This window comes from Enterobacter sp. K510 (assembly GCF_055804875.1).
This window is the reverse complement of record NZ_JBNRLQ010000007.1, coordinates 1-56,880: the sequence shown is the minus strand read 5'-3', so window position 1 is coordinate 56,880 and position 56,880 is coordinate 1. Positions and strand designations below refer to the sequence as shown.

The 56,880-nt window shown below is 54.6% G+C and carries 55 protein-coding genes, 1 tRNA gene, 1 other RNA gene, 1 pseudogene and 1 other annotated feature (1 of these 59 only partly in view); of the genes and pseudogenes, 30 read left to right on the top strand and 28 right to left on the bottom strand.

Features of this window, described 5'->3' with window-relative positions; translation table 11 throughout:
• The 4 genes from fabI to pdeR all read left to right on the top strand — a co-directional run.
• On the top strand, positions 1-68 hold the end of the coding sequence (gene fabI, locus ACQUTD_RS13495; protein WP_072568604.1) for an enoyl-ACP reductase FabI. The gene continues 721 nt to the left of window position 1, outside the view; the window shows 68 of its 789 coding nt (coding positions 722-789); the start codon falls outside the window, past its left edge; its stop codon occupies positions 66-68.
• Between the two features lie 181 nt (positions 69-249).
• Positions 250-1,398: a carboxymuconolactone decarboxylase family protein gene (locus ACQUTD_RS13490; protein WP_321987547.1), complete on the top strand. Its 1,149-nt coding sequence runs from the start codon at positions 250-252 to the stop codon at positions 1,396-1,398.
• A gap of 78 nt (positions 1,399-1,476) precedes the next feature.
• On the top strand, positions 1,477-3,411 hold the full coding sequence (locus ACQUTD_RS13485) for an exoribonuclease II (protein WP_072568606.1): 1,935 nt from the start codon (positions 1,477-1,479) through the stop codon (positions 3,409-3,411).
• Between the two features lie 316 nt (positions 3,412-3,727).
• Positions 3,728-5,719 (top strand): cyclic di-GMP phosphodiesterase, encoded by a 1,992-nt coding sequence (gene pdeR / locus ACQUTD_RS13480; protein ID WP_072568607.1) that lies wholly within the window; start codon positions 3,728-3,730, stop codon positions 5,717-5,719.
• On the opposite strand, the gene ACQUTD_RS13475 is transcribed toward pdeR, so the two are convergent.
• The gene (locus tag ACQUTD_RS13475; protein ID WP_473275972.1) at positions 5,716-6,582 is read right to left on the bottom strand and encodes a crotonase/enoyl-CoA hydratase family protein; all 867 of its coding nucleotides are present in this window, start codon (positions 6,580-6,582) and stop codon (positions 5,716-5,718) included. The genes pdeR and ACQUTD_RS13475 overlap by 4 nt on opposite strands.
• Positions 6,583-6,773: 191 nt before the next feature.
• Between ACQUTD_RS13475 and ACQUTD_RS13470 the strand changes: the two genes are divergently transcribed.
• From ACQUTD_RS13470 to osmB, 3 genes are all read left to right on the top strand, one after another.
• Positions 6,774-6,956, top strand: coding sequence for a YciZ family protein (locus ACQUTD_RS13470; RefSeq protein WP_072569456.1), 183 nt, complete (start codon positions 6,774-6,776; stop codon positions 6,954-6,956).
• Between the two features lie 10 nt (positions 6,957-6,966).
• On the top strand, positions 6,967-7,725 hold the full coding sequence (gene yciT, locus ACQUTD_RS13465; protein ID WP_473275975.1) for a DNA-binding transcriptional regulator YciT: 759 nt from the start codon (positions 6,967-6,969) through the stop codon (positions 7,723-7,725).
• Positions 7,726-7,987: 262 nt separating this feature from the next.
• Positions 7,988-8,206 (top strand): osmotically-inducible lipoprotein OsmB, encoded by a 219-nt coding sequence (gene osmB, locus ACQUTD_RS13460; RefSeq protein ID WP_072569457.1) that lies wholly within the window; start codon positions 7,988-7,990, stop codon positions 8,204-8,206.
• A gap of 106 nt (positions 8,207-8,312) precedes the next feature.
• Here the strand turns inward: osmB and yciH are convergent, their stop codons facing one another.
• The 5 genes from yciH to pgpB all read right to left on the bottom strand — a co-directional run bounded on the left by yciH (position 8,313) and on the right by pgpB (position 11,994).
• Entirely contained in the window at positions 8,313-8,639 is a 327-nt protein-coding gene (gene yciH, locus ACQUTD_RS13455; RefSeq protein WP_072568610.1) for a stress response translation initiation inhibitor YciH, read from the bottom strand.
• Positions 8,640-9,377, bottom strand: coding sequence for an orotidine-5'-phosphate decarboxylase (gene pyrF / locus ACQUTD_RS13450; RefSeq protein WP_318363655.1), 738 nt, complete (start codon positions 9,375-9,377; stop codon positions 8,640-8,642).
• A gap of 188 nt (positions 9,378-9,565) precedes the next feature.
• Entirely contained in the window at positions 9,566-10,735 is a 1,170-nt protein-coding gene (lapB, locus tag ACQUTD_RS13445) for a lipopolysaccharide assembly protein LapB (protein ID WP_473275979.1), read from the bottom strand.
• Between the two features lie 6 nt (positions 10,736-10,741).
• The gene (locus tag ACQUTD_RS13440; RefSeq protein WP_072568613.1) at positions 10,742-11,050 is read right to left on the bottom strand and encodes a LapA family protein; all 309 of its coding nucleotides are present in this window, start codon (positions 11,048-11,050) and stop codon (positions 10,742-10,744) included.
• A gap of 182 nt (positions 11,051-11,232) precedes the next feature.
• The gene (gene pgpB / locus ACQUTD_RS13435) at positions 11,233-11,994 is read right to left on the bottom strand and encodes a phosphatidylglycerophosphatase B (protein ID WP_473275982.1); all 762 of its coding nucleotides are present in this window, start codon (positions 11,992-11,994) and stop codon (positions 11,233-11,235) included.
• Positions 11,995-12,194: 200 nt separating this feature from the next.
• Here pgpB and ribA point away from each other — a divergent pair, with 200 nt between their 5' ends.
• The gene (ribA, locus tag ACQUTD_RS13430; protein WP_072568615.1) at positions 12,195-12,782 is read left to right on the top strand and encodes a GTP cyclohydrolase II; all 588 of its coding nucleotides are present in this window, start codon (positions 12,195-12,197) and stop codon (positions 12,780-12,782) included.
• Positions 12,783-12,829: 47 nt separating this feature from the next.
• Here ribA and acnA read toward each other — a convergent pair whose 3' ends face one another.
• From acnA to topA, 6 genes are all read right to left on the bottom strand, one after another.
• On the bottom strand, positions 12,830-15,505 hold the full coding sequence (acnA, locus tag ACQUTD_RS13425) for an aconitate hydratase AcnA (RefSeq protein WP_072568616.1): 2,676 nt from the start codon (positions 15,503-15,505) through the stop codon (positions 12,830-12,832).
• A gap of 170 nt (positions 15,506-15,675) precedes the next feature.
• Complete coding sequence (ymiC, locus tag ACQUTD_RS13420; protein ID WP_234007187.1) at positions 15,676-15,768, bottom strand: small membrane protein YmiC; 93 nt, start codon at positions 15,766-15,768, stop codon at positions 15,676-15,678.
• A 133-nt stretch (positions 15,769-15,901) separates the two neighbouring features.
• Positions 15,902-16,078, bottom strand: a complete 177-nt coding sequence (locus ACQUTD_RS13415; RefSeq protein WP_473385679.1) for a hypothetical protein — start codon at positions 16,076-16,078, stop codon at positions 15,902-15,904.
• Positions 16,075-16,215 (bottom strand): YmiA family putative membrane protein, encoded by a 141-nt coding sequence (locus tag ACQUTD_RS13410; protein WP_234007231.1) that lies wholly within the window; start codon positions 16,213-16,215, stop codon positions 16,075-16,077. Before ACQUTD_RS13410 ends, ACQUTD_RS13415 begins: the two co-directional genes overlap by 4 nt.
• 338 nt (positions 16,216-16,553) lie before the next feature.
• A complete protein-coding gene (gene cysB, locus ACQUTD_RS13405) occupies positions 16,554-17,528 on the bottom strand; it encodes an HTH-type transcriptional regulator CysB (protein ID WP_072568618.1) in 975 nt (324 codons plus the stop codon).
• Positions 17,529-17,705: 177 nt separating this feature from the next.
• Entirely contained in the window at positions 17,706-20,303 is a 2,598-nt protein-coding gene (topA, locus tag ACQUTD_RS13400; RefSeq protein ID WP_473275989.1) for a type I DNA topoisomerase, read from the bottom strand.
• Positions 20,304-20,700: 397 nt separating this feature from the next.
• Here topA and ACQUTD_RS13395 point away from each other — a divergent pair, with 397 nt between their 5' ends.
• Entirely contained in the window at positions 20,701-20,952 is a 252-nt protein-coding gene (locus ACQUTD_RS13395; RefSeq protein WP_072568620.1) for a YciN family protein, read from the top strand.
• A 40-nt stretch (positions 20,953-20,992) separates the two neighbouring features.
• On the opposite strand, the gene sohB is transcribed toward ACQUTD_RS13395, so the two are convergent.
• On the bottom strand, positions 20,993-22,039 hold the full coding sequence (sohB, locus tag ACQUTD_RS13390) for a protease SohB (RefSeq protein ID WP_318363661.1): 1,047 nt from the start codon (positions 22,037-22,039) through the stop codon (positions 20,993-20,995).
• 256 nt (positions 22,040-22,295) lie between these two features.
• Between sohB and ACQUTD_RS13385 the strand changes: the two genes are divergently transcribed.
• Together ACQUTD_RS13385 and cobO are read left to right on the top strand one after the other, a co-directional pair.
• Complete coding sequence (locus ACQUTD_RS13385; RefSeq protein ID WP_473275993.1) at positions 22,296-23,057, top strand: YciK family oxidoreductase; 762 nt, start codon at positions 22,296-22,298, stop codon at positions 23,055-23,057.
• Positions 23,054-23,644 carry a cob(I)yrinic acid a,c-diamide adenosyltransferase gene (gene cobO / locus ACQUTD_RS13380; protein WP_318363663.1) on the top strand — a complete coding sequence of 197 codons (591 nt, stop codon included), beginning with the start codon at positions 23,054-23,056 and terminating at the stop codon, positions 23,642-23,644. Before ACQUTD_RS13385 ends, cobO begins: the two co-directional genes overlap by 4 nt.
• A gap of 92 nt (positions 23,645-23,736) precedes the next feature.
• Here the strand turns inward: cobO and rluB are convergent, their stop codons facing one another.
• Complete coding sequence (gene rluB, locus ACQUTD_RS13375) at positions 23,737-24,633, bottom strand: 23S rRNA pseudouridine(2605) synthase RluB (RefSeq protein ID WP_072568624.1); 897 nt, start codon at positions 24,631-24,633, stop codon at positions 23,737-23,739.
• Between the two features lie 207 nt (positions 24,634-24,840).
• Between rluB and ACQUTD_RS13370 the strand changes: the two genes are divergently transcribed.
• The gene (locus ACQUTD_RS13370) at positions 24,841-25,596 is read left to right on the top strand and encodes an alpha/beta fold hydrolase (RefSeq protein ID WP_473275996.1); all 756 of its coding nucleotides are present in this window, start codon (positions 24,841-24,843) and stop codon (positions 25,594-25,596) included.
• A gap of 32 nt (positions 25,597-25,628) precedes the next feature.
• On the opposite strand, the gene ACQUTD_RS13365 is transcribed toward ACQUTD_RS13370, so the two are convergent.
• Complete coding sequence (locus ACQUTD_RS13365) at positions 25,629-26,249, bottom strand: L-threonylcarbamoyladenylate synthase (protein WP_072568626.1); 621 nt, start codon at positions 26,247-26,249, stop codon at positions 25,629-25,631.
• A complete protein-coding gene (gene rnm / locus ACQUTD_RS13360; protein WP_473276000.1) occupies positions 26,246-27,127 on the bottom strand; it encodes an RNase RNM in 882 nt (293 codons plus the stop codon). Before rnm ends, ACQUTD_RS13365 begins: the two co-directional genes overlap by 4 nt.
• A gap of 159 nt (positions 27,128-27,286) precedes the next feature.
• Positions 27,287-27,382 (top strand) — a sequence feature (Trp leader region).
• Positions 27,383-27,404: 22 nt separating this feature from the next.
• Between rnm and ACQUTD_RS13355 the strand changes: the two genes are divergently transcribed.
• Genes ACQUTD_RS13355 through trpA form a run of 5 tightly spaced genes read left to right on the top strand, consistent with a single transcriptional unit; the run spans position 27,405 to position 33,940 of the window.
• Positions 27,405-28,967, top strand: a complete 1,563-nt coding sequence (locus tag ACQUTD_RS13355) for an anthranilate synthase component 1 (RefSeq protein WP_473276002.1) — start codon at positions 27,405-27,407, stop codon at positions 28,965-28,967.
• Entirely contained in the window at positions 28,967-30,562 is a 1,596-nt protein-coding gene (trpD, locus tag ACQUTD_RS13350) for a bifunctional anthranilate synthase glutamate amidotransferase component TrpG/anthranilate phosphoribosyltransferase TrpD (protein WP_473276004.1), read from the top strand. Before ACQUTD_RS13355 ends, trpD begins: the two co-directional genes overlap by 1 nt.
• A complete protein-coding gene (gene trpCF / locus ACQUTD_RS13345) occupies positions 30,563-31,927 on the top strand; it encodes a bifunctional indole-3-glycerol-phosphate synthase TrpC/phosphoribosylanthranilate isomerase TrpF (RefSeq protein ID WP_473276008.1) in 1,365 nt (454 codons plus the stop codon).
• Between the two features lie 10 nt (positions 31,928-31,937).
• Positions 31,938-33,131, top strand: a complete 1,194-nt coding sequence (gene trpB, locus ACQUTD_RS13340) for a tryptophan synthase subunit beta (RefSeq protein ID WP_072568630.1) — start codon at positions 31,938-31,940, stop codon at positions 33,129-33,131.
• Positions 33,131-33,940, top strand: coding sequence for a tryptophan synthase subunit alpha (gene trpA, locus ACQUTD_RS13335; RefSeq protein ID WP_318375016.1), 810 nt, complete (start codon positions 33,131-33,133; stop codon positions 33,938-33,940). The genes trpB and trpA overlap by 1 nt, the downstream gene beginning before the upstream one ends.
• A gap of 42 nt (positions 33,941-33,982) precedes the next feature.
• Here the strand turns inward: trpA and ompW are convergent, their stop codons facing one another.
• Complete coding sequence (gene ompW, locus ACQUTD_RS13330; protein WP_473276012.1) at positions 33,983-34,618, bottom strand: outer membrane protein OmpW; 636 nt, start codon at positions 34,616-34,618, stop codon at positions 33,983-33,985.
• Between the two features lie 193 nt (positions 34,619-34,811).
• Between ompW and ACQUTD_RS13325 the strand changes: the two are divergent.
• The 4 genes and pseudogenes from ACQUTD_RS13325 to yciA all read left to right on the top strand — a co-directional run.
• Positions 34,812-34,901, top strand: a pseudogene (locus tag ACQUTD_RS13325) (YkgJ family cysteine cluster protein); the annotation flags it as partial.
• A 26-nt stretch (positions 34,902-34,927) separates the two neighbouring features.
• Positions 34,928-35,671, top strand: a complete 744-nt coding sequence (locus tag ACQUTD_RS13320) for a YciC family protein (protein WP_473276015.1) — start codon at positions 34,928-34,930, stop codon at positions 35,669-35,671.
• Between the two features lie 51 nt (positions 35,672-35,722).
• Positions 35,723-36,262: a septation protein A gene (locus ACQUTD_RS13315; protein ID WP_129362684.1), complete on the top strand. Its 540-nt coding sequence runs from the start codon at positions 35,723-35,725 to the stop codon at positions 36,260-36,262.
• Positions 36,263-36,283: 21 nt separating this feature from the next.
• A complete protein-coding gene (yciA, locus tag ACQUTD_RS13310) occupies positions 36,284-36,685 on the top strand; it encodes an acyl-CoA thioester hydrolase YciA (RefSeq protein ID WP_473276017.1) in 402 nt (133 codons plus the stop codon).
• A 56-nt stretch (positions 36,686-36,741) separates the two neighbouring features.
• Here yciA and tonB read toward each other — a convergent pair whose 3' ends face one another.
• Positions 36,742-37,467, bottom strand: a complete 726-nt coding sequence (gene tonB, locus ACQUTD_RS13305) for a TonB system transport protein TonB (protein ID WP_473276138.1) — start codon at positions 37,465-37,467, stop codon at positions 36,742-36,744.
• A 222-nt stretch (positions 37,468-37,689) separates the two neighbouring features.
• On the opposite strand from tonB, the gene ACQUTD_RS13300 reads away from it, so the two are divergent.
• Positions 37,690-37,986 carry a YciI family protein gene (locus ACQUTD_RS13300; protein WP_321987562.1) on the top strand — a complete coding sequence of 99 codons (297 nt, stop codon included), beginning with the start codon at positions 37,690-37,692 and terminating at the stop codon, positions 37,984-37,986.
• A gap of 40 nt (positions 37,987-38,026) precedes the next feature.
• Here the strand turns inward: ACQUTD_RS13300 and ACQUTD_RS13295 are convergent, their stop codons facing one another.
• The gene (locus ACQUTD_RS13295) at positions 38,027-38,200 is read right to left on the bottom strand and encodes a YciY family protein (protein WP_088218644.1); all 174 of its coding nucleotides are present in this window, start codon (positions 38,198-38,200) and stop codon (positions 38,027-38,029) included.
• Positions 38,201-38,338: 138 nt separating this feature from the next.
• Here ACQUTD_RS13295 and cls point away from each other — a divergent pair, with 138 nt between their 5' ends.
• Both cls and ACQUTD_RS13285 read left to right on the top strand, forming a co-directional pair.
• On the top strand, positions 38,339-39,799 hold the full coding sequence (gene cls / locus ACQUTD_RS13290; RefSeq protein ID WP_072568638.1) for a cardiolipin synthase: 1,461 nt from the start codon (positions 38,339-38,341) through the stop codon (positions 39,797-39,799).
• Between the two features lie 34 nt (positions 39,800-39,833).
• Positions 39,834-40,163, top strand: a complete 330-nt coding sequence (locus ACQUTD_RS13285; RefSeq protein WP_473276022.1) for an HI1450 family dsDNA-mimic protein — start codon at positions 39,834-39,836, stop codon at positions 40,161-40,163.
• A gap of 134 nt (positions 40,164-40,297) precedes the next feature.
• Here the strand turns inward: ACQUTD_RS13285 and oppF are convergent, their stop codons facing one another.
• The 6 genes from oppF to ACQUTD_RS13255 form a co-directional block, all read right to left on the bottom strand.
• Positions 40,298-41,302, bottom strand: coding sequence for a murein tripeptide/oligopeptide ABC transporter ATP-binding protein OppF (oppF, locus tag ACQUTD_RS13280; RefSeq protein ID WP_072568640.1), 1,005 nt, complete (start codon positions 41,300-41,302; stop codon positions 40,298-40,300).
• A complete protein-coding gene (gene oppD, locus ACQUTD_RS13275) occupies positions 41,299-42,312 on the bottom strand; it encodes an ABC transporter ATP-binding protein (protein WP_072568641.1) in 1,014 nt (337 codons plus the stop codon). Before oppD ends, oppF begins: the two co-directional genes overlap by 4 nt.
• An 11-nt stretch (positions 42,313-42,323) precedes the next feature.
• Positions 42,324-43,232 (bottom strand): oligopeptide ABC transporter permease OppC, encoded by a 909-nt coding sequence (gene oppC, locus ACQUTD_RS13270; protein WP_072568642.1) that lies wholly within the window; start codon positions 43,230-43,232, stop codon positions 42,324-42,326.
• A gap of 14 nt (positions 43,233-43,246) precedes the next feature.
• The gene (gene oppB, locus ACQUTD_RS13265; RefSeq protein WP_072568643.1) at positions 43,247-44,167 is read right to left on the bottom strand and encodes an oligopeptide ABC transporter permease OppB; all 921 of its coding nucleotides are present in this window, start codon (positions 44,165-44,167) and stop codon (positions 43,247-43,249) included.
• A gap of 106 nt (positions 44,168-44,273) precedes the next feature.
• The gene (gene oppA / locus ACQUTD_RS13260; protein WP_072569459.1) at positions 44,274-45,908 is read right to left on the bottom strand and encodes an oligopeptide ABC transporter substrate-binding protein OppA; all 1,635 of its coding nucleotides are present in this window, start codon (positions 45,906-45,908) and stop codon (positions 44,274-44,276) included.
• 732 nt (positions 45,909-46,640) lie between these two features.
• A complete protein-coding gene (locus ACQUTD_RS13255) occupies positions 46,641-47,288 on the bottom strand; it encodes a YchE family NAAT transporter (RefSeq protein ID WP_072568644.1) in 648 nt (215 codons plus the stop codon).
• 469 nt (positions 47,289-47,757) lie between these two features.
• Here ACQUTD_RS13255 and adhE point away from each other — a divergent pair, with 469 nt between their 5' ends.
• Positions 47,758-50,436, top strand: a complete 2,679-nt coding sequence (gene adhE, locus ACQUTD_RS13250) for a bifunctional acetaldehyde-CoA/alcohol dehydrogenase (RefSeq protein ID WP_318363671.1) — start codon at positions 47,758-47,760, stop codon at positions 50,434-50,436.
• Positions 50,437-50,524: 88 nt separating this feature from the next.
• Here adhE and tdk read toward each other — a convergent pair whose 3' ends face one another.
• Positions 50,525-51,139 (bottom strand): thymidine kinase, encoded by a 615-nt coding sequence (gene tdk / locus ACQUTD_RS13245; RefSeq protein WP_072568646.1) that lies wholly within the window; start codon positions 51,137-51,139, stop codon positions 50,525-50,527.
• A 550-nt stretch (positions 51,140-51,689) separates the two neighbouring features.
• Here tdk and hns point away from each other — a divergent pair.
• Complete coding sequence (gene hns, locus ACQUTD_RS13240) at positions 51,690-52,103, top strand: histone-like nucleoid-structuring protein H-NS (RefSeq protein ID WP_072568647.1); 414 nt, start codon at positions 51,690-51,692, stop codon at positions 52,101-52,103.
• 277 nt (positions 52,104-52,380) lie between these two features.
• Here hns and galU read toward each other — a convergent pair whose 3' ends face one another.
• Positions 52,381-53,289: a UTP--glucose-1-phosphate uridylyltransferase GalU gene (galU, locus tag ACQUTD_RS13235; RefSeq protein WP_072568648.1), complete on the bottom strand. Its 909-nt coding sequence runs from the start codon at positions 53,287-53,289 to the stop codon at positions 52,381-52,383.
• 199 nt (positions 53,290-53,488) lie between these two features.
• Positions 53,489-54,502 (bottom strand): two-component system response regulator RssB, encoded by a 1,014-nt coding sequence (rssB, locus tag ACQUTD_RS13230; protein WP_473276032.1) that lies wholly within the window; start codon positions 54,500-54,502, stop codon positions 53,489-53,491.
• A gap of 523 nt (positions 54,503-55,025) precedes the next feature.
• On the opposite strand from rssB, the gene ACQUTD_RS13225 reads away from it, so the two are divergent.
• The 4 genes from ACQUTD_RS13225 (at position 55,026) to ACQUTD_RS13210 (ending at position 56,793) form a co-directional block, all read left to right on the top strand.
• Positions 55,026-55,484, top strand: a complete 459-nt coding sequence (locus ACQUTD_RS13225) for a YchJ family protein (RefSeq protein WP_072568650.1) — start codon at positions 55,026-55,028, stop codon at positions 55,482-55,484.
• Positions 55,485-55,528: 44 nt separating this feature from the next.
• Positions 55,529-56,371 carry a formyltetrahydrofolate deformylase gene (purU, locus tag ACQUTD_RS13220; RefSeq protein ID WP_072568651.1) on the top strand — a complete coding sequence of 281 codons (843 nt, stop codon included), beginning with the start codon at positions 55,529-55,531 and terminating at the stop codon, positions 56,369-56,371.
• Between the two features lie 157 nt (positions 56,372-56,528).
• Positions 56,529-56,613, top strand: a tRNA-Tyr gene (locus ACQUTD_RS13215).
• A gap of 39 nt (positions 56,614-56,652) precedes the next feature.
• A non-coding RNA gene (locus ACQUTD_RS13210) (RtT sRNA) lies at positions 56,653-56,793 on the top strand.
• Positions 56,794-56,880 lie beyond the last annotated feature (87 nt).

The window sequence follows — 56,880 nt, the reverse complement described above, 5'->3', positions numbered from 1 at the left end:
CCGGTGAAGTGGTTCACGTTGACGGCGGCTTCAGCATCGCCGCGATGAACGAGCTGGAACTGAAATAATCCCCCTGACGCCCCTTCCGCCCGGAGGGGGTGTTTTCCCCGTTATGCCTTTCTGATCTTTGTTATCACCCAACAATATTTCATCCTCCTTCCCGCTTACGCCAGGATAATGCTGCGAAAAAGATCCGGCGCATCCTGATGTCACGTCTCCGGATCGTCACTTTCAGATCAAGGAACGCTCATGGAACAACGCCGTTTTTCCGGCAAAGGTCACTGGTATCATGAAACCCAGTCGAGTACCGGCCAGACTCCCGCGCTACCATTAGTTCCCGAAGCCGCCACCGTTAACGACCGCTTTTTGCTGGATTTACCGCTGACGAACGACATGCTGGCCGCCTGTGACTCCTGGCTACGCCCGGCACGCAATCTGTGCGCCCGTCTGTTTCCGCAGCAGGTAGCCGTGAGCCGCCTGCGCACCTTTACCGCTTACGACCGCCTCAGCACGGCGCTGACCGCAGCCCAGGTGTATGGCGTCCAGCGGCTGTGCAATCACTATGCCGCACGCCTCGCGCCGCTCAATGGCCCGGATCCCTCACGGGAAAGTAACCGCCGTCTGGCGCAAATCACCCAGTACGCCCGGCAGCTCGCCAGCTCGCCGGAGGTGATTGATAACCGCGCCCGGCAGCAGCTTGATGAGGTTGGCCTGACCTGCGACGACATTATTCTGATGGATCAGATCATCGGCTTTATCGGTTTTCAGGCGCGCGTGGTCGCCGCGTTTCAGGCGATGCAGGGCATGCCGGTGCGCTGGCTGCCAGGCATGGAAATGCAGGCCTGGGCTGATGCAGAACGCTTTAGCGCCGGGGCTGACGGCTGGTCCGCGGCCTTCAGCGGCGTAGAACTGCGCCGCGCCAGCGCAAGCCAGCTGGAAGCCCATGCGCAATGGCAGACGCAGCCGGAGCTGCGCGTGCTGGCGGCGTCGCTGGCCCATGAGCATGTTGTGCTTAATGAACTTGGCGCGATCCTGGAAAGCGGTTTACGGGCTGAACTCCCCCCGGCGGTAGTGCAGCTGGTGGCGCAACTCACCGCGCGCATTAACGGCAGCGTGGACTGTTTTGCGGCCAGCGCGCAACGCGATGAGACGCTGCGCACCGCGTTGCAGGACGGTGAGCAGGCGCTGCTGGCATGGAGTCAGGACGACGCACAAACGCGGGCGGTTATTGTCGCCGTACAACTGCTGACCCGGGCGGCGGATCGCTTTAGCGCCGCGCAGTTTATTCCGCTTACCGAGCAGGGTTTTACCACCCATCAGGCGCTCTCGCTGCTGGCGTGGAGCGGGTTATGCGGCTGGTTGAACCGTCTGAAAATCGCGCTGGGTGAGCGCCAGTAACGCGAAAGAGCGCTTGCTGCGCCCCCCGTATTCGCGTAAAACTGTCAGCCGCTCTTTTGGCCACGAAAATACAAAATTATGTTCCAGGACAACCCGCTGCTTGCTCAGCTAAAACAGCAATTACATTCTAAGACGCCTCGCGCGGAAGGCGTCGTCAAAGCCACGGAAAAAGGCTTTGGTTTCCTCGAAGTAGATGCGCAGAAAAGCTATTTCATTCCGCCGCCGCAGATGAAAAAAGTGATGCATGGCGACCGTATTATCGCGGTGATCCATAGCGAAAAAGAACGTGAATCCGCCGAGCCGGAGGAACTGGTTGAACCTTTCCTGTCCCGCTTCGTCGGTAAAGTACAGAAAAAAGACGATCGTCTGTCCATCGTCCCTGATCATCCCCTGCTGAAAGACGCCATCCAGTGCCGACCGGCGCGCGGTGTCGAGCACAATTTTGCCGATGGCGACTGGGCGGTTGCAGAAATGCGCCGTCACCCGCTGAAAGGCGATCGCGGCTTTTACGCGGAGCTGACCCAGTTTATTACCTTCGGCGACGATCATTTCGTGCCGTGGTGGGTGACCCTTGCCCGCCACAATCTGGAAAAAGAAGCGCCGAACGGCGTCGCTACCGAAATGCTGGACGAGGGCCTTGAGCGTGTCGATCTGACCGCCCTGGATTTCGTCACCATTGACAGCGCCAGCACCGAAGATATGGATGATGCTCTGTACGCCGAAGAGCTGGCGGATGGCCGCCTGCAACTGACGGTGGCCATTGCCGATCCGACCGCGTGGATAGCCCAGGACAGCAAGCTGGATAACATTGCTAAAGTTCGTGCTTTCACTAACTATCTGCCGGGCTTTAACATCCCGATGCTGCCGCGCGAGCTTTCTGACGATCTCTGTTCACTGCGCCCGCAGACCCTGCGCCCGGCGCTGGCCTGCCGCATGACCATCAGCGCTGACGGCACTATCGAAGACAATATTGAATTCTTCGCCGCTACCATCGAGTCGAAAGCCAAGCTGGTGTACGACGAGATCTCTGACTGGCTGGAAGGCAAAGATGGCTGGACGCCGCCGACGGATGCCATCGCCGCGCAGATCCGTCTGCTGCATCGTATCTGCCTTGCCCGCGCTGAATGGCGCACCACCCATGCGCTGGTGTTTAAAGACCGTCCGGATTACCGCTTTGTGCTGGGCGAAAAAGGCGAAGTGCTGGACATCGTTGCCGAGCCGCGCCGCATCGCTAACCGCATTGTTGAAGAGTCGATGATTGCCGCCAACATCTGTGCCGCCCGCGTGCTGCGCGATAAGCTCGGTTTCGGCATCTACAACGTGCATTTAGGGTTCGATCCGGCTAATGGCGAAGCGCTGGCGGCCCTGCTCAGCACCCACGGTCTGCATGTGGACGCCGAAGAAGTGCTGACGCTGAACGGCTTCTGCAAGCTGCGTCGTGAACTGGACGCACAGCCGTCTGGTTTCCTCGACAGCCGCATTCGCCGCTTCCAGTCTTACGCGGAAATCAGCACCGAGCCAGGCCCGCACTTTGGTCTCGGTCTTGAGGCCTATGCCACCTGGACGTCACCGATCCGTAAGTACGGCGATATGATCAACCATCGTCTGCTGAAAGCGATCATCAAAAATGAAACCATCGCCCGTCCGCAGGACGATACCACGGTGCAGATGACCGAACGCCGTCGCCTTAACCGTATGGCGGAACGCGATGTCGGCGACTGGCTGTATGCCCGCTTCCTGAAGGACAAAGCCGGAACCGATACGCGCTTTGCCGCAGAGATCATCGACATCAGCCGTGGCGGGATGCGCGTCCGTCTGGTGGATAATGGTGCGGTGGCCTTTATTCCCGCCCCGTTCATCCATGCGGTGCGCGACGAAATGGTATGCAGCCAGGAAAGCGGTACCGTGCAGATAAAAGGCGAGACGGTGTATAAAGTCACTGATGTGATTGATGTGACCATCGCCGAGGTGCGTATGGAAACCCGTAGCGTGATCGCCCGACCTGTGGCATAAAAGCCGAACGGTATATCAACCGGTCTCGCTGTTCTGGCGAGACCGTTACTCTCTCCTGACGTCTGCCGCGCTACGTCAAAATTCCGGATTTTTTCCCCCACATTTGGCTAAAAACAGCCACACTTAGTTATGCACTTTTACGCATGAAAAGTCGTTCAGAACAAGAGTTTAGCAATAGATATGCAATTTGTTAGCCACGCTTTATTATAAGAATGCGAATGGAAAACAGTAAGTTCAACCTGCTCCTGTGAAGAGACAGTGTGAAAACTTCACCGTTATAAGGTTCTGTTGCGCTTTGGGTGGAATGGGAGACTGCATGAAAGACGATGTGGAGCAAAATTTGCTGTTTCGTTACCTTGGGACAACCAGCCCTTTCTGGCGTCTCACCGCTGACAGCAACGCACTTCATCTTGCCGCGAGTGAAACCGCAGACATCAGCCAGGTGTTTGCGCTGAGCGATCATCAGGCGGATACGATCCGTGAAATGACGGTGATTACCACCAGTTTGACCATGACCATTTCCATGTTTGGCGATGACGTGCCGCTGCATCTGGTGGGCCGCAAGATATCGAAAAAAGAGTGGGCGGGTACGGCGTCTTCCTGGAATGATACTTCCTCCGTAGCCCGTGATTTGGTGCAGGGGTTGTCCTTTGCGGAACAGGTGGTGTCCGAAGCCAATTCGGTCATTGTGATCCTCGATCGACACGGCAACATCCAGCGCTTTAACCGGCTGTCTGAAGAATATACGGGGATGCGCGAGCAGGAAGTTATCGGGCAGAACGTTTTTAAATTATTTATGAGCCGCAGCGAGGCGCTCGCCTCAAAGCGTAATATCAGCGAGTTTTTCCGTAACGGCAGTTCCTATGAAGTGGAGCGCTGGATCAAGACGCGCAAAGGCCAGCGACTGTTTTTGTTCCGCAATAAATTTGTGCACAGCGGCAGCGGCAAAAACGAAATTTTCCTGATTTGTTCCGGCACCGACATTACCGAAGAGCGCCGGGCTCAGGAGCGGCTGCGCGTACTGGCCAACACCGACACCATTACCGGACTGCCGAACCGCAATGCCATCCATGAACTGATCAGCGATGCCATTGCCTGCCGCGACGATACGCAGGTGGGCATTGTTTATCTCGATCTGGATAATTTTAAAAAGGTGAACGATGCCTACGGGCATATGTTTGGCGATCAGCTGTTACAGGCGGTGTCGCTGGCGATTTTAAGCTGCCTGGAAGAAGGCCAGGTGCTGGCGCGTCTGGGCGGCGATGAGTTTATCGTGCTGGCGACGAATTCGTCGCAGAGTACGCTGGAAGCCATGGCCTCGCGTATTCTGACGCGACTGCGCCAGCCGTTCCGCATCGGGCTTATCGAAGTCTATACCGGTTGTTCGCTGGGGATTTCCCTTGCGCCGCAGCACGGCAACGATCGCGAGAGCGTGATCCGCAACGCGGATACCGCGATGTATACTGCCAAAGAGAGCGGCCGCGGTAAGTTCTGCGTCTTCTCACCAGAAATGAATCAGCGGGTATTTGAATACCTGTGGCTGGATACCAATCTGCGTAAGGCGCTGGAGAACGATCAGCTGCTGATCCACTATCAGCCGAAAATGACCTGGCGCGGCGAGATCCGCAGCCTGGAGGCGCTGGTGCGCTGGCAGTCGCCGGAGCGCGGCTTAATTGGCCCCATGGAGTTTATCTCTTATGCCGAGGAGTCCGGGCTGATTGTGCCGCTGGGACGTTGGGTTATGCTCAACGTGGTGCAGCAGGTGGCAAAGTGGCGCGACAAGGGCATTCATTTGCGCGTGGCGGTGAACGTTTCGGCCCGTCAGCTGGCGGATCAGACCATTTTCAGCGATCTGAAACAGGCGCTGAGCGATCTCAATTTTGAATATTGTCCGATCGACGTGGAGTTAACGGAAAGCTGCCTGATTGAAAACGAGGAGCTGGCGCTGTCAGTGATCCAGCAGTTCAGCGCGCTGGGGGCGCAGGTGCATCTGGATGATTTCGGTACCGGCTATTCGTCGCTGTCGCAGTTGGCGCGCTTCCCGCTGGATGCCATTAAGCTCGATCAGTCTTTTGTGCGCGATGTGCATAAGCAGCCGATTTCCCAGTCGCTGGTGCGGGCCATTGTCGCTGTGGCTCAGGCGCTTAATTTGCAGGTGATTGCGGAAGGGGTGGAAAGCGCCAAAGAAGACGCCTTTCTCACGAAGAATGGCGTCAATGAACGGCAGGGTTTTCTCTTTGCTAAGCCCATGCCCGCAGCCGTATTCGAGCGATGGTATAAACGTTATCTGACGCGCAAAGCGCGTTAGCTGGCTTTACTCAGACCGGCGACATGCCGGTTTTGTAACTGCACCAGGCGTTCCATGTAGGCGATGTCTTTGGGTTGCAGGCAGAACGCCGCGTCCACCCAGTCTTCGGTGATGTCCATCAGTTCACTGCGAGGCAACTGTATGACCCGCTGACGCGCGCGCAGCATGGCACGGACGCCATTGAGACGCGGTTGCAGCGTATCGATGAAGGTGCGCACGGCAACCGCCCCCTGCCCCGGTTCGAACAGTTCATCCACCAGGCCTTTAGGTTCGTACCATTCCGCCGTATGGGATTCGCCTTTATAGATCAGCTCCTCGGCCAGCTTCATGCCCGAACGCCGGGCGACCAGCGAATATCCCCCCATGCCGGGAAAAAGGTTAAAGGCGATTTCCGGGAAGCCCAGGCGCGCGTCCCGCTGCGCGAGCACAAAATGGTGCGCCAGCGCGGCTTCAAAGCCGCCGCCCAGCGCACTGCCTTCCACCATCGCCAGACTGATCGCCCCGGTATCGAAACCGCGTGAAGCGGCGTGCACACAGTCGACACAGGCCCGCGCGTAGGCCCTTAGCGCTTCACGACGGCCAGTTTGCAGGCAGTCAACAAAGAAACCCAGATCGCCTCCGGCGTTATAAATACCGGGGACCAGTGAGCCTGTTACCCAAAAATCCACCGCGAACCCCGCCTGCCTGACCAGCCAGGAAATATTCATGATCTCCTCAATCAGTCCGTGATTGAAGCATGGGCGGGGTTGCGCCCGTAACATCATCCAGACCGTGCGACGTTCCTCTTCGTAGTAGCCTGCCAGTTGGGTAAAGCGCTCTGTATCAGTGAACAATTTGCATGATGCATGGTTGGTAACTGTCATGGTCTTTTCCTCATTAATTAAAGCGCATTGCGCGCAGATTTAGACTAATGCAGGAGCAAACCAGGCAGTATGTGCGTAAGCTAATTTATAATTGGTACTTATGCTTTTTTAAGATTTCCTTTTTTCCCTTCTCTTTTTACACTAATTTCTGCATCATTGAATTTATTAACTTTTCGATACAGGGTGACGACATGGCCGACATCGACGCAAAGCAACTGGCAGGACGTATTGATACGGTGCTGGACATTCTGGTGGCGGGTGATTACCACTCCGCCATCCATAATCTGGAAATCCTGAAAGACGAATTACTCGCCCTTGACGCCGCCGGGCAAATATCCCCGCAGGGTGCGCCAAAAACACCCTGGGAAATCTGAATAAGACGCTATGAATTCCCGACAACAAATTATTCTGCAAATGGTCATTGACCAGGGCCGCGTCAGCGTGGCTGAGCTGGCGAAAATAACCGGCGTTTCTGAAGTCACCATCCGTCAGGATCTCAACACCCTGGAGAAGCAAAGTTATCTGCGTCGTACCCATGGCTACGCCGTGCCGCTGGAAAGCGACGACGTGGAAACCCGCATGATGAGTAACTTCACCCTCAAGCGGGAACTGGCCGCCTTTGCCGCGTCGCTGGTGTCTCCCGGCGAAACGGTATTTATCGAAAACGGCAGCAGCAATGCCCTGCTGGCCCGCGCGCTGGCCGATGAGAAAGACATCACTATTATTACCGTCAGCGCCTACATCGCCCATCTGTTAAAAGAGACAGCCTGCGAAGTGATCCTGCTGGGGGGCATTTATCAGAAGAAAAGTGAAAGCATGGTCGGCCCGCTGACGCGCCAGTATGTGCAGCAGGTGCATTTCAGCAAGGCGTTTATTGGCATTGACGGCTGGCAGCCGGAAACAGGCTTTACCGGACGGGATATGATGCGGGCCGATGTAGTCAATGCGGTGCTGGAAAAAAGCTGCGAAGCCCTTGTGCTGACGGACAGCTCAAAATTCGGCGCGGTACATCCCTATACTTTAGGGCCAATGGGACGATTTAACCGGGTAATTACCGATGAAAAACTGGATGCAGCGCAGCAGGCGCAATTAACGCAATCCGGACTGATTGTCGATATTGTAAAAAAAGCTTCCGCACAATAACTCGCCAGCGCCCGCCATGCGCGGGCTAACCTTTCATCTCTGAGACTTTTCTGACCTGCCAATTAAGACTATTTACCTGTCTCGTTTAGCGGCAGGAAGTAAAATTATGTTGAACGATATAACAGGACGTAACTATCACTCACGTGATCTAAAGTAACACCTGCGCAACATAATTTACGGAAATGAACTTAAGTTTGCTGAACAGGCACTATACTCATAGAGAAATTCTTTCCGTGGATACCTATTTCAGGAGATTAGTATGATGATGTTATCTGGTAAAAAAATGGCTACAGCGGTACTGGCGGTAACGCTGGCAATGTCTCTGAGTGCTTGTTCTAACTGGTCTAAACGCGACCGTAATACCGCGATTGGCGCAGGCGCAGGCGCACTGGGTGGCGCAGTATTAACTGACGGTAGCACGCTCGGCACATTAGGTGGCGCGGCAGTCGGTGGTATTGTGGGTCACCAGGTCGGTAAATAATCGTACAGGTGTCGCCTGGTACAGAATATATACTGGCGTTATTGCGAAAATACGCAGTGAATTAAAAGGCCACGGTATTTGCCGTGGCCTTATCTTATTTATCCGCTTAACCGCCAGCCAGTTTTACCTTCATACCTTTGGCTTCCAGTAATGATTTAATCAGGTCGCGTTTATCGCCCTGAATTTCAATTACGCCATCCTTCACTGAACCACCACAACCGCATTTCTTTTTCAGCTCCGCGGCCAGGCGGGCAATTTCCTCGTCACTGGCATCAATACCAGTAATCAGACAGACGCCCTTCCCTTTACGGCCGCTGGTCTGACGCTGGATACGGACAATACCGTCACCTTTCGGGCGCTCGACCACCGGTTTGGGTTCATCGATACGTCCGCTGTCGGTGGAATAGACCAGCCGACTGTTTGCATCCTTCATTTAAGCCTCCACACGTAATGAAGCATTAATCGCCTTCAGCGTCTGCGCCGGATCGGCAGATTGTGTCACCGGACGGCCAATGACCATGTAATCCACACCAGCAGCCTGCGCCTGTTCCGGCGTCATAATGCGGCGCTGGTCGCCAGCTTCACTGCCCTGTGGACGAATACCCGGCGTGACCAGTTTGAAGGCCTGCCCCAGTTCGCTTTTAAAGCGTACGGCTTCCTGTGCAGAACAGACGACGCCGTCAAGACCACAGTTTTGCGTCAGACGCGCCAGGCGTTCGGCATGTTCCGCCGGAGTGCTGGTGATCCCCAAATCATGCAGATCGCTCGCTTCCATGCTGGTCAGGACCGTCACAGCAATCAGCAGCGGCGCATCTTTACCGAAAGGCATCAACGCTTCACGGGCCGCGCTCATCATTCGCGCCCCGCCGGAGGCATGAACGTTCACCATCCACACGCCCAGCTCTGCGGCGGCGGCTACCGCATGTGCCGTGGTATTGGGAATATCATGGAATTTGAGATCCAGGAAGACGTCAAAACCGCGCTGTTGCAGGTCGCGTACAAATTGCGGGCCAAACAGCGTGAACATTTCTTTCCCGACTTTCAGGCGGCAATCTGACGGAGAAATACGGTCGACAAAAGCCAGCGCCTGATGGCGATCGGCGTAATCAAGGGCAACAACCACAGGGGAATGCGTTACAGCAGCAAAAGAGGATGTAGCAGTAGACGTCATGATCAGACCTTCCTGATGATGGGCACCCGCGCAGGCGCAATGAGAATAAACGGCGTGCATTCTACCTGCGCGCCGTTGAAAAGGACAGAATGCATTTTTTTGCTACCAGGCGATAAGGGCACGATGCCGCCGTAACTGTGTGTGCAAATAATAAGTATGTTGTAACTAAAGTGCGGGCTTTTTTTATATTACTGACCATCAAGGCCACGAATGGGCTTGACGGTGGACCATGCGCGGCAGGACGGACAATGCCAGTACATGGTGAAAGCGGTAAAGCCGCATTTGTGGCAGCGATAGCGTGGCTTACTGCGGATCTGCTCGCCCACCATGTCACGCAACGCCATCAGGCTCTCTTTCGCGCGCCCTTCTTCGGCTTCCTGCAAATGGTAATCCATCAGTTTGTGGAAGACGCGCATGGTGGGCTGACGCTGGAGTTGACGCGTCACCAGCATTTGCGCCGTATCCTGCCCTTCGCGTTGCTCGACAATATCCGCCAGCATCAGATCGGCTACCGCGCCGGTGTTCTCTTCCACACAGCGCTGAAGAAATTCCGCCCACTCCTCGGTTTTACCGGTATGCAGATAGCAGGTTTGCAGCATCTCCAGCGTTTCGCTGACCAGTTCTTTATCCTGATCCACCACACGCAGCAGACTTTCGATAGCTTTTTCGTACTCCCCTTTCGCCATCAGCACGCGGCCCATCATGATGGAAACGCGCGGGCTGTTGCGATCGGCAGCGGCTCCCTTTTTAAGCAGCGCCATGGCACGATCCAGATCGTCGTTGCCCATCTGTTGTAACGCCAGCTCACAGTAGAAGTGGGCGATTTCGACACGCTGTTTATCTTTACCCAGCTTGACCAGACGTTCGGCCACATCAATGGCTTTCTGCCAGTCGCTGGTCGCCTGGTAAATTTGCAGCAGTTGTTGCAGCGCGCCGATACGGAAGTCGGTTTCGTCAACCAGCTGATTGAACATGTCTTCAGCGCGATCGTATAGACCCGCCGCCATGTAATCGCGGCCCAGCTGTTGTACGGCCAGCAGACGCTGATCGTAAGACAGCGAGGCGCTTTCCATCAGCGTCTGGTGAATGCGGATTGCGCGGTCAACCTCGCCACGCGAGCGGAAGAGGTTTCCGAGGGTGAGATGGGCCTCAACGGTGCCGGTATCCTCTTTTAACATATCGAGGAACAGGTCAACCGCTTTGTCCTGTTGATTACTAAGCAGAAAGTTAACACCCGCCACGTAATCACGCGAGAGTCGGTTTGCCTCATCCTGCTTTGTTTGTTGCGCGCTTCTGCGCCCCATATACCAGCCATACGCGGCCGCTACGGGCAACAGCAGAAACAACAACTCAAGCATATAATGTTATTCCTTGACGGACGGCGTGCCGGTCGTTACGGGAACGTCGTTTGCGGGGGCAAGCTGATGTTCAAGTCGTTTAATTTTACGTTCCGCGCGTACCAGCGAAACACGCACACGCAGCCAGAACAGTCCGCATACCAGCCAGCCAATCACAAAGCCTGCGGCAAACAGACACGCCAGCAGCGTTGAAATACGGAATTCACCCTGCGCCAGCAAATAATTGAATGTGACGAGCTGATCGTTCTGTGCACCCAGCGTGACCGAAATGACAAAAATCGCTAACACCAGTAAGAAAATGAGTAAATATTTCACATTACGTCCCGTTATGTGGATTGGAGCGAATAAATTCTGTTCAACTGACTGCATCCAGCCTTATAACCTACCATTTTCGCGACCTGGACGAAATGGAAAAGCGAGTGACCTGATGGATTTGCGGGCGAAATTCGCTATTTCAACCCCGGATGCGCGTTAACCCATCAGGCCCGTCGATAATATTATTCGTCGTCGCGGTCGGCGATCTCTTTCTTCTCTTCGACCGGCGGCGTTAATGGCCCGCAGATACGCTGCGCCAGCATGGTGGCGAAGGTGACAAGCAGTCCGGAAATCAGCGTGGCGACCACCAGATCGCGTGGCCAGTGCATTCCCAACAGCATGCGGCTGCCCATCACCGCCGTCGCCCACACCAGCAGCACGGCAATAGTGATAGTGCGTCGCCGTGGCCACAGCAAACCTACGCCCAGCAACGCCCAGCTGGCGGCAAACATGGTATGCCCTGACGGGAAAGCGAAACCGGTCTCTTTTTGCCAGTGTTTGCGCAAGAACGCCGGAATGTTCTCTTCACCGCTCAGCTGCTCTTTTACCAGATGCCCGCGATCCTTACGTTTTAAAGTGTAGAACTCATCAACCGGAATATGGTGTGTTTTTTCAAGCCAGATGACAAAAGGCCGCGGCTCCTGCACCCGATCCTTCACCCAGGACTTCACGCCCTGCCCGATTAGGATAGCGGCGGCGAGGATCACAAAAAGCATCAGCGCGGCTTTCAGACGAAATCGCAGACACCATAAAAACCAGCCGCAGAGCAGCACATGGGTAATGATCCCCCAGGGCTGCGTCACCGTTTCGGTTACCCAGTACAGCGCCTTCAGCCACGCGCTGTTGTTACCTGGCGTCCACTGCCAGCCGGATCTCCATACTATCAGCGGCATAATCAGTAATATCCCCACCCCCGCCATGGTGCGCTTTACAATAGACAGCATGTTCTCTCCTTTATGTGCCAGGCCGCTTAATAGTAACTGAAAAACAACATCACCGGCAGGAGTGACGGATTTGTGCGCTTAATCTTTACAGCCCGTTGACGCAATTAGAGAAGTTGGCCGCCTTGTGGCAAAATAACCCCAGAATGAAAGCCTGAGGGCGACAAGGCACGTCAGGTGCCAGAATAAATCCGGAGAATCACATGCAGCTTAAACGTGTGGCAGAAGCCAAACTGCCAACCCCATGGGGCGATTTCCTGATGGTGGGTTTTGAAGAACTGGCCACCGGGCAGGACCATGTTGCGCTGGTCTATGGCGACATTTCAGGCCAGACGCCGGTGCTTGCCCGCGTCCATTCAGAGTGTCTGACCGGCGATGCCCTGTTCAGTCTGCGCTGCGACTGCGGTTTCCAGCTGGAAGCGGCGCTGTCCCACATTGCCGAAGAAGGCCGCGGCATCCTGCTCTATCATCGTCAGGAAGGCCGTAATATTGGGCTGCTGAATAAAATCCGCGCGTATGCGTTACAGGATCAGGGTTACGACACTGTAGAAGCAAACCACCAGCTCGGCTTTGCCGCCGATGAGCGTGATTTCACTTTATGCGCGGACATGTTCAAACTACTGGGCGTGGACGAAGTGCGTTTGCTGACTAACAACCCGCGCAAGGTGGAGATCCTCACCGAAGCAGGCATTAATATTGTTGAACGCGTACCGCTGATCGTCGGACGCAACCCGAAAAACGCGCATTACCTTGATACCAAGGCCGCGAAAATGGGGCATTTGCTGGATTAATAAAAAAAGCCCGGCGGTATGTCCCGCCGGGCTAGCGTGAAGGGTTATCAGTGCAGCATGTTGCGGATCACGTAATGCAGGATCCCGCCGTGCTGGTAGTAAGTCAGCTCGGTTGCCGTATCAATACGGCAGCGACAGGAAATCACTTCCTGCGAGCCGTCGGCGCGGGTCAGGCGTACCGGTACCGTCGCACCAGGTTTAAGTCCGGTCAGATCTTCCACATCCAGCCGCTCTTCCCCGCTCAGCCCCAGCGTTTTACGGGTCACGCCCTGCGGGAACTCCAGCGGCAAAATGCCCATGCCGATCAGGTTAGAACGGTGGATACGCTCGAAAGATTCAGCGATCACCACGCGGATCCCTAACAGACGCGGGCCTTTCGCCGCCCAGTCACGGCTGGAGCCGGAACCGTATTCTTTACCGGCAATCACCGCCAGCGGCGTGCCCTCCTGCTGATAACGCATCGCGGCATCATAAATGGAGATCACTTCACTGCCCGGCAGATGGCGCGTCATGCCCCCTTCCACACCGGGCACCATTTCGTTGCGGATGCGGATGTTGGCGAAGGTGCCGCGCATCATCACCTCGTGGTTACCGCGTCGTGAACCGTAGGAGTTAAAATCGCGGCGCTCCACGCCATGGTTTTGCAGATAGCGTCCCGCCGGGCTGTCGGCTTTAATGCTGCCCGCCGGTGAGATATGGTCAGTGGTCACAGAATCGCCGAGCATCGCCAGAATGCGCGCGCCCTGAATATCCTCTACCGGCTTCGGCTGGGCTTCCATCTCCTCAAAGAATGGCGAGGAGCGGATGTAGGTGGAGTCAAACTGCCAGCCGTAGGTATCGGAGGCTTCCACTTTGATGGACTTCCACTCGTCAGTCCCTTCAAACACTTCCGCATACTCCTTGCGGAACATGTCAGTGGACACCTGCTCTACCGCACGGGCGATCTCCTGTCCGCTCGGCCAGATATCTTTCAGATACACCGGATCGCCTTTGCGATCGTGGCCCAGCGGATCGGTTGCCAGGTTGATGTTCATATTGCCGGCCAGCGCATAGGCCACCACCAGCGGCGGCGAGGCCAGCCAGTTGGTTTTCACCAGCGGATGAATACGACCTTCAAAGTTACGGTTGCCGGAAAGCACGGCCCCGACGGTCAGATCGCCTTTTTTAATCGCCTGCTCGATGGGATCCGGCAACGGGCCGGAGTTACCGATACAGGTGGTGCAACCATAGCCCACCAGGTTAAAGCCCAGCTCATCGAGATACGGCGTCAGACGCGCCTGCGCCAGATAATCCGATACCACTTTCGAACCAGGCGCCAGCGAGGCTTTTACCCACGGCTGACGCTTCAGCCCGAGGGTGACGGCTTTTTTCGCCAGCAGACCGGCCGCCATCAGCACGCTCGGGTTCGAGGTGTTGGTACATGAGGTAATGGCTGCGATGACCACCGCGCCATCTGGCAGCTGATACTGATGACCGTTCAGAACATAATCCACCGGCTGACGATCTTTCTGGGCGGTATTGAGCTCCAGCTCGGTGCTGGCCGCAAAGGCTTTTGGCACATCGCCCAGCGCCACGCGATCCTGCGGACGTTTTGGTCCGGCAAGGCTGGCTTCGACGCTACTCATGTCCAGTTCCAGGGTACTGGTAAAGACAGGTTCATCACCCGGCTGACGCCACATGCCCTGCGCTTTGGCATAGGCTTCCACCAGCGCTACCTGATCGTCGCTACGGCCGCTAAGACGCATGTACTCCAGCGTCACGTCATCAATCGGGAAGAAGCCGCATGTCGCGCCATATTCCGGCGCCATATTGGCGATAGTGGCCCGGTCCGCCAGCGGCAGGGAGTCGAGACCGTCGCCATAAAATTCCACAAACTTACCCACTACGCCGTGTTTACGTAGCATTTGCGTCACGGTAAGCACGAGGTCAGTGGCGGTGATGCCTTCGCTCAGTTTACCGGTGAGCTTAAAGCCCACCACATCCGGGATCAGCATGGATACCGGCTGTCCAAGCATGGCGGCTTCCGCTTCGATACCGCCCACGCCCCAGCCAAGCACGCCCAGCCCGTTGATCATGGTGGTGTGGGAGTCGGTGCCGACCAGGGTATCCGGATAAGCGACCCACTCTTTATCCTGCAGCTCGCTCCAGACGGCTTTACCCAGGTATTCCAGGTTGACCTGATGGCAGATGCCGGTGCCAGGCGGCACAACGCTGAACCGGCTGAAGGCCTGCTGGCCCCAGCGCAGAAACACATAGCGTTCGTGGTTACGCTCCATTTCCAGACGGACGTTTTCTTCAAAGGCGTCGTCATCGCCGAAATGGTCAACGGTGACAGAGTGGTCGATAACCAGATCAACAGGGGAAAGCGGGTTAACTTTAGTGGTATCGCCACCAAGGCGCTTCACGGCTTCACGCATGGCGGCGAGATCAACAACAGCGGGAACGCCGGTAAAATCCTGCATCAGCACGCGGGCGGGACGATAAGCGATTTCACGATCGGCGTGGGCGGATTTCAGCCAGCCTGCGAGGGCATGAATATCCTCCTCAGTGACGGACTCACCATCCTGCCAGCGCAGCAGGTTTTCCAGTAACACTTTTAACGACTTGGGCAAACGGGAAATATCCCCAAGTTCCTTTGCGGCCAGGGGCAGGCTGTAGTAGTGGTAGGTTTTGTTTTCAGCCTGCAATGTGTCCTTACTGGCTTCGCGTAGGGTCGACGACATAAGCTCCTCCTTAATACAGGGATTGCAATTCCCTGATTATCATCAGGGTCTGTATTAAAGATAACACAAACATGCTGTAACGTTTTGATAACAACTCAAATTGATAAAAGAGGTAAAACCATTGAAGGGATAAAAACAAAAAACCCCGCTTAAGCGAGGTTTTTATGCGGTTAGTGAGCCATCATCCAGACCAGTTGTCCCCAAAACATAACCGAGACGGTGAATGCGCCCATCCATGACCAGTATTTGAGATTATTTATCATTTATACACCCTACGAATTAATCAAGCGCCACACCGGGTTGTTACCCGTTTCTATATTGCTGAGGTGTATTTATTAAGAAGTACAAAAGACCACTGGGCGTCAGGCTAATTTCGCGCCCACGCTGTTGGTTAAATTATTGTTTTTTTGGTTCGTCTTCTGCGAACGTTTCAATAAAGGCGCGCTGCTGCGGGGTGAGTTCCCATTCGTCAGGAATACGCACCTCGGCGTCCTTTTTGGCGCTCAGAGGCTTGTCATGTAACTGACATACTGGCTTCACTGTGCCGAACTGCCCCGTAAACACCATTCTCAACCCCAAAATTTCCACACCAGCAAGGCTACAACCACCCAGAACAGGGCTGAGCCAAGAAACACCGCCAGCCAGGCTTTGCGTTTCAGCGCGTGATCCCTTTGCGATTCGTCGCTTCCTGATGGCATTGCTAACCTCACACAATCGACATCACTTATCATTTTGACACCTAACAATAGGTATAAGTAATCACTAGATGAGACAAATCCTAAAATAAGTTTAGGAAAAAAGCCAGCGAATTTACCAATGATTTCCAGTTAAATATTCAATCTTTTGACCGGAAATAAATAATTGAAGAATAAAATTTGCGGACCCGTAAATTACTTTCTACTTTTGTCGCGAAAACACGACACAATTGCGGTTAAGTTGTGACAGGAATCACTCGGGGAAATGTGCGTTAAGGCAGATGATGATAATTCTGATTTAGGTTTAGGGCGATAAAAAGGTATCTTCCCGGGCGGGAAGATACCGCAGGAAATTATTTTTCTGGCAGCTTAATGTCCTGGAACATGGCTTCAATATCATCATTTGAACGTAATGCCACGGCGGTATCCACCACGTCACGGGTTAAATGTGGCGCGAAGCGCTGAATAAAATCATACATATAACTGCGCAGGAAGGTGCTGCGACGAAAACCGATTTTCGTGGTGCTGTGGCTGAACACATCCTGTGCGTCCAGTTTTACCAGATCCGGATCCGATACCGGATCAACCGCCATGCTGGCGATCACCCCTACCCCAAGACCCAGGCGCACATAAGTTTTGATCACGTCAGCGTCCGTGGCGGTAAAGACGATACGCGGCGTCAGCCCGGCGCGGTTAAAGGCGGTGTCCAGCTCTGAACGGCCGGTAAAGCCAAAGGTATAAGTAACCAGCGGGTACTGCGCCAGCTCCTCAATGCTCACCGACTGTTTGCCCGCCAGCGGATGATCGGGCGTGACGACAATCGAACGATTCCAGTGGTAGCACGGCAGCATGACCAGATCGTCATACAGGTGCAGCGCTTCGGTGGCGATGGCGAAATCAGCATTGCCTTTGGAGACGGCTTCCGCAATCTGCGTCGGCGAGCCCTGGTGCATATGCAGCGAAACACGTGGGTAGCGCTCAATAAAGCCCTTGATTACGCCGGGCAGCGCATAACGCGCCTGGGTATGGGTGGTCGCGACGTAGAGCGAGCCTTTATCCGGCCAGGTATGCTCTCCCGCCACCGATTTAATGGCGTCAACCTTGGAGAGCACTTCACGGGCGATGCGTATGATCTCCTCGCCGGCGGGCGTGACCTGGGTAAGATGCTTGCCGCTGCGGGCGAAAATCTGGATCCCCAGCTCATCTTCCAGCATACGAACCTGTTTGCTGATGCCGGGTTGTGAGGTGTATAGCCCCTCGGCGGTAGAGGAGACATTAAGGTTGTGATTCACCACCTCAACGATATAACGAAGCTGCTGTAGTTTCATGACGGACCATCCGGTTGAGCGCTGACGAGCAATCGTTTAAGACGATTTAATAATAAGAAATGACTTAACTATAACCACTATATCATTAATGCCCGGTCTGTATAGACAGGAACGCAAAATTATAAGCAACAAAAAAGGGCCGGATATCCGGCCCTTGCAGGGAGCAGACAGGCTTAATTACTTCTTACCTTCCACCCATTTCCCGTCGATGAAGAAAGCAGACCAGCCGGTCGCTTTACCCTCTTTCTCGGCGGAAACATACTGCTGCTTAGTCTTACGGCTAAAGCGAACGACCGTCTTGTTGCCTTCGGGATCCGCGACAGGCGCGTCGGCCAGATAACGCAGTTTTTCCGGCAGACGATCGCGGAAGCGATGCAGCTCTTCCACCAGCGGTGCGCGGGTTTCACGGGATTTCGGGAAGGTGTTCGCCGCCAGGAATACCCCTGCCGCACCATCGCGCAGTACAAAATAGGCGTCTGATTTTTCACATGGCAGCTCAGGCAGCGGCACCGGATCTTCTTTCGGTGGCGCGACTTCGCCGTTACGCAGGATCTTACGCGTGTTTTTGCATTCGTCGTTGGTGCAGGCCATGTACTTGCCGAAACGCCCCATTTTCAGGTGCATTTCAGAACCACACTTCTCACACTCCACGATCGGGCCGTCATAGCCTTTGATGCGGAATTCGCCCTCTTCGATTTCATAGCCGTCGCAGGTCGGGTTGTTACCACAGACGTGCAGCTTACGCTTGGGATCGATCAGATAGCTGTCCATAGCGGTGCCGCATTTCACGCAGCGGCGCTTAGCACGCAGGGCGTTAGTTTCGGCGTCATCGCCTTCCAGCACGTTAAGAACTTCGTTTTCCGGCACCAGGTTAATGGTGGTTTTGCAGCGTTCTTTCGGCGGCAGCGCATAGCCGGAACAGCCGAGGAACACGCCGGTGCTGGCGGTGCGGATACCCATTTTGCGACCGCAGGTCGGACAGTCGATACTGGTCAGCACCATCTGATTCGGACGCATGCCGCCTTCTTCCGGATCCTTTTCCGCTTTTTCAAGCTGGCCGGTGAAGTCGGTAAAGAAGTTGTCCAGCACGCCTTTCCATTCCGCTTCATGGTTGGCAACCTGGTCAAGGCTGTTTTCCATTTGCGCGGTGAAATCGTAGTTCATCAGCTCGCGGAAATTCTCTTCCAGACGGTCAGTGACGATTTCGCCCATTTTCTCGGCATAGAAGCGGCGGTTTTCTACACGCACGTAGCCGCGATCCTGAATGGTCGAGATGATAGAAGCATAGGTCGACGGACGGCCGATACCGCGTTTTTCCAGCTCTTTCACCAGGGATGCTTCGCTGAAACGCGCAGGCGGCTTGGTAAAGTGCTGCGCCGGGAGCAGTTCCACAAGGGATACCACGTCGCCTTTGTTCACCGCTGGCAGCGTGCGATCTTCATCGCCCTTACGCAGCTGCGGCATCACCTTCGTCCAGCCATCGAAACGCAGCGTACGGCCACGCGCCTTCAGGCGGAACTCGCCCGCTTCCACGATCAGTGTGGTGGAATCGTACTGCGCTGGCGTCATCTGACAGGCGACAAACTGACGCCAGATCAGCTGATACAGCTTCTGCGCGTCCGCTTCCATATCCTTCAGGGACTCTGCCAGCACCGCCACGTCGGAAGGACGGATGGCTTCGTGCGCTTCCTGGGAGTTTTCTTTGCTGGCGTACTGATTAGCGCTTTCCGGCAGGTATTTTTTGCCGAAATTATCGCTGATGTAGCCACGCACCATGCTGACGGCGTCCTGACTCAGGTTGGTGGAGTCGGTACGCATATAGGTAATGTGGCCCGCTTCGTACAGACGCTGCGCCATCATCATGGTTTTCTTCACGCCAAAGCCAAGGCGCGTACTGGCCGCCTGCTGAAGCGTGGAGGTAATAAAGGGCGCGCCAGGCTTGCTGCTGGTGGGCTTATCTTCCCGATCCGTAACGGTGTAGCGCGCTTTTTCCAGCAGGCTTACCGCCGCCATAGTCTGCTCGCGATTAACCGGACGGAAAGGCTTGTCCTGCTGATGCGTCACCTGCAACGGCAGCGCATCGCCGGAAGGCGTGGTAACGCTGGCGTCGATTTCCCAGAACTCTTCCGGGACAAAGGCTTTGATTTCGCGCTCACGCTCGACCACCAGACGCACCGCCACGGACTGAACGCGTCCGGCAGACAGGCCGCGGGCGATCTTTTTCCATAGCAGCGGCGACACCATGTAACCCACCACGCGATCCACAAAGCGGCGCGCTTGTTGAGCGTTTACACGGTCGATATTCAGTTCACCCGGCTTTTCAAACGCCTGCTGGATAGCGTTTTTGGTGATTTCGTTAAACACCACGCGGCTGTAGCGCGAGTCATCGCCCCCGATCACTTCCCGCAGGTGCCAGGCAATGGCTTCCCCTTCGCGGTCAAGGTCGGTTGCGAGATAGATATGGTCCGCTTTTTCAGCGATGGCTTTCAGTTCGGCAACGACTTTTTCTTTGCCCGGAAGCACTTCATAGCGTGCATCCCATTCGTTCCATGGGTCAACGCCCATGCGGTTGACCAGCGCGCCACGTTCATCCTTTTTAGGCTTTTTGGCCGTTTTGGTGGTGGCGGAGTCGGCGCTCTTTTTGGGTGCTGAGCCACTGGTCGGCAGATCGCGGATATGACCGACGCTGGATTTCACCACGTAGTCATTACCCAGATACTTATTGATCGTTTTGGCTTTTGCCGGGGACTCAACGATGACGAGTGCTTTACCCATATTCACCTTTACCTAATTTGATTCTTCCAGGAATACGTCGCACGTTGATTCACTCTCCACCGCGACATCCGATGATGTGGCGGCGATATCCGTGGTTATCAACCCCTCTTTAAAACCGGGCGCGTGAAGTGTGGTGCCCAGGTGACTGAGTTCACAGGTGTTTTCGCGCATCAGTGCTGTAGCACGACGGACTTAAGGTCGAATGTCAAGCAATTCTGTTGCCAGATTGACGAAAGCGCACACTCTACCTGATAAAATTCGTTACGCAACTTTATTAGCATGCAAAAGCAAATCACGCCAGCCAGTCCCCGGTGTGAAAACCATTTTAAAAACAGGGAAAATTTGCGCCTGGCCCACCGGCAGACGTAGAATAAATGCCTTGTCAGAGGAGCAGACTATGCACGAGAACATTCAACCTATCGATCGCCAGTCACTATTAGCTGAAGCTAACCGAATCATCCGCGAGCATGACGATTTTATTCAGGGCATCGAAGCGACGGATGTCACTGAACGCAACGGCGTGCTGGTGTTCAGCGGCGACTATTTCCTGGATGAGCAAGGCCTGCCGACGTCGAAAAGTACGGCGGTGTTTAATATGTTCAAACATCTGGCCCATGTGTTGTCCGAAAAGTATACCCTTGCGGACTGACGGCAATAAAAAAGCGAGGTGATTCACCTCGCTTTTTGTTTTACAGCAACGGTTTTTCACCGCGCTGCCACCAGCGCAGCAGCAGCCGGTCAGCGGCTTCCGCCGCACTGCCGGTAAAGCGGTCCATCAGCTTTTTACGCTGGGCGTAACGGACGCCGATCACCTCGCGCTCTTTAATCAGCCCCAGCAGCAGATCGTCGCTGGTGCCTACTTCATCCACCAGCCCTTTTTCCAGCGCCTGTACGCCATACCAGTGCTCGCCAGTGGCGACCTGGTCAATGTCCAGCGACGGACGCATCTGCTTCACATATTCTTTAAACAGATCGTGCGTCTCGTTCAGGCTCTCACGGAACTTCTGCCGCCCTTCTTCGGTGTTTTCACCCAGCAGCGTCAACGTACGCTTGTACTGACCGGCGGTGTGTAGCTCGATGTCGATGTCTTTGCTTTTCAGGAAGCGGTTAAAGTTCGGGATTTGCGCCACCACGCCGATAGAGCCGACGATGGCGAAAGGCGCGGCCACGATCTTATCTGCCACGCAGGCCATCATATAGCCGCCGCTGGCCGCCACTTTATCCACCGCCACCGTTAAGGGGATGTTTTTGTCGCGCAGGCGCTGGAGCTGGGAAGACGCCAGCCCGTAGCCATGCACCACGCCGCCGGGACTTTCCAGACGCAGCAACACCTGGTCTTCCGGCCCTGCGATGGTGATCACCGCGGTGATCTCTTCGCGCAGGGAGTTCACTTCGTGGGCATCCATACTGCCTTTGAAATCCAGGACAAAAACCCGGGGCTTCGTGGCCGTGACCGCGGTGCCCTGCTTCGCGCTGGCTTTCGCCGCTTTCGCGTCCTGCTTCGCTTTTTTCTTCTGCGCTTTATGCCACAGCTTTTGCTGGTGATCGTCCAGCAGCGCGACGGAGACCTCCTCCTGCATTTCTTTATATTGCTCGCTCAGCCTGGTGACACGTAATTCACCCCGCTGACGCTTGCGCTGGGCAAGATTTACAATCAGTACCGCCACGACAACAATTGCCAGCACAACAGTGGCAATCTTTGCCAAAAACAACCCATATTCAGACAGTAATTCCACGCGTACCACCTTGGTTAAACCGCATTACGTTCGCATTCAGTGTACATGACAGGTTCCGGCTCGTCTTCTGCCACCGCACAATGTTACGAGGCATCTTCCTGATTTTTTTAGACTCCATGAAAAGGTTGCAAAGTGTTAACCAGCAGGATTGTCTGCCTTTGGCTGATTGAAATACGGGCCGGTTTGAGGCATAAAACCAGCAAGTCAAGACGAAGTCAGCCTGGCGCGCCACGATCGCGACGCCTGAGGAGAGAATGTGTATTACCAGCCACAACGAGATCTACTGCAAAACCGCATCATTCTGGTCACCGGTGCCAGCGCAGGTATTGGCGAAGAAGCCGCGCGTACCTATGCCCGCCACGGTGCCCAGGTGATCCTGCTGGGGCGTAACGACGAAAAGTTGCACCGGGTTGCGCAGGCCGTTGCGGATGAATGCGTGCAGATACCGCGCTGGTTTACGCTGGATATGGAAACCTGCACCCCTGCCGACTGTGAACAGCTCGCGCAGACGCTTGCCGCGCATTATCCGCGGCTGGATGGTGTATTACATAACGCCGGTCTGCTTGGCGATATATGTCCGATGGATCAGCAAAATCCGCAGGTCTGGCAGAAGGTGATGCAGGTCAACGTCAATGCCACCTTTTTCCTCACCCAGGCACTGCTTCCTTTATTACTGAAATCAGAAGCCGGTTCGCTGGTATTTACCTCCTCAAGCGTTGGACGTCAGGGTCGCGCCAACTGGGGCGCCTATGCCGCCTCCAAGTTTGCCACCGAAGGCATGATGCAGGTGCTGGCCGAGGAGTATCAAAGCCGCCATCTGCGGGTGAACTGCATTAATCCGGGCGGTACCCGCACTGTTATGCGCGCCAGCGCCTTCCCGACGGAAGATCCGCAAAAACTGAAAACGCCGGCGGATATTATGCCGCTCTATTTATGGTTAATGGGCGATGACAGCCGTCGCAAAACCGGCCTGAGCTTTGATGCTCAGCCAGGACGTAAACCGGGAATATCGCAATGAGTGAAGATCGTTATCAGCAGCGTCAGCAGCGCGTGAAAGAGAAAGTCGATGCGCGGGTGGCCGCCGCCCAGGACGAGCGCGGCATCCTCATCGTCTTTACCGGCAATGGCAAAGGCAAAACCACTGCCGCCTTCGGCACCGCCACGCGCGCGGTCGGACACGGCAAAAAAGTGGGGGTGATCCAGTTTATCAAAGGTACCTGGCCTAACGGCGAGCGTAATCTGCTTGAGCCGCACGGTGTGGAATTTCAGGTGATGGCCACCGGCTTTACCTGGGACACGCAAAATCGTGAGTCGGACACCGCCGCCTGTACCGCCGTCTGGGAGCATGGCCGCCGGATGCTGGCGGATGTTTCTCTGGATCTGGTGATCCTCGATGAGCTGACCTACATGGTGGCCTATGACTATTTGCCGCTGGAAGAGGTTATCAGCGCCCTGCAAAATCGTCCCCCGCAGCAGACGGTGATTATTACCGGGCGCGGTTGTCATCGTGACATTCTGGAACTGGCGGATACCGTCAGCGAGCTGCGTCCGGTTAAACATGCTTTTGATGCGGGCGTAAAAGCGCAGATGGGAATAGATTATTGAGTGATTTTGCCAGGTGGCGCTACGCTACCTGGCCTGCCAGTCACAGTCCTGACGGCCCGCGCAAGCGAAGCGCCGCCGGGCTTGTGTACAGATTAACCGTTGGTTTTGTTACGAGTGCTTGAGCGGCGACCGGTTGATGCCGGACGCGGATTTGAGGTCTGGCTGTGACGTTTTACCGCACGGCGGATCTGATTCGCTTTCACCCGGCGGCGATCTTTCTCGACGGCCACTTTTGATTCGGTTTCCGGTTTCAGCTCCACCAGCTCACGCAGGTAGTTGGTCTGCGCCAGATCCAGTTCGGTATAACCCCCACGCGGCAGGCCTTTCGGCAGCGGAATATCGCCGTAGCGAACGCGGATCAGGCGGCTGACCTGCACGCCAACGGCTTCCCACAAACGACGCACTTCACGATTGCGCCCTTCGGTTAAGGTAACGTTGTACCACTGGTTGATGCCTTCGCCGCCGCTGAACTTGATGGTTTTGAAGGCGGCCGGGCCGTCTTCCAGCTGGACGCCACGGGCCAGTTCACGCAGCTTGTTATCGTCGACCTGACCGAATACGCGTACGGCGTATTCACGCTCAACTTCGCGGCTCGGGTGCATCAGGCGGTTGGCCAGTTCGCCGTCTGTGGTGAACAGCAGCAGGCCGCAGGTATTGACGTCAAGACGCCCTACGGCGATCCAGCGCGCGCCGCGCAGTTTCGGCAGACGGTCAAATACGGTCGGACGCCCTTCCGGATCGTTGCGCGTACACAGCTCGCCTTCGGGTTTGTAATAGGCCAGCACGCGGCAGATTTGCTCAACGGATTCTTTTACGGAAATCAGATGTCCGTCGATACGGATTTTCAGGCCCGGCTGAACCTCAACGCGATCGCCCAGCTTAGCAATTTTGCCGTCTACGCTGACGCGACCCGCTTCGATAATGGTTTCAATTTCACGGCGTGAGCCGTGGCCGGCACGCGCCAGCACTTTCTGTAGTTTTTCGCTCATGGAGCATCCTTCAGGTGTCGCCTTCACAGGCGTCTGGTATACTTTCAAAAACAACGAGTTATCAATTTCACCCTCGCTGCTATGTAAAATCGCTGGCGTCAAAGAACGCGCCCAATTTCATGTGGCCGCACATATTACACGAATTTATAGATGAATGCTGCAACGCTGCTCGCGAACCGCATTTCCGGAGTCTATAAGGGAGACACGATGAAAAGTTTTACCTCTTCAGTCGCAGGATGTCAGATCCGCTATCACGATTTGCCGGGGCCTGGCGAACCGCTGGTCTTTATTCACGGACTGGGATGTGCCTCGTCCTTTGAATACCCGCGTGTCGTCATGGACCCGGCTTTTTCACCGCGGCGGGTTATTTTGATAGATTTGCCGGGCAGTGGCTACAGTGATAAACCAGCGCATTACAGTTACTCCACCACCGATCAGGCTCAGGCGGTAACTGAATTGCTGACGGACATTGGCCTGATGCAGTTCTGGTTATACGGACACAGCATGGGCGGCAGCATTGCCATTGAAGTGGCCACCGCAATGCAGGCATCACTTCTGGGACTAATTGTATCGGAGCCAAACTTTTATAAAGGTGGCGGCCAATTCAGCCGCGGGATTGCGGCAATCTCACAAGATGAATTTATAGCCGGAGGTTACCAGGGCTTAATTGATAACGAAGAGAGTCCATGGAAAGGTTCTTTGCAGAGCACTCTGCCGCTCGCCGTCTGGCGCGGAGCAACATCACTGGTTGAAGGTATCGAACCTGAATGGTTTTCCCTCTTTACCGCCCTGCCGGTTCGTAAACAGTTACTGTTCGGGGAATGGTCTTTGCCGGATCAGGATTTTGAAGCGGTTAAGTCACAAGGAATAGCGTGCCGGATCATTAATGCCGCAGGCCACTCTATGTCATGGGAAAACCCGACAGGACTGGCGCAGGCATTAAGCGAGTTCTGTACGCTATAAGCCGGGCCACCCGTTGTGGCCCGGCGCATCACTTATAAGAAAGGTTTAACGTCACCGACGCCTTCGCGCAGGATCACCGGCGAATCGTCGGTTAAATCGATAACCGTTGTTGGCTGCTGGCCGAGATAACCGCCATGGATCACTAAGTCGACATGTTTTTCCAGGCGATCTTTGATCTCTTCCGGATCGGATTCGGTAAAATCGCTGCCCGGCAGCATCAGCGAGGTGGAAAGCATTGGCTCATTGAGCGTTTCCAGCAGCGCCAGGGCGATGGGGTTGGATGGCACGCGCAGGCCGATGGTTTTACGTTTTTCCTGCAACAGGCGGCGCGGCACTTCTTTCGTGCCCTTCAGAATGAAAGTGTAGTTGCCGGGCGTGTTGTTTTTGATCAGCCGGAACGCCACGTTATCCACATAAGCGTAGGTCGACAGCTCCGACAGATCGCGGCACATCAGGGTAAAGTTGTGGCCGTCCGGCAGCTGTCGGATGCGGCAAATGCGCTCCATGGCGCCTTTGTCTTCCAGTTTACACCCCAGCGCATAGCCGGAATCGGTTGGATAAACAATCACCCCGCCTTTGCGCACAATTTCCACGGCCTGATTAATCAGCCGCGCCTGCGGGTTGTCCGGGTGAATATAGAAAAACTGACTCATACTGCCCTCTCATTGGTGTTCTGTGGCTGCTCCCACGACGTCCACACCCCTTCCACGCCTGCGGGTAACCAAAGCCTACGCCCCAGTTCGATCCACGGGCAGGGCTGATGGAAATCCGAGCCCTGCGAAGCCAGTAAACCAAACTGTTGCGCATAAGCTGCAAGCTGGGTGCGCTCGTTAGGCGCCTGCTGACATTGCGATACTTCCATGGCGTCGCCGCCCTGTTCGGCGAAGTGCGCCAGCAGTCTTTTCAGCCATTTAGCGCTCAAATCATACCGCCCCGGATGGGCGATAACCGCTTTGCCGCCAGAATGATGAATGACATCAATAGCTTGTTTTATTGTACACCACTGTGGCGGAACGTAGCCGGTTTTCCCCCGCGCGAGGTATTTTTTAAATACATCCGCCACGTTATTGGCTTTGCCGCTGGCGACCAGAAAACGCGCGAAGTGCCCACGGGTCACGGCACCGCCCTGCGCCAGGGCCTGCGCTCCTTCCAGTGCGCCGGGAATATGCGCTTTTTCAAGCCGTTCGGCGATAAGCTGCGCCCGCTGCTGGCGTCGCGCCTTTTGTTCATCCAGCAGTTCACACATTGCCGGATGAGTGCTATCAATATTGAGGCCGACGATATGGATCTCATGGTTTTCCCAGAGGGTGGAGATTTCCACGCCGGGGATGAGCGTTAAAGCCAGGCCCGCGCGTTCAATTTCGGCCTGCGCGGGGGCTATGGCGTCGGTGGTGTCATGATCGGTGATCGCCAGCGTACCGACGCGCATCTCAACCGCGCGGTGCACCAGTTTTTCGGGTGAAAGCAAACCGTCTGAAGCGAGAGTGTGGGAATGAAGATCGTATATCACTGCGTAATTCGTGTCGCTCAAAGCGGCTCCCATGGGGATATAAAAAAGGTGACCGCGCCATCATAACGGTTACCGATGATTTTTGCGAAATCAGGGGTTGACTTTATTTCGCCGAACCAGTTAACTAGTACGCAAGTTCACACGACGAGGTATCTGAAAATGACCGCATTAACAACACGTAACCGCTGGTGGCGCACTCCTGATTACGGGCAGTGAGGTCACGTCTGCGTCACGCAAACAGATACCCCGGCCCGCCTCGTGAGCGGGCTTTTTTATGAACAAAATAACGAGAACGATTATGCAAACGCAAAAACCAGCACTCGAACTTCTTACTGATGATGCAGTGTACCGTGAAAATCCGACGGCGCTGTTTCACCAGATCTGCGGCGCGCGTCCGGCAACGCTACTGCTCGAATCTGCCGACATCGACAGCAAAAATGATTTAAAAAGCCTGCTGCTGGTGGATGCCGCGCTGCGCATTACCGCCCTGGGTGACACTGTCACTATCAATGCTTTCACCGCCAATGGCGCGTCCCTGCTGCCGCTGCTGGACGCGGCGCTGCCCTCCGGCGTGGAAAATATAAAAACGGATAACAGTCGTGTATTGCGCTTCCCGCCGGTTAGCGCGTTGCTGGATGAAGACGCCCGCCTGTGTTCATTGTCGGTATTTGACGCCTTCCGCCTGCTGCAAATGCTGGTCACACTGCCTGCCGATGAGCGTGAAGCGATGTTCTTTGGCGGTCTGTTCGCCTATGACCTGGTGGCAGGTTTTGAAGAATTACCGGCCCTGGCGCAGGATAATAACTGCCCGGATTACTGTTTTTACCTGGCGGAAACGCTGCTGGTGATCGATCACCAGAAGCAGCATACCCGTATCCAGGCAAGCCTCTTTACGCCGCAGCCCGCCGAGCGCGATCGCCTGACGCAACGAATGGCAACGCTGCGCCAGCAGTTGCACGACCTGCCCGTTGCGCTGCCGGTGGAATCCATCGCCTCCATGCGCTGCGACTGTAATCAGAGCGACGAGGAGTACGGCGCGGTAGTGCGCGAAATGCAGAAAGCGATCCGCGCCGGGGAAATTTTCCAGGTGGTGCCGTCCCGCCGCTTCTCCCTGCCCTGCCCGTCACCGCTGGCAGCCTATGATGTGCTGAAGAAAAGCAATCCCAGCCCGTACATGTTCTTTATGCAGGATGCCGATTTCACCCTGTTCGGCGCGTCGCCCGAGAGCTCGCTGAAATATGACGCAAACACCCGCCAGATTGAGATCTACCCCATTGCGGGCACCCGTCCGCGCGGGCGTCGCGCTGATGGCTCGCTGGATCGCGATCTGGACAGCCGTATTGAGCTGGAAATGCGTACCGACCATAAAGAGCTGTCGGAACACCTGATGCTGGTGGATTTAGCGCGTAACGATCTGGCCCGCATCTGTACGCCGGGCAGCCGTTACGTGGCGGATCTGACCAAAGTCGACCGCTACTCCTTTGTGATGCATCTGGTTTCCCGCGTGGTGGGTGAACTGCGCCACGATCTGGATGCGCTGCACGCTTATCGCGCCTGTATGAATATGGGCACCCTGAGCGGCGCGCCAAAAGTTCGCGCCATGCAGCTGATCGCCGGTGCCGAAGGTACCCGTCGCGGCAGCTACGGCGGCGCGGTGGGTTATTTTACCGCCCACGGCGATCTCGACACCTGCATCGTCATTCGTTCCGCCTACGTGGAAAACGGCATCGCCACCGTTCAGGCGGGTGCCGGCGTGGTGCTGGATTCTGTGCCGCAGTCCGAAGCCGATGAAACCCGTAATAAAGCCCGCGCCGTCCTGCGCGCCATTGCCACTGCACACCACGCACAGGAGACGTTCTGATGGCTGATATTCTGCTGCTCGATAATATCGATTCGTTTACTTACAACCTCGCCGATCAGCTGCGCGCCAGCGGGCACAATGTGGTGATTTACCGTAATCATGTCCCGGCGCAGACGCTGATTGACCGTCTGACCACCATGGACAACCCGGTGCTAATGCTATCGCCAGGGCCGGGCGCGCCGTCGGAAGCAGGCTGCATGCCAGAGTTGCTCACCCGTCTGCGCGGCAAACTACCGATCATCGGCATCTGTCTGGGTCATCAGGCGATTGTCGAAGCCTACGGCGGTTACGTCGGCCAGGCAGGTGAGATCCTGCACGGCAAAGCGTCGAGTATTGAACATGACGGCCAGGCGATGTTCGCCGGGCTGAGCAATCCGCTGCCGGTCGCCCGTTACCATTCGCTGGTGGGCAGTAATATTCCGGCGGGTCTGACCATCAACGCCCATTTCAACGGCATGGTGATGGCAGTGCGCCACGATGCGGATCGCGTCTGCGGCTTCCAGTTCCATCCGGAATCGATCCTCACCACCCAGGGCGCGCGTCTGCTGGAGCAGACCCTGGCATGGGCGATGCAAAAACTGGAGCAGACCAACACTCTGCAACCGATCCTCGAAAAACTTTACCAGGCACAGACCCTGAGCCAGCAGGAGAGCCACCAGCTGTTTACTGCGGTAGTGCGCGGCGAGCTGAAGCCAGAGCAACTGGCGGCGGCGCTGGTCAGCATGAAGATCCGCGGCGAACACCCGAATGAGATCGCCGGGGCCGCCACCGCCCTGCTGGAAAATGCCGCGCCCTTCCCGCGCCCGGATTATGCCTTTGCGGATATTGTCGGCACCGGCGGCGACGGCAGCAACAGCATCAATATTTCCACCGCCAGCGCTTTTGTGGCGGCGGCCTGCGGGCTGAAAGTCGCCAAACACGGCAACCGCAGCGTTTCCAGTAAATCGGGCTCTTCCGATCTGCTGGCGGCCTTCGGCATTAATCTGGATATGCAGGCGGAAAAATCCCGCACCGCGCTGGACGAGCTGGGCGTCTGTTTCCTGTTCGCGCCCAAATATCACACCGGTTTTCGTCACGCCATGCCGGTGCGTCAGCAGCTGAAAACCCGCACGCTGTTTAACGTGCTGGGGCCGCTGATCAACCCGGCGCATCCGCCGCTGGCGCTGATTGGCGTCTACAGCCCGGAGCTGGTGTTGCCGATTGCCGAAACGCTGCGCGTGCTGGGCTATCAGCGTGCGGCCGTGGTACACAGCGGCGGCATGGATGAAGTGTCGCTGCATGCGCCGACGGTAGTGGCCGAACTGCATGAAGGGGAAATCAAAAGCTATCAGCTGACCGCCGCCGATTTTGGCCTGACCCCTTACCATCAGGAGCAGCTGGCAGGCGGCACGCCGGAAGAAAACCGTGACATTCTGACGCGCTTATTACAAGGTAAAGGCGAGGCTGCGCATGAAGCTGCCGTGGCCGCTAACGTCGCCATGCTGATGCGTCTGCACGGCGAAGAAGATTTACAGACCAATGCGCAAAAAGTTCTGGATGTGCTGCACAGCGGCGCGGCGTATGACAAAGTCACCGCACTTGCGGCAAGAGGGTAAATGATGGAAACCGTTTTAGCGAAAATCGTCGCAGATAAGGCGATTTGGGTTGAGGCCCGCAAAGCGCAACAGCCGCTTACCAGTTTTCAGAATCAGGTGGTGCCGAGCACACGCCGTTTCTATTCTGCCCTGCAGGGCGCGCGCACGGCGTTTATTCTGGAGTGCAAGAAAGCATCGCCGTCTAAAGGCGTGATCCGCGAAGACTTTGATCCGGCGCAGATCGCCGAGATCTACAAACACCATGCGTCGGCTATTTCGGTGCTGACGGATGAAAAATATTTCCACGGCAACTTCGATTTTCTGCCGGTGGTCAGCGCCATCGCGCCACAGCCGATCCTGTGCAAGGATTTCATTATCGATCCTTACCAGATTTACCTGGCGCGTTTCTACCAGGCGGATGCCTGCCTGCTGATGCTGTCCGTGCTGGATGACGAGCAGTACCGCCAGCTTGCCGCCGTCGCACATAGCCTGGAGATGGGCGTGCTGACGGAAGTCAGTAATGAAGAAGAGCTGGAGCGCGCCATTGCCCTTGAGGCGAAAGTGGTTGGCATTAATAACCGTGACCTGCGCGATCTTTCTATCGATCTGAACCGTACCCGCCAACTGGCGCCGCGCCTGGGCGCAGGCGTCACGGTGATCAGCGAGTCAGGCATTAATACCTATGCGCAGGTGCGTGAGCTGAGTCATTTCGCCAACGGATTCCTGATTGGCTCGGCGCTGATGGAATATCCCGATCTGAATGCCGCCGTGCTGCGCGTGCTGCTCGGCGAAAACAAAGTCTGTGGTTTGACCCGCGCGGAAGACGCGCAGGCCGCTTATCAGGCCGGGGCGGTGTACGGTGGGCTGATTTTTGTCGACACCTCGCCGCGCGCAGTCAGCGATGAACAGGCGCAGGCGGTGATAAGTGCCGCGCCTGGCCTGCGCTACGTCGGCGTGTTCCGCAACGCGCCGGTGGACGATGTGGTTGCACGCGCGCAACGGCTGGGGCTTGCCGCCGTGCAATTACATGGCACGGAAGACCAGCAGTACGTGAATGCATTACGCGCCGCGCTGCCGGCTGATGTGCAGATATGGAAAGCGCTCAGCGTCGCCACCATGCTGCCCGCGCGGGATTATCAGCACGTGGATAAATATCTGTTCGATAACGGTCAGGGCGGTAGCGGGGAGCGATTTGACTGGTCGCTGCTGGCGGGACAACGCCTCGACAACGTGCTGCTCGCAGGCGGACTTGGTGCCGATAACTGCGTGGAAGCCGCCAGGGCCGGTTGTGCCGGTCTCGATTTTAATTCAGGCGTAGAGCGTGAACCGGGTATTAAAGATGCCGACAAACTGGCCTCGGTTTTCCGCACGCTCAGAGCATATTAAGGAAGCAAGCATGACAACATTACTGAATCCCTATTTCGGCGAGTTTGGCGGTATGTACGTGCCGCAGATCCTGATGCCCGCCCTGCGTCAGCTTGAAGAAGCTTTTGTAAACGCGCAAAAAGATCCTGAATTCCAGGCGCAGTTCACTGACCTGCTGAAAAACTATGCCGGTCGTCCGACGGCGCTGACGAAATGCCAGAACCTGACGGCGGGCACCAAAACCACGCTGTACCTCAAGCGCGAGGATTTGCTGCACGGCGGCGCGCACAAAACTAACCAGGTGCTGGGTCAGGCGCTGCTGGCGAAGAAAATGGGTAAAACGGAAATCATCGCCGAAACCGGTGCGGGTCAGCATGGTGTGGCGTCAGCGCTGGCCTCGGCGCTGCTCGGCCTGAAATGCCGCATTTATATGGGCGCAAAAGACGTGGAGCGCCAGTCGCCGAACGTCTTCCGTATGCGTCTGATGGGCGCAGAAGTAATCCCGGTGTACAGCGGCTCGGCCACGCTGAAAGATGCCTGTAACGAGGCGCTGCGTGACTGGTCCGGCAGCTACGATACTGCGCACTATATGCTGGGTACTGCCGCGGGTCCGCACCCCTTCCCGACCATCGTGCGTGAATTCCAGCGCATGATCGGCGAAGAGACCAAAGCACAGATCCTCGAAAAAGAGGGGCGTCTGCCGGATGCGGTGATCGCCTGCGTCGGCGGCGGTTCTAACGCTATCGGCATGTTTGCTGACTTTATCGAAGAGACCGGCGTCGGGCTGATTGGCGTTGAGCCTGCCGGACACGGTATTGAATCCGGCGAGCACGGCGCGCCGCTTAAGCATGGCCGCGTGGGGATTTACTTCGGTATGAAGTCGCCAATGATGCAGACGGAAGATGGTCAGATTGAAGAGTCCTACTCCATTTCTGCCGGTCTGGATTTCCCGTCCGTCGGCCCGCAGCACGCGCATCTTAACAGCATCGGGCGTGCGGATTATGTGTCCATCACCGATGACGAAGCGCTGGACGCGTTCAAGCTGCTGTGCCGCAGTGAAGGCATTATTCCGGCGCTGGAATCCTCCCACGCGCTGGCCCATGCGCTGAAAATGATGCGCGAAAACCCGGAAAAAGAGCAGCTGCTGGTGGTTAACCTGTCCGGCCGCGGCGATAAAGACATCTTTACGGTTCACGATATTCTGAAAGCGCGAGGGGAAATGTAATGGAACGCTATGAAAACCTGTTTAAACGCCTGAAGGATCGCAAGGAAGGCGCGTTTGTCCCCTTCGTGACGCTGGGGGATCCCACCCCTGAGCAGTCGCTGAAAATCATCGACACGCTGATTGAAGCGGGTGCCGATGCGCTGGAGCTGGGTATTCCCTTTTCCGATCCGCTGGCGGATGGCCCGACCATTCAGAACGCGACCCTGCGCGCCTTTGCCGCAGGTGTCACCCCGGCGCAGTGCTTTGAAATTCTCACTACCGTGCGCCAGAAATATCCGGATATGCCCATTGGCCTGCTGATGTACGCCAACCTGGTATTCAGCCGCGGCATTGATGAGTTTTATGCCCAGTGTGAAAAGGCCGGTGTCGATTCCGTGCTGGTGGCGGATGTGCCGGTGGAGGAGTCAGCCCCGTTCCGTCAGGCGGCGCTGCGTCACAATGTCGCACCGATTTTTATCTGCCCGCCGAACGCTGATGACGATCTTTTGCGCCAGATCGCCTCTTATGGCCGCGGCTATACCTATTTACTGTCACGCGCCGGGGTGACCGGATCCGAGAACGGCACCGCGCTGCCGCTGAATCATCTGGTGGATAAACTGCGTGAATATAATGCCGCACCGGCATTGCAGGGATTTGGTATTTCGGCCCCGGCTCAGGTGACTGCCGCGCTGGGCGCGGGTGCTGCCGGGGCGATCTCCGGCTCCGCCATCGTCAAAATTATCGAGAAGAATCTTGATAACTCCACCGCAATGCTGGCGGAGCTGAAAGCTTTTGTTCAGGGCCTGAAAGCCGCGACCCTGCCGCAATAACCTCGTCTGCCGCCTGAATGATAATCGGGCGGCATATTCCTGTCAGAATCGATAACCCGCGCCAAACATAAATACCCAGGGATCAAGACGGGTATGCACGCTCTGCTGCTCGCCACCGGCTTTAAAACGCACATCGGTATCAATATCCATATACCAGACGGACATATTCAACAGCCAGTCACGGTTGATGAGATAATCCAGCCCCACCTGCCCCGCCAGCCCCCAGGAATCTTTCAGGCTCAGGTCAGACAGCCCCGCTTCTTTACCGGTATCGTTAAATTTTTCATCAAAGAACGTGGTGTAGTTGACGCCCGCGCCGATATAGGGACGCGCTTTGCTGCCCGCATCGCCAAAATACCACTGCGCCATCAGGGTCGGCGGTAAATGATGAACGGTTGCCAGGTCGCCGGTCGGACCGGTACCGACTTTGTGACGAAACGGCGTGGCAGCCAGCAATTCAACGCCAACATTGTCCGTTGCCATATAAGTGAAGGTCAGGCCCAGCTGGGTGTTGTTATCGACGTTAAACCCGCCAAGGCTGCCCAGCACGTTATCCGAGCCTTCAGTCGGGCGCACGGTAGCGGAACCGGCACGGACAAAGAATTCGCCTGCTTCATGGGCATACACGTTTTGGGAAAGACCTGCCAGTACCAGCGCTGCCACAGCTAACTTTTTCATCTCCACTCCTTTGATGTGGTTTTATTTGCGCGGTGAATATACCTACATCGAAGTAGAAAGTGATCTGCCACAGATCACATTTAAACCAATAATTTAACCTTTGTTGATCTGGATTAATTTTACCGCCCATTCCGATAAAACCGCGTTTACCGGTCTGCATCAATTTTTAATTTTTGTGCGTAACGGGCAGCCATTACCCTCGCTTTACAAAGATATGCTTTTCCATACCACCCTTGATGCTGCCACTTGCGGGTCAACCAGGGTACAATCGGCAGCTGAATAAACACCTGCTTAACTCAAGGAGAGGGCATGTCTATCACGGCGAAGTCCGTTTACCGTGACACGGGAAATTTTTTTCGTAATCAGTTCGTTACTATTCTGCTGATCGCGTTGTTATGTGCATTTATCACGGTGATGCTTGGTCATGTTTTTTCGCCCAGTGAGGAACAACTGTCGATTTTAAGCGAAGGCGATAATCTGTCCGGTAGCGTTGGTCTGATGGAGCTGGTGCAGAATATGACGCCGGAGCAACAGCAGGTTTTGCTGCGCGCGTCGGCGGCGTCCACCTTCTCCGGGCTGATTGGTAACGCCATTCTGGCCGGTGGCGTACTGCTGATGATCCAGCTTATCTCCGCCGGGCAACGCGTTAGCGCCCTGCGGGCGATTGGCGCCAGCGCGCCTGTGCTGCCGAAGCTGTTTGCGCTGATTTTCATCACCACCCTGCTGGTGCAGGTGGGCATTATGATGATCGTCGTGCCCGGCGTGCTGCTGGCCATCGTGCTGGCCTTTGCACCCGTCATGCTGGTACAGGAAAAAATGGGTATCTTTACCGCGCTGCGCGCCAGTATGCGCATGGCCTGGGCGAATATGCGACTGGTGGCACCCGCCATTATCGGCTGGCTGCTGGCAAAAACAGTGCTGCTGATGTTTGCCTCCAGCTTTGCCGCCCTGACGCCGAACGTGGGCGCGGTGGTAGCTAATACGGTGAGCAATTTAATCTCTGCCGTACTGCTGATTTATCTTTTCCGCCTTTATATGCTGATCCGTCCTTAACATTCACCCGTCGGCTTCCACGTCGACGGGTATTACTATCGGAATTAAAGAATGAAGCAGTTTCTTGATTTTCTGCCGCTGATTGTCTTTTTCGCCTTCTATAAGCTGTATGACATTTATGCCGGGACGGCTGCGCTGATCGTCGCCACCGCCGTGGTGCTGATTTACAGCTGGGTGCGTTATCGCAAAGTGGAAAAAATGGCGCTGATCACCTTTGTGCTGGTGGCGGTATTTGGCGGCTTAACGCTGTTCTTCCATAACGATGAATTTATCAAATGGAAGGTAACGGTGATTTACGCCCTGTTCGCCGGTGCGCTGTTATTCAGCCAGTGGGTGATGAAAAAGCCGCTGATCCAGCGCATGCTGGGCAAAGAGCTCACCCTGCCGCAGCACGTCTGGTCGAAACTGAATATCGCCTGGGCGGTGTTCTTTATTCTCTGCGGGCTGGCGAACATCTATATCGCCTTCTGGCTGCCGCAAAATATCTGGGTTAATTTTAAAGTGTTTGGCCTGTCGGCCTTAACGCTGATTTTTACGCTGCTGAGCGGGATTTATATTTACCGCCATATGCCTGCTGAAGATAAATCCTGAAGCGTACAGACTGAGATAATAATGACGACAACAAATGAGGCTCCGCAGGGAGAACTGGTATTACGCACGCTGGCGATGCCCGCGGATACCAATGCCAATGGCGATATTTTTGGCGGCTGGCTGATGTCGCAGATGGACATGGGCGGCGCAATTATGGCGAAAGAGATCGCCCATGGCCGCGTGGTGACGGTGCGCGTCGACGGCATGACCTTTCTGCGCCCGGTGGCCGTGGGTGATGTGGTGTGCTGCTATGCCCGCTGCATTAAGCGCGGCAATACCTCTGTGACCATCAATGTGGAAGTATGGGTGAAGAAAGTCTCATCCGAACCCATTGGCCAGCGCTATAAGGCCACCGAAGCGCTCTTTATCTATGTGGCCGTGGACAGCGAAGGTAAACCCCGCGCCCTGCCGCCACAGTCCTGAATCGCAGACAATAAAAAAGCCTCTGTACAGAGGCTTTTTTTTGGCCCGGCGGCCCGTCAGTCCATCGAGGCCCCGCCGTTCAGGCGGAAGACGATGTTAACGGTTATGCCATTACCCGGTTTGCCCGGCTCATAACGCCATTTACGCATCGCGGTTTTCACTTCCCGCTCGAACATATTACGCGGCGTGGCGTCCAGGATCTGGACATTCTCCACGCGTCCGTCGGAAGTCACATCAAACTTAACCCGCACACGGCCTTCGATGCGCAGCGCCTGCGCGCGCGCCGGATACTGCGGCTCACCACGGCTCAATGCGCGCGGACCGGCCGGTGTGTTATTCACCGGTCGGCTTTGCGCCGGTGCCGGGTTGGTCACGGTACGCGGCGCTAAGCTCTGTGCTGGCGCGCTCGGACGCGGTTCCACCGGGCGCATATCACGCTTCGGCTGCTCAACGCGTTTTTCCGGTTTTGGCTTCGGCTTCGGTTTGGGTTTCGGCTTTGGCTTCGGTTTTTCGATCACCACCGGCGCTTCTTTTGGCGGCTCCGGAACGGGTTCCGGCTCAGGCTCTGGTTCCGGTTCAACCACCGGTTCCGGCGGCGGTGACACCTGTGGCGGCTCCAGCTCAGCGGGGGTGACCATGGTGACGGAGATAGGCTGCGAGGGCGCAGGCAGTTCAATAACCTGTTTTACGGAACTATAAAGCACCACGGCCACCACGGCGGCGTGTACACCAACAGACAGTAGCGTCGGCCAGGCAATGCGGCGAGGCGTATCAAAGGTCATTGAAGTCATAATCGTATCAGTTAAAAAACCAGGTCTCGATTTTAAATGCAAATAGCAATCATATTCAATAAGCCATCTCATCTATCGCGCATTTAGTCCGTCCATTCGCTGTAAATAGCGCATGTAAATCAAGGTTATTAACACCCCGGCTAACTTTGCGTTGCAGTCCTGAATACTTTGACTTAACGTAACCCGCGACTTTACCCATTAAGGAGTTTGCCCGTGCTTTATGTGATTTACGCTGAAGATAATGCTGATTCGCTCGAAAAACGCATGTCAGTGCGTCCGGCACACCTTGCCCGTTTGCAGTTGCTGCGTGATGAGGGTCGTCTGCTGACCGCGGGGCCGATGCCTGCGGTGGACAGTAACGATCCGGGCCCGGCGGGCTTTACCGGCTCAACCGTCATTGCGGAATTCCCATCGCTGGAAGAGGCGACAGCCTGGGCTGATGCCGATCCGTATGTGGCGGCAGGCGTCTATCAGAAGGTGTCAGTGAAACCGTTCCGCAAAGTATTTTAAGGCGCGAAACAGTGGGCACCGGCTGGCGGTGCCCTGGGGATCAGAATTCCTGAAACGCAAACAGCAGCGAATTACGGTGATGGTTGAGTAAACATTTTCTGATCGAGTGGATGCGCATATTTCGACGTGACTGCCCTTCCAGCCAGCGCGCCTTACGGCGGCTCGCCTGGCGAACCATACGCCAGCGCCCTACTTCCGGTCTACTACGCTTCATGATGACAACTCTTTAATAACGAAGCCCGCATTATAGACCCTTGCACGGGCCATACCAGCGCTTTTGTCGGTGGTTTTTATTTGCCAGTTGAATGCTTACGCGTAAACTCAGGGGATTACGCATTCAAAAGGATTTTTTATGACAACCTTCTACACGCTGGTGAGTTGGCTGGTCATTTTGGGATACTGGCTCCTGATTGCAGGTGTAACGTTACGCATCCTGATGAAACGCCGCGTCGTCACCTCCGCCATGGCCTGGCTTCTGGTCATCTATATTCTGCCGCTGGTGGGCATTATTGCGTATCTCTCCTTTGGCGAGCTGCATCTGGGCAAACGACGCGCCGAACGCGCCCGGGCAATGTGGCCCTCCACCGCCAAATGGTTAAACGATCTCAAAGCCTGCAAGCATATCTTCGCCGAAGAAAACAGCGACGTTGCCGCGTCGCTGTTTAAGCTGTGCGAACGGCGTCAGGGCATCGCCGGGGTGAAAGGCAACCAGCTACAGCTGCTCACCTCTTCTGATGATGTGATGCAGGCGCTGATCCGGGATATTCAGCTGGCGCGCCATAATATCGAGATGGTGTTCTATATCTGGCAGCCCGGCGGCATGGCGGATCAGGTTGCTGAATCGCTGATGGCCGCCGCCCGTCGCGGTGTGCATTGCCGCCTGATGCTGGATTCAGCGGGCAGCGTGAATTATTTCCGCAGCCCGTGGGTTAATATGATGCGCAACGCGGGCATCGAGGTCGTTGAGTCGCTAAAAGTGAATCTGATGCGTGTCTTTTTGCGCCGCATGGATTTACGTCAGCACCGTAAAATGGTGATGATCGACAACTATATCGCCTACACCGGCAGCATGAACATGGTTGACCCGCGCTTCTTTAAACAGGATGCGGGCGTCGGCCAGTGGGTGGATTTAATGGCGCGCATGGAAGGCCCGGTGTCCACCGCAATGGGCATTGTCTATTCCTGCGACTGGGAAATCGAAACCGGTAAACGCATCCTCCCGCCCCCGCCGGACGCCAATATTATGCCGTTTGAGCAGGCCAGCGGGCATACCATTCACACCATCGCTTCCGGGCCCGGTTTTCCGGAGGATTTGATCCATCAGGCGCTGCTGACCGCAGTCTATTCAGCGCGTGAATATTTGATTATGACCACGCCCTATTTCGTGCCGAGCGACGATCTGCTGCATGCCATCTGTACGGCGGCGCATCGTGGCGTTGACGTGAGCATTATCCTGCCGCGTAAAAACGACTCGGTACTGGTGGGCTGGGCGAGTCGCGCGTTCTTTTCGGAACTGCTCGCCGCCGGGGTGAAAATCTATCAGTTTGAAGGCGGCCTGCTGCATACCAAGAGCGTGCTGGTGGATGGCGAACTGAGCCTGGTGGGTACGGTCAATCTGGATATGCGCAGCTTGTGGCTCAACTTTGAGATCACGCTGGTGATCGACGACGCCGGATTCGGCGCCGATCTGGCGGCGGTACAGGACGATTATATTTCGCGTTCACGGATGCTGGATGCCAGACTGTGGGTTAAACGCCCGCTGTGGCAACGGATCACTGAGCGACTGTTTTACTTCTTCAGCCCGTTGCTGTAAAACGTGCCCAACAGTGGTTAACCAGGTAGTCATCATGGAAATGGATCTGAACAATCGTCTGACTGAAGACGAAACGCTTGAGCAGGCTTACGACATTTTTCTCGAACTGGCGGTCGATAACCTCGATCCGGCAGATGTGATCCTTTTTAATTTACAATTTGAAGAGCGCGGCGGTGCCGAACTGTTCGATCCGGCAGAAGACTGGCAGGAACATGTCGATTATGATCTGAACCCGGACTTCTTCTCGGAAGTGGTGATTGGTCTGGCGGATACCGACGGCGGCGAGCTGAACGATATTTTCGCCCGCGTGCTGCTGTGCCGGGAAAAAAATCACAAGCTTTGCCATATTCTGTGGCGTGAATAATCCATGCATCAATGTAAAAAGGGCTGACGAATGTCAGCCCTTTTTTATTGCGTCTGTGCCGGGTGGCGGCGCTTACCCGGCCTGCACTGAACCTGTAGGCCCGGCAAGCCTGCGCCGCCGGGCAAGGTTTCAGGTTACAGCGGATCAACCTTCAGGCAGGACACCGCGTGCTGGAAACTGCCTTCCAGCACCGGACGGGTTTTCGCGCATTCCGGGCCGGCAATCGGACAGCGGGTGCGGAAAACGCAGCCCGACGGCGGATTGATCGGCGACGGCAGCTCCCCTTCCAGCAACTGGATCTGCTTGTTTCGCTCCAGATCCGGATCCGGTACCGGCACCGCTGACATCAGCGCTTTGGTATAGGGGTGCAGCGGATTGTGGTACACCTGATCGTAAGTGCCCAGCTCCACCGCGTGTCCGAGATACATCACCAGCACACGATCGGAGATGTGCTTCACCACCGCCAGGTCATGGGCGATGAAGATCAGCGACAGCCCCATTTCACGCTGTAATTTTTGCAGCAGGTTCACTACCTGCGCCTGGATTGACACGTCCAGCGCCGACACCGGCTCATCGCAAATAATCAGCTTCGGCTCAAGGATCAGCGCGCGGGCGATGCCGATACGCTGACACTGACCGCCGGAAAATTCGTGCGGGTAGCGGTTGATAAGGTTCGGCAACAGGCCGACCTTCAGCATCATCGCTTTCACGCGCTCGCGCACTTCCTGGCGGGAAATTTTCGGCTGATAGGTGCGCAGCGGCTCGGCGATGATTTCGCCGATGGTCATACGCGGGTTCAGCGAGGCCAGCGGATCCTGGAAAATCATCTGGATATCGCTGCGCACATCGCGCCACTCTTCCGGCTTCATCCCCAGCAGATCTTTCCCCAGCCACGCGACTTTACCGTCGGTGGCTTTCACCAGGCCAATAATGGCGCGGGCAAAAGTCGATTTACCGCAGCCGGATTCACCCACCACGCCGAGGGTTTCGCCTTCATACAGACGCAGCGTGACGCCATCAACAGCTTTCAGGGTTTTGGACGGCTGCCAGAACCACTGTTTACCGTCTTTGATGTCGAAGTGCACTTTCAGATCGGCAATTTCCAGCAGGACTTTTCTTTCTTCGGTCAGCGCATTCATACCAGTTCCTCCACCGGCTTAAAGCAGGCACGCAGGCGGCCCGGGGCGAATTCTTCCAGCGGCGGCGCGGTGTGACAAATTTCCATCGCATGCGGGCATCGCGGCTGGAACGGGCAGCCCTTCGGCAGACGCAGCAGGTTCGGCGGGTTGCCCGGAATGGTCAGCAGCGCTTCGCCTTCAGCATTCAGGCGCGGCACGGCGTTGAGCAGGCCAATGGAATACGGGTGCGCCGGCTGATAGAACACATTACGCGCCGAGCCGTACTCCATGGTACGTCCGGCATACATCACCAGCACTTTATCGCAGATACCGGCGACCACGCCGAGGTCGTGGGTGATCATGATAATCGCGGTATTAAATTCGCGTTTCAGCTCGTTGAGCAGGGTCATGATTTGCGCCTGAACGGTCACGTCAAGCGCGGTGGTCGGTTCGTCGGCAATCAGCAGCTTAGGACGGCACAGCAGCGCCATGGCGATCATCACACGCTGGCGCATACCGCCGGAAAACTCATGGGGATACATGCGCATACGCTTACGCGCTTCCGGCATTTTTACCGCATCCAGCATACGCACTGACTCTTCAAAAGCCGCGGCTTTGCCGAGGTTCTTGTGCAACATCAGCACTTCCATTAACTGCTCGCCGACCCGCATATACGGGTTCAGCGACGTCATCGGATCCTGGAAAATCATCGAAATTTGTTCGGCACGCAGCTTATTAAGCGCCTGCTCAGGCAGATTGAGGATCTCGCGGCCATTAAATTTCGCCGATCCGCCGATCACGCCGTTGGAGGCCAGCAGGCCCATCAGCGCAAAGGCGGTCTGGGATTTACCCGAACCCGATTCGCCCACGATACCCAGGGTTTCACCGGCTTTCAGGCTGAAGTTCAGGTCATTTACCGCCGTCACGTCGCCGTCCGGAGTTTTAAACGTCACCCGCAGATCTTTCACATCCAGCAGGATGTCGGAAGTTTGCTGCGCCTGAGACGTCGATACGATTTCAGTCATGCTCATTACAGCGCTCCTTAACGATCTTTCGGGTCGAGGGCATCACGCAGGCCATCGCCGATAAAGTTGAAACAAAACAGGGTTACGACCAGGAATACTGCCGGGAACAGCAGCAGCCAGGGTGAAACTTCCATCGAGTTCGCGCCATCGCTCAGCAGCGCGCCCCAGCTGCTCAGCGGCTCTTGCGTGCCGAGGCCAAGGAAGCTCAGGAAGGATTCAAACAGTATCATGCTGGGTACCAGCAGCGAGGCGTAAACCACCACCACGCCGAGCACGTTTGGCACGATATGACGTACGACGATATTAAAGGTGGAGACTCCGCCAACCTGCGCGGCTTCGATGAACTCTTTACGTTTCAGGCTCAGCGTCTGGCCGCGCACGATACGCGCCATATCCAGCCAGGACACCATGCCGATAGCAACAAAGATCAGCAGAATGTTTTGCCCGAAGAAGGTCACCAGCAGAATAACGAAGAACATGAACGGGAAGGAGTTGAGGATCTCCAGCAGGCGCATCATCACGGAATCCACTTTGCCGCCGAGATAGCCGGAAAGCGAGCCGTATAATGTGCCAAGCACCACCGCCACCAGCGCGGCGGCAATCCCTACCATCAGCGAGATACGCCCGCCGATAGCCACACGCACCAGCAGATCGCGGCCAGAGGAGTCAGTACCAAAGTAGTGACCCGATTCCATATCCGGCGCGCTGGACATCATGCCCCAGTCGGTATCGAAATAACTGAACTGCGACAGCGCCGGGGCCAGCGCCACAAACAGCGCAATCAGCACCAGCACAATCAAACTGGTGACGGCGGCGCGGTTATGCATAAAGCGACGGCGCGCGTCCTGCCACAGGCTGCGCCCTTCGACTTCAAGCTTCTCACTGAAGTTTTCCAGCGCCTCGCTGTTTTTCTTACTTAACATCATGGCGTACTCCAGCGTTAGTAACGGATTTTCGGATCGATAACGGCGTAGAGCACGTCAACAATCGCGTTAAACAGAATGGTTAGGGTTCCGACAAGGATCGTCAGGCTCAGCACCAGCGAATAGTCGCGGTTGAGCGCGCCGTTAACAAACAGCTGGCCGATACCCGGCAGACCGTAAATGGTTTCGATGACCATTGAGCCGGTGATGATGCCGACGAACGCTGGCCCCATGTAAGAGAGCACAGGCAGTAACGCTGGTTTCAGGGCGTGGCGCAGGATAATACGGCGCATCGGCAAGCCTTTCGCCCGCGCGGTACGGATGAAGTTGGAGTGCAGCACTTCAATCATCGATCCGCGGGTGATACGCGCAATACTGGCGATGTAGGCCAGCGATAACGCCACCATCGGCAGGATCATGAATTTCGGCGCGCCGCCGTTCCAGCCACCGGCTGGTAACCATTTCAGCGTGATCGCGAATATTAATACCAGCAACGGGGCTACCACGAAGCTCGGAATAACCACCCCGGTCATGGCAAAGCCCATTACCGTATAATCCCATTTGGTATTTTGTTTGAGTGCCGCGATTACCCCAGCCGCGACGCCAAAAATGACGGCGAGGAGGAAGGCTGCTGCGCCTAATTTCGCAGAGACCGGGAAGCTCGACGCCACCAGATCGTTAACGGAGTAGTCTTTATATTTGAAAGACGGTCCGAAATCCCCCTGCGCCAGCTGTTTCAGATAGCTGAAATACTGCGTCATGATGGGATCGTTTAAATGGTATTTCGCTTCGATATTCGCCATGACTTCCGGCGGCAGCGCGCGCTCGCTGGTAAAGGGACTACCCGGCGCAAGACGCATCATAAAGAAGGAAATAGTGATAAGAATTAAGAGTGTCGGAATTGCTTCCAGACAACGACGTAAAATAAATTTCAACATTGCCCGTACCTTCTGGCCTGTGCCTTTGCGTGCGATGAATTAAGACACGATGGGGCAAAACGTAACCGTCAAAAAATACGGTGACGCCCTGCCCCACGAATTGCCATTAATGTTTGATAACGTAGAGATCTTTAGCGTAAACGTTATCCATAGGGTCTTTACCGGAATATCCGCCAACCCATGGTTTCACCAGTCGGGCGTTTACGTAGTAATACACCGGAACGATGGCAGAGTCTTTGCCAAGCTGCTGCTCTGCTTTGTCATACAGCGCGCTGCGCTGCGCTTCATCGGCCGCTTTCACGGATTCAGCCATGATGCTGTCGAATGCCGGGCTCTTATAGTGCGCGGTATTCATTGAGCTGCCGGACAGCATGGTGTTCAGGAAGGAAGTCGGTTCGTTGTAATCCGCACACCAGCCCGCACGCGCCACGTCGTAGTTACCCTGATGACGGGTATCCAGGAAAGTTTTCCACTCCTGGTTTACCAGCTTGACGTTAACGCCCAGGTTTTTCTGCCAGATGGACGAGGCGGCGATAGCCAGCTTCTTGTGCAGATCGGAGGTGTTATACAGCAGGTTGAAGGACAGCGGCTTATCTTTGGTATAGCCCGCTTCCGCCAGCAGTTTTTTCGCTTCTTCGTTACGTTTTTCCTGGGTCCAGGTGAACCACTCCGGCTTGGTCAGTTTCGCACCATCCGCATACGGCGGCGTATAACCGAAGGCTGGCAGATCGCCCTGCGCTTTCACTTTATTGGTGATGATATCGCGATCCAGGCCCAGTTTCAGCGCGGTACGTACGCGAGCATCGTTGAACGGCGCTTTCTGGTTGTTGATTTCGTAATAGTAGGTGCACAGATACGGATCAACGTGAACTTCCTGCGGGATCTCTTTTTTCAGTTTCTGGAAGAGTTCAATCGGCAGGTTGTTGTAAGTCATGTCAATCTCGCCGCTGCGGTAGCGGTTCACGTCGGTGACTTCAGACGAGATTGGCAGGAAAGTGATCTGGTCGAGAACGGTTTTCGCGTTATTCCAGTAGTTGGTGTTACGCACCATCACGATACGTTCGTTAACCACCCAGTCCTGCAATTTAAATGCGCCGTTGGAGACGATATTTGCAGGCTGCGTCCATTTTTCACCGAATTTCTCGATCGCGGTTTTGTTCACCGGCGACATAGCCGGGTTAACCAGCAGTTTATAGAAATAAGGCACTGGCTCGCTCAGCGTGACTTCCAGCGTTTTGTCATCAATGGCTTTGACGCCCAGCTCGCTCGGCTTCATTTTGCCGTCGATGATCGCATCAACGTTAAGAATATGACCGTACTGCGGGTAGCTTGCGTATGGCGAGGCGGTGTTTGGATCCACCAGACGCTGCCAGCTGTAAACGAAATCCTGTGCCGTGACAGGCTCGCCGTTGGACCATTTCGCGTCTTTACGCAGATGGAAGGTCCACACTTTAAAATCTTTGTTTTCCCACTTTTCAGCCACGCCCGGGATTGGGTGGCCGTCAACCGGAGAGGTGATCAGCAGACCTTCAAACAGGTCGCGGCTGACGTTTGACTCAGGAACGCCTTCGATTTTATTCGGATCAAGGGATTGTGGTTCCGCGCCATTATTGCGCACTAAAACTTGTTTCTCTGCCAGCTGAACGCCCGCTGGCACATCCGCCGCCATAGCAACATTGCCGGCGATGAGTGCAGTCAGGATCCCTGCCGCGATTAGGCTTTTCTTTGTGATGATGGACATTGTGTTGTGACTCCGATCATTATAATTACTGGTGCGAACACCAGCCTGTTTCATACCCGTTAAGGGTTCCTGTGCAGTGCAGGAGTTTTTGCTACCGCCAGGCGTTTTTTGCTTTTTGCTATCACCGACTTTCATTATTACCGGCAGCTCGTATGGCAGCCTTCTGTCGATTTTCGCGCATTTCCCCTGTTCTGAAATGCGTCTGTTCTGTCCGGACGAGGGTTATATGAAAATGATTCTCATCTTTATTATTCGTCCACAAAATATAAGGCCGGAAAGTACCAAAAGCGCTGATCCCTCGCCAATACATTTTGCAAATTTGTTAAGCAATTCTCTTTTATGGCAGATGGCGGGCGGTCAAAGACGGGAGTTGATGTTGCGTGTACATCAATAAACTTTTTAAGTTCAGTCGCTTACCGCATTGCTACTTCGTCTTTGCTGCTTTGTCGTGACATTGATTGTTTTTTACACAAAAAAGTAACAATTGGCGACTAATTAGCACATTCATCTGCCTGGATGATGAAATTACTAATATCATTTCAATTATCTGACAGCAAGCCCAAGAGTATCATGTGAGGAAAATAACACGGCGACTGCGTTTATAATGACCACCCCCGAACGGAGGTGGCGGGTAACTAAATGAAATTCATGGATTAATAGTAAACAGTACTATTTATTATATTTGATGTAATTTTCAACTTTAGTTATAAGTTTTACTGATAATGAATAACCTCAGGCGAGCAGCCCCGGAAACAGCGCTTTAATACCGGTAACAATAAATTCAATCCCCAGCGCCATCAGCAGCAGTCCCATAATACGCGTAATGACGTTAATGCCGGTTTGCCCCAGCAGGCGCACCAGCCAGGGCGCTATACGAAAGACGCCCCAACAGCACAGCGCAAAAAGCGCAATGGCGACAGAAAAGCACAGCAGATGCATCCAGTTGTGATAACGCGTGCCCCAGACAATAGTGGAGCTGATTGCCCCTGGACCTGCCATCAACGGCAATGCCAGCGGCACGACGCCAATGCTTTCACGGATCGCCGTCTCCGACTTCTCCTGCTTATTCTGTTTATCTTCCCCAAGCTTACCGCTGATCATCGACATCGCAATGGTTACCACCAGAATACCGCCAGCAATGCGAAACGAATCGATGGAAATACCAAACAGTTGCAGAATGCCGTTACCGAGAAACAGTGAGGTCAGCAGGATAATGGCAACAGACAAGTTGGCCGTCAGATTGGTTTTGTTCCTTGCCGCCGCCGTCTGGTAACTGGTCATACTGATGAAGACGGGAATAATCCCCACGGGGTTAACCAGTGCAAATAAGCCAATAAAAAATTTTGAGTAGGTTGGAAAATCAAACAACGTCTGAATCACGGTCGGCTCCGCATAGTGGCAAGGCTGATGGCAAAAGTCCCTGTAAAAACCGTGCTGAAGATACGCTTTTTGTCAGCATAGTTCACCAGGAAAATCATTAAAAACATTACTATCCCGGGATGTTAGAAAATTGTACTAATTATTATAATCTCCAGGGAGTCTTCCCCTGATTCCATAACAATTATTGTACATCACGAAAAAGAGCCTGCTGAAAGGTGTCAGCTTGGGTAAAACTTGATTTAGATCACGATTTCACTACTCAGAAGTGAGTAACCTTGATTACGCCGCCAGGGAGAACAGCGTCAAGCGGGTTCGATGCTTAGGTAAGGCTCTTTTAGTAAATCAGGGGCGCAGTTTTGAATTTAAGTTGTTGTAAGCAAACACTTTCTCAGGCTGTTGTTGGTCTTGACTATACTGACGTGTTAGCAGCTGATTTACTAAAAGAGTTTAACATTATCAGGAGAGCATTATGGCCGTTACTAATGTCGCTGAACTTAACGCACTCGTCGAACGCGTGAAAAAAGCCCAGCGTGAATATGCCAACTTTACTCAAGAACAAGTCGACAAGATCTTCCGCGCCGCCGCTCTGGCCGCTGCTGATGCTCGAATCCCGCTGGCTAAACTGGCGGTCGCCGAATCCGGCATGGGCATTGTTGAAGATAAAGTGATCAAAAACCACTTCGCTTCTGAATATATCTACAACGCCTATAAAGATGAAAAGACCTGCGGCGTGCTGTCTGAAGACGACACGTTCGGGACCATCACCATCGCCGAACCTATCGGCCTTATCTGCGGTATTGTTCCGACCACTAACCCGACTTCTACTGCAATCTTCAAATCGCTGATCAGCCTGAAGACCCGTAACGGTATTATCTTCTCGCCACACCCGCGCGCCAAAGACGCCACCAACAAAGCCGCCGACATCGTTCTGCAGGCTGCCATTGCTGCCGGCGCACCTAAAGACCTGATTGGCTGGATTGACCAACCGTCCGTTGAACTGTCCAACGCGCTGATGCATCACCCGGACATTAATATGATCCTGGCGACAGGCGGCCCGGGCATGGTTAAAGCCGCTTACAGCTCCGGTAAACCAGCAATTGGTGTGGGCGCAGGTAACACGCCTGTGGTGGTTGATGAAACCGCTGACATCAAACGTGCTGTTGCTTCTATTCTGATGTCCAAAACCTTCGATAACGGCGTAATCTGCGCGTCCGAACAGTCCGTTATCGTTGTGGATTCCGCCTATGACGCCGTCCGTGCACGCTTTGCGAGCCACGGTGGTTACATGTTGCAGGGTCAGGAACTGAAAGCCGTACAGGATATTATCCTGAAAAACGGCGCGCTGAATGCCGCTATCGTTGGTCAGCCTGCAACCAAAATCGCAGAGCTGGCGGGCTTCACCGTTCCGGCTGATACCAAAATTCTTATCGGCGAAGTGTCTATCGTCGACGACAGCGAGCCGTTCGCTCACGAAAAACTGTCTCCGACGCTGGCCATGTACCGCGCGAAAGATTTTGAAGACGCCGTGGTTAAAGCCGAAAAACTGGTTGAGATGGGCGGTATCGGCCACACCTCCTGCCTGTATACCGATCAGGATAACCAGCCGGAACGCGTCAAGTTCTTTGGCGATAAAATGAAAACCGCTCGTATTCTGATCAACACCCCTGCTTCTCAGGGTGGTATCGGCGACCTGTACAACTTTAAACTCGCGCCTTCCCTGACTCTGGGTTGTGGTTCCTGGGGTGGTAACTCCATCTCTGAAAACGTTGGTCCAAAACATCTGATCAACAAGAAAACCGTTGCTAAGCGAGCTGAAAACATGTTGTGGCATAAACTTCCGAAATCTATCTACTTCCGCCGTGGCTCACTGCCAATCGCGCTGGACGAAGTGATTACTGATGGTCACAAACGTGCCATGATCGTGACTGACCGCTTCCTGTTTAACAACGGTTACGCTGACCAGATCACCTCCGTGCTGAAGGCCGCAGGTGTTGAAACTGAAGTGTTCTTTGAGGTTGAAGCTGACCCGACTCTGTCTGTGGTACGTAAAGGCGCTGAACTGGCGAACTCCTTTAAACCAGACGTGATCATCGCGTTGGGCGGTGGTTCCCCGATGGACGCTGCGAAAATCATGTGGGTCATGTACGAACATCCGGAAACCCACTTCGAAGAACTGGCGCTGCGCTTTATGGACATCCGTAAACGTATCTACAAGTTCCCGAAAATGGGCGTGAAAGCAAAAATGATTGCGGTCACCACCACCTCCGGTACCGGTTCTGAAGTCACGCCGTTTGCGGTTGTTACTGATGATGCCACCGGCCAGAAATATCCGCTGGCAGACTACGCCCTGACCCCGGATATGGCGATTGTTGACGCCAACCTGGTGATGGATATGCCGAAGTCGCTGTGTGCTTTCGGTGGTCTGGATGCCGTAACCCACGCGCTGGAAGCCTACGTTTCCGTGCTGGCGAGCGAATTCTCTGACGGTCAGGCTCTGCAGGCGCTGAAACTGCTGAAAGAAAACCTGCCGGCGTCTTATAACGAAGGTTCCAAAAACCCGGTTGCCCGCGAGCGTGTACACAATGCGGCTACCATCGCAGGTATCGCGTTTGCGAACGCCTTCCTGGGCGTGTGTCACTCCATGGCGCACAAACTGGGCTCGCAGTTCCACATTCCTCACGGTCTGGCGAACGCCCTGCTGATCTCTAACGTTATTCGCTACAACGCGAACGACAACCCGACCAAGCAGACGGCGTTCAGCCAGTATGACCGTCCTCAGGCACGTCGTCGTTACGCTGAGATTGCAGATCACCTGGGCCTGAGCGCACCGGGCGACCGCACCGCTGCGAAGATTGAAAAACTGCTGGCATGGCTGGACAGCATCAAAGCTGAACTGGGCATTCCGAAGTCAATCCGCGAAGCCGGTGTACAGGAAGCAGACTTCCTGGCGCACGTAGACAAGCTGTCTGAAGATGCATTCGATGACCAGTGTACTGGCGCTAACCCGCGTTATCCGCTGATCTCCGAGCTGAAACAGATCCTGCTGGATACCTACTATGGACGTGAGTACAAAGAAGGTGACACCGCAGCTACAGCAACAGAGGCTGTAGCGGTGAAAGCAGACAAAAAAGCGAAGAAAACCGCATAACTCCTCGCTTAAATGAAAAACCCGCCTGATGGCGGGTTTTTTTATGGCCTCAGAGGCGCTCTGAGACGTTTTAACGGCTAAATAGGCCTTACCCCCGCACCCGCTTCTGGATCACCGTCAGCGAGCCCTCAGCAAGCGCATCCTTATAGTGCTTACGGCACACGGAAACATAGCGTTCGTTGCCGCCTATCACCACCTGCTCGCCTTCATTATACGGACGCCCCGCCTCATCCAGGCGCAATACCATACTGGCTTTACGGCCACAGAAGCAGATGGTTTTTAATTCCACCAGTTTGTCAGACCAGGCCAGTAAATACTGGCTCCCGACAAATAACTCCCCGCGGAAATCGGTACGCAGTCCGTAACAGAGTACGGGAATATCAAGCTGATCGACCACTTCCGATAAATCATGCACCTGCTGGCGGGTTAAGAACTGGCTTTCATCCACCAGCACGCAATGTACGGGCTTACGCGCGTGCTCAGCGCTTATTTCATCAAAGAGTGAAGACTGCTGATTAAACAATTTAGCAGGGGAAGAGAGGCCGATACGCGAGCTGACTTTGCCGGAGCCGAAACGGTTATCGATTTCCGCCGTGTAGACCACCGCGCGCATTCCCCTTTCCTGGTAATTGTAGGAAGACTGTAACAATGCGGTGGATTTACCCGCATTCATTGCTGAATAGTAGAAATAAAGCTGTGCCATTGGCCGCCACACCCCGATCTAAGTAAAAATATTTCAGGGCGGGATAGTACCATATTTTATCTGGTCATCACTGCGTCGACGCACAAACAGCGTGTCGCCGCGCCTGCGCTTTATCCGGGATATACAACCTGAGCATTTTGGCTGCTGTTACTGCCAAAGAAACGTCAGCGCTATTCACAATAAGTCACATTTTATGCTTTTTTTAAACCCCTTCGCTTTTAGTTATGGTTCAGAAATTATTAATGATTTGCGCTTACGTGGTGGCGAAGCGACTAATAGAAAAGGTTGATATTTATCCACAGCGGCTTTAACACCTTGCGGATTAATCGTAAATTCACCCTGCCCGCACGCGGCGAGGCGGCATGATACTTCGTGTGGGTAAGCTATTTTTGCGAGGCGTCTCGTAAAAAATTTAAGATAGCGCAATTAATAAAGAGGATAAATAACGGCTGATTTTGAATTCCTTACATTGTCAGCTATTGCACAACGCAAATTAACGCTCTATTATTAGCTCAACAAACCACCCCATTATAAGTTTGAGATTACTACAATGAGCGAAGCACTTAAAATTCTGAACAACATCCGTACTCTTCGTGCACAGGCAAGAGAATGCACTCTTGAGACACTGGAAGAAATGCTGGAAAAATTAGAAGTTGTTGTTAATGAGCGTCGTGAAGAAGAAAACGCTCAGGCTGCAGAAATCGAAGAACGTACGCGTAAGCTGCAACAATACCGTGAAATGCTGATTGCTGACGGTATTGATCCGAACGAACTGCTGAACAGCATGGCTGCCGCTAAAGTAGGTACTAAAGCTAAGCGTGCTGCACGTCCGGCTAAATATAGCTACATCGATGAGAACGGCGAAGAAAAAACCTGGACCGGCCAGGGTCGTACTCCGGCTGTTATTAAGAAAGCTATGGATGAGCAAGGCAAAAAACTGGAAGATTTCCTTATCAAAGGTTAATCACCTGCCCCTTGCTGAAATCCCGCCGCTGGCGGGATTTTTTTGCCTGCAAATTACCCCTGCCCGTTACCTGTTATCACATTACCCCGTTCTGTTTACTGGTGAAAAACCAGGCATCATACCCCTGTTTTCTTAATGGCCGCTGCTAAATAACGGCGCTGGCGGGTTGCGCAAACAATGAATATAGGGGCGGAAACAATCAGCAATAAAAAAGCCGGAGACACTCCGCAGGTAGCGGCGTTATCTCCGGCTCAGTTAAAGCCCGGGTATTAGCGCTTTACTTCTTAAAACCCATGGACTCTTCCAGCCAGGTTTTAAATTCTTCGCCATGTGCTTTGTGACGAATACCGTATTCCACGAAAGCCTGCATATATCCCAGCTTATTACCGCAGTCATGGCTTTTGCCTTTCATGTGGTAGGCTTCAACGGTTTCCTTCTCGATCAGCATATCAATGCCGTCGGTCAGCTGAATTTCATCACCGGCTCCCGGAGGCGTTTTCGCCAGCAGTGGCCAGATTTCTGCGCTCAGAACATAACGTCCTACAACAGCCAGATTGGAAGGCGCTACGTCCGCTTTAGGCTTCTCTACCACGCCTACCATCGGCACGCTCTCGCCCGGTTTCAGCTCCGCGCCTTTGCAGTCAACCACACCGTAAGCGGTCACGTCTTCTACCGGCTCAACCATGATCTGGCTGCAGCCTGTTTCATCGAAACGCTGGATCATCTCCGCCAGGTTATCCTGCGAGAGATCGGATTCAAATTCATCCAGAATCACGTCGGGCAGGATCACTGCAACCGGCTCATTGCCGACAACCGGATGCGCGCAAAGTACGGCGTGTCCAAGACCTTTCGCCAGACCCTGACGGACCTGCATAATAGTCACGTGCGGCGGGCAAATAGACTGGACTTCATCCAGCAGCTGGCGCTTAACGCGTTTTTCCAGCATGGCTTCAAGTTCGAAACTGGTATCGAAGTGGTTTTCGATAGAGTTTTTAGAGGAATGGGTTACCAGTACAATTTCGGTAATACCCGCAGCGATACATTCATTGACGACATACTGAATTAATGGCTTGTCAACCAGCGGCAACATCTCTTTCGGGATCGCCTTGGTGGCTGGCAACATCCTGGTTCCTAATCCCGCAACCGGGATAACTGCTTTCGTTACTTTTGAATTAAGGGCAGCCATTGAAAATCTCCTGGAATGTTCACATTGGGAACATGTACATAATGAATCACGCGTTAGAGTATATCAGCCCGGAGCTGTGAGCCGGGTCCGAAATGAACGCATTGAGGCTTAATTAAGACAATTACTTATAATACTGCGCAGATAGTAACACCCGGAGAGAACGGCAGGTAAAGCTAAATCACCCTGCCGTTGCGTTTGCTCATTCGGCAGTCAACATTAAACGTAACCGACCGCCTGCGCCCCAAACCTGACACTGCCATGCTTCGCTGCGATGGCTGACCTGGTTTAAATAGGTATTTCCCAGCGTACCCAACGGAACGCCGTTGCTAATCTGAATTTGATGCTCACCGGTATTAAGCGTGGCATTAAGACCGGCCGACACCAGAATGAGATTTTTAAGCTCATGGTGGTAATAGCCAACCAGTAGCGGAAACTGCCCTGGTAAATTTGCCTGGCGCAGTAATTGATTAACCTGCTTTAACAAACTTCCCAGTTCAGGCAAACGCTGACGCTGATGAGAGAGCTGTTCCTGTAATAAGCCGTTAAACAATGCCCGCAGCAATAATGCGGCTAACACACCGTTATCGCCGGCGCGGGTGACATCCAGGCAATAAAATGCGAGGTCTTTGTCGGAGAGTGCTGCAATATCGAGCACCAGACCCGGCTGATCGGCAGATACCAGCTGGCGATAATTAATACGGCAATTTGAGATATGTTGCTGAACCGGAGGCTGTAACTCCTGCAACAATTTGGCGGCGGCCTGCGGATCGCTTACCAGCGCATCCCAGTCCTGAAAAAGGCGTTCTTCTTCCTCTACCCGTGAATTAAACATATTGGGATAGAGGCAGGCATAAACCGTTTCACGTAAACGGTTCAGATCTTTTACCGGTTTCAGTAATACATCCTGTACGCCCAGACGTAAGGCACGGGCAATGTCGGACATATTTTCTGTCGCTGATATAACCAGGATGGGCATCTGGTCGCGCTCATTGCGCAAATGTTCCACGAGTTTCAGACCGTTCATTCGTGGCATGGCAAGATCGCAAATCATTAAATCTGGTCTCACCGTCTTCATGGTCTCAAGCGCATCGAGGCCATCCATCGCCAGTGAAGTAGTTGCGCCTAAAGAAGTGAGCCATGAATCCAACAGTGAACGGAAAACGGGTTCGTCCTCAACAATCAAAATATGTTTTCCAGTCAAAGGCTGCGTCATGTTCTCTCCCCTGCTTTGCAGTAGTTCAATAGTGGCATGCTATTGCAACTCGCGCCTGTCAGAATTTCCTGAAGTCATCGAATATATTTTTCGCTAAACCGCGCCGGAAAGATGTAGCTTACCGTGCGGTTCCCGTTTAGCTCCGGATGCGTTACACAAAAGCTCTCCTTGTCCGCGTGAGACAACTGGCGGAGACAAGTGAACCTCATAGGGTTAGCAAAACGTCGGATACGTTGTCGGGAATGCCGTTGTGTGTAAACCGATGCAGGAAGACCTGAAGAGGATTGCACAGCTTTGCGACGCCGTCAGGGCCAACAAACTACACCTTAATGCCTCGCGACTAAACCTTTTACGCCCTAAATCGTTGATTAAACCACTGGCGAACCCGTCGCCAGTCCAGCCTCACCTTTGCTCGTGACGTTTTTTACATCCCCGGCTTCCAGCCATAGCATCGAGGCTATCGCTCGGTTAACATAGATGCATCCATGCGCCGTTGCGCCATTATTATTCCAGGATTACGATTTTGTCTCAACCTTGTCCCTGCGGTAGCGCTCAGGAGTATAGCGCATGTTGCGCACGTTATGTGTCTGGTGAACAGCTTGCGCCGGATCCGTCACATCTTATGCGCTCCCGCTATAGCGCATTTGTATTAAAAGATGCGGATTATCTGATCAAAACCTGGCATCCGTCGTGTCATGCTGCCGCCTTTCGTCAGGACATCGAAAAGGGCTTTGCGCAAACGGAATGGCATGGCCTGACGGTTTACGCGCACGAAGCTGGTGCAACCCAAGATGAAGGCTATGTCAGCTTTGTGGCGCGTTTTAGCGAGCAGGGTAAACCCGGCGCTATCATTGAACGCTCACGTTTCCTGAAGGAAAATGGTCAGTGGTATTATATCGACGGCACGCGCCCACTGTTTGGCCGTAACGATCCCTGCCCTTGCGGGTCAGGAAAAAAATTCAAAAAGTGTTGCGGGCAATAAACCCAGCTTCACCCTCATGCAAACTCAACAGGATTTTCGCGGCAATGCATTCATTACAACGTAAAGTACTGCGCACTATTTGTCCCGACCAGAAAGGTCTTATCGCGCGCATCACCAACATTTGTTACAAGCACGAACTGAACATCGTGCAGAATAACGAGTTCGTTGACCATCGCACCGGACGCTTTTTTATGCGTACCGAACTGGAAGGCATTTTTAATGATGCCACGCTGCTGGCCGATCTCGACAGCGCGCTGCCGGAAGGATCGATCCGTGAACTGACGCCGGCAGGCCGCCGCCGCGTGGTGATCCTGGTGACTAAAGAAGCGCATTGCCTGGGCGATCTGTTAATGAAAGCGAATTATGGCGGACTGGACGTGGAAATTGCCGCGGTGATCGGTAACCACGATACCTTACGCTCGCTGGTGGAACGCTTTGATATTCCTTTCGAACTGGTCAGCCATGAAGGTCATACCCGTGAAGCGCACGATGAATTAATGGCGGCCGCCATTGAAGCCCATCAGCCGGATTACGTGGTGTTGGCGAAATATATGCGCGTACTGACGCCGACTTTTGTCTCCCGCTTCCCGAATAAGATCATTAATATTCATCACTCGTTCCTGCCCGCCTTTATCGGCGCGCGTCCTTATCATCAGGCCTACGAGCGCGGCGTGAAGATTATCGGCGCAACGGCCCACTACGTAAATGATAATCTCGACGAAGGCCCGATCATCATGCAGGACGTGATCCACGTCGATCACAACTATACCGCAGAGGATATGATGCGCGCTGGTCGTGACGTAGAGAAGAATGTGCTGAGCCGTGCCCTGTATCAGGTGCTGGCGCAGCGCGTGTTTGTTTACGGCAACCGGACCATCATTCTGTAAGCGGTAATGAAATGAATTGCTTAGCATTGCTGCATGACGCATAAAAAGCAGGCAAACGATTCATTTTCACGAAAGGAATGCTTTACAGCGGCGCGTCATTTGATATGATGCGCCCCGCTTCCCCAGCGGAGGCAGGCCAGTACCAGTATTACCCCGTGGTGGGGTTCCCGAGCGGCCAAAGGGAGCAGACTGTAAATCTGCCGTCATCGACTTCGAAGGTTCGAATCCTTCCCCCACCACCATCTCTTCTCAAAATTTGAATTACCCCTGGTGGGGTTCCCGAGCGATCATAAGGGAGCAGACTGCAAATCTGCCGTCATCGACTTCAAGGTTCGACTCGAGCGCCAGCGAGAGAACGTTGCCTTTGGCAACGGCCCAAAGGGCGAGGAGCTTTAGCTCCGAGTAATCCTTCTCTTGCACCACAATACAGAGCATTACCCCGTGGTGGGGTTCCCGAGCGGCCAAAGGGAGCAGACTGTAAATCTGCCGTCACAGACTTCGAAGGTTCG

What these genes read in the sequence shown, in the direction of transcription:
- ACQUTD_RS13490 (WP_321987547.1), top strand. Translation starts at nt 250, where the DNA reads ATGGAACAACGCCGTTTTTCCGGCAAAGGTCACTGGTATCATGAAACC.
- ACQUTD_RS13485 (WP_072568606.1), top strand. Translation starts at nt 1,477, where the DNA reads ATGTTCCAGGACAACCCGCTGCTTGCTCAGCTAAAACAGCAATTACAT.
- pdeR (WP_072568607.1), top strand. Translation starts at nt 3,728, where the DNA reads ATGAAAGACGATGTGGAGCAAAATTTGCTGTTTCGTTACCTTGGGACA.
- ACQUTD_RS13475 (WP_473275972.1), bottom strand. Translation starts at nt 6,582, where the DNA reads ATGACAGTTACCAACCATGCATCATGCAAATTGTTCACTGATACAGAG.
- ACQUTD_RS13470 (WP_072569456.1), top strand. Translation starts at nt 6,774, where the DNA reads ATGGCCGACATCGACGCAAAGCAACTGGCAGGACGTATTGATACGGTG.
- yciT (WP_473275975.1), top strand. Translation starts at nt 6,967, where the DNA reads ATGAATTCCCGACAACAAATTATTCTGCAAATGGTCATTGACCAGGGC.
- osmB (WP_072569457.1), top strand. Translation starts at nt 7,988, where the DNA reads ATGATGTTATCTGGTAAAAAAATGGCTACAGCGGTACTGGCGGTAACG.
- yciH (WP_072568610.1), bottom strand. Translation starts at nt 8,639, where the DNA reads ATGAAGGATGCAAACAGTCGGCTGGTCTATTCCACCGACAGCGGACGT.
- pyrF (WP_318363655.1), bottom strand. Translation starts at nt 9,377, where the DNA reads ATGACGTCTACTGCTACATCCTCTTTTGCTGCTGTAACGCATTCCCCT.
- lapB (WP_473275979.1), bottom strand. Translation starts at nt 10,735, where the DNA reads ATGCTTGAGTTGTTGTTTCTGCTGTTGCCCGTAGCGGCCGCGTATGGC.
- pgpB (WP_473275982.1), bottom strand. Translation starts at nt 11,994, where the DNA reads ATGCTGTCTATTGTAAAGCGCACCATGGCGGGGGTGGGGATATTACTG.
- ribA (WP_072568615.1), top strand. Translation starts at nt 12,195, where the DNA reads ATGCAGCTTAAACGTGTGGCAGAAGCCAAACTGCCAACCCCATGGGGC.
- acnA (WP_072568616.1), bottom strand. Translation starts at nt 15,505, where the DNA reads ATGTCGTCGACCCTACGCGAAGCCAGTAAGGACACATTGCAGGCTGAA.
- ymiC (WP_234007187.1), bottom strand. Translation starts at nt 15,768, where the DNA reads ATGATAAATAATCTCAAATACTGGTCATGGATGGGCGCATTCACCGTC.
- cysB (WP_072568618.1), bottom strand. Translation starts at nt 17,528, where the DNA reads ATGAAACTACAGCAGCTTCGTTATATCGTTGAGGTGGTGAATCACAAC.
- topA (WP_473275989.1), bottom strand. Translation starts at nt 20,303, where the DNA reads ATGGGTAAAGCACTCGTCATCGTTGAGTCCCCGGCAAAAGCCAAAACG.
- ACQUTD_RS13395 (WP_072568620.1), top strand. Translation starts at nt 20,701, where the DNA reads ATGCACGAGAACATTCAACCTATCGATCGCCAGTCACTATTAGCTGAA.
- cobO (WP_318363663.1), top strand. Translation starts at nt 23,054, where the DNA reads ATGAGTGAAGATCGTTATCAGCAGCGTCAGCAGCGCGTGAAAGAGAAA.
- rluB (WP_072568624.1), bottom strand. Translation starts at nt 24,633, where the DNA reads ATGAGCGAAAAACTACAGAAAGTGCTGGCGCGTGCCGGCCACGGCTCA.
- ACQUTD_RS13370 (WP_473275996.1), top strand. Translation starts at nt 24,841, where the DNA reads ATGAAAAGTTTTACCTCTTCAGTCGCAGGATGTCAGATCCGCTATCAC.
- ACQUTD_RS13365 (WP_072568626.1), bottom strand. Translation starts at nt 26,249, where the DNA reads ATGAGTCAGTTTTTCTATATTCACCCGGACAACCCGCAGGCGCGGCTG.
- ACQUTD_RS13355 (WP_473276002.1), top strand. Translation starts at nt 27,405, where the DNA reads ATGCAAACGCAAAAACCAGCACTCGAACTTCTTACTGATGATGCAGTG.
- trpD (WP_473276004.1), top strand. Translation starts at nt 28,967, where the DNA reads ATGGCTGATATTCTGCTGCTCGATAATATCGATTCGTTTACTTACAAC.
- trpCF (WP_473276008.1), top strand. Translation starts at nt 30,563, where the DNA reads ATGATGGAAACCGTTTTAGCGAAAATCGTCGCAGATAAGGCGATTTGG.
- trpB (WP_072568630.1), top strand. Translation starts at nt 31,938, where the DNA reads ATGACAACATTACTGAATCCCTATTTCGGCGAGTTTGGCGGTATGTAC.
- trpA (WP_318375016.1), top strand. Translation starts at nt 33,131, where the DNA reads ATGGAACGCTATGAAAACCTGTTTAAACGCCTGAAGGATCGCAAGGAA.
- ompW (WP_473276012.1), bottom strand. Translation starts at nt 34,618, where the DNA reads ATGAAAAAGTTAGCTGTGGCAGCGCTGGTACTGGCAGGTCTTTCCCAA.
- ACQUTD_RS13320 (WP_473276015.1), top strand. Translation starts at nt 34,928, where the DNA reads ATGTCTATCACGGCGAAGTCCGTTTACCGTGACACGGGAAATTTTTTT.
- ACQUTD_RS13315 (WP_129362684.1), top strand. Translation starts at nt 35,723, where the DNA reads ATGAAGCAGTTTCTTGATTTTCTGCCGCTGATTGTCTTTTTCGCCTTC.
- yciA (WP_473276017.1), top strand. Translation starts at nt 36,284, where the DNA reads ATGACGACAACAAATGAGGCTCCGCAGGGAGAACTGGTATTACGCACG.
- tonB (WP_473276138.1), bottom strand. Translation starts at nt 37,467, where the DNA reads ATGACCTTTGATACGCCTCGCCGCATTGCCTGGCCGACGCTACTGTCT.
- ACQUTD_RS13295 (WP_088218644.1), bottom strand. Translation starts at nt 38,200, where the DNA reads ATGAAGCGTAGTAGACCGGAAGTAGGGCGCTGGCGTATGGTTCGCCAG.
- cls (WP_072568638.1), top strand. Translation starts at nt 38,339, where the DNA reads ATGACAACCTTCTACACGCTGGTGAGTTGGCTGGTCATTTTGGGATAC.
- ACQUTD_RS13285 (WP_473276022.1), top strand. Translation starts at nt 39,834, where the DNA reads ATGGAAATGGATCTGAACAATCGTCTGACTGAAGACGAAACGCTTGAG.
- oppF (WP_072568640.1), bottom strand. Translation starts at nt 41,302, where the DNA reads ATGAATGCGCTGACCGAAGAAAGAAAAGTCCTGCTGGAAATTGCCGAT.
- oppD (WP_072568641.1), bottom strand. Translation starts at nt 42,312, where the DNA reads ATGAGCATGACTGAAATCGTATCGACGTCTCAGGCGCAGCAAACTTCC.
- oppC (WP_072568642.1), bottom strand. Translation starts at nt 43,232, where the DNA reads ATGATGTTAAGTAAGAAAAACAGCGAGGCGCTGGAAAACTTCAGTGAG.
- oppB (WP_072568643.1), bottom strand. Translation starts at nt 44,167, where the DNA reads ATGTTGAAATTTATTTTACGTCGTTGTCTGGAAGCAATTCCGACACTC.
- oppA (WP_072569459.1), bottom strand. Translation starts at nt 45,908, where the DNA reads ATGTCCATCATCACAAAGAAAAGCCTAATCGCGGCAGGGATCCTGACT.
- adhE (WP_318363671.1), top strand. Translation starts at nt 47,758, where the DNA reads ATGGCCGTTACTAATGTCGCTGAACTTAACGCACTCGTCGAACGCGTG.
- tdk (WP_072568646.1), bottom strand. Translation starts at nt 51,139, where the DNA reads ATGGCACAGCTTTATTTCTACTATTCAGCAATGAATGCGGGTAAATCC.
- hns (WP_072568647.1), top strand. Translation starts at nt 51,690, where the DNA reads ATGAGCGAAGCACTTAAAATTCTGAACAACATCCGTACTCTTCGTGCA.
- galU (WP_072568648.1), bottom strand. Translation starts at nt 53,289, where the DNA reads ATGGCTGCCCTTAATTCAAAAGTAACGAAAGCAGTTATCCCGGTTGCG.
- rssB (WP_473276032.1), bottom strand. Translation starts at nt 54,502, where the DNA reads ATGACGCAGCCTTTGACTGGAAAACATATTTTGATTGTTGAGGACGAA.
- purU (WP_072568651.1), top strand. Translation starts at nt 55,529, where the DNA reads ATGCATTCATTACAACGTAAAGTACTGCGCACTATTTGTCCCGACCAG.